The sequence below is a fragment of the Pseudochrobactrum algeriensis genome (genome assembly GCF_018436245.1).
Classification (GTDB): domain Bacteria; phylum Pseudomonadota; class Alphaproteobacteria; order Rhizobiales; family Rhizobiaceae; genus Pseudochrobactrum; species Pseudochrobactrum saccharolyticum.
On record NZ_CP075361.1, the window covers coordinates 1,376,109 to 1,433,779 of the forward strand.

Below are 57,671 nucleotides of genomic sequence, written 5' to 3' on the forward strand. Positions count from 1 at the left end.
TGATCTCAACAATCACTTTCTTTGCCAGAATAGCGAAACTGGCCGAATTGCCGATGGAGGTTGTCGGGATCACACCGCCGTCTTCATTGATGGCAATGGCTTCAATAACCGCATAATCAACCGGCCCGATCTGATTGGAGCGCAATTGCTCAACAGTTTCAGAAAGATGCTGGTCGATAAACATGACTTCACCGCGGTTGATGGCGGCACGTAATGTGCGGTCAACTTGAAACGGCATGCGGCGGGCAAGTACACCGGCTTCGGTGAGGATTTTATCGACATCATGGCCGAGCGATGCACCGGTGAGCAGGGTGATTTTGAATGGTGTGTCTTTAGCCTGCGCAGCCATGGCAACTGGCACGGCTTTGGCATCGCCGGCACGGGTAAAACCGCTCATGCCGATTGTCATCCCGTCTTTGATAAGGGATGCTGCCTCGGCAGGTGTCACAACTTTATCTTGCAGGGAGGAATTGCGGATACGATCTTCTAGCATGGGAAACCTATATTCGAAGGATCTCTGACAGGGAGGAGTCAGAGAGTTAGTCGCATATGTATTGTATGCTGTTAATACGCAGTATCGGCGTAAAAGCAGAAGTTGAAGATTAACCTAAACGTAAACTGCTCTGCCAAAAGGGCTTATCTCTTACCGGAGGCTTTTGCCAGCCTTGTCTTTGATAAGGTCATTCTGTCGCGATTATACATTCATGTGTCTTGAACGGGCTATGCATAACAGGCTTGACGATAAGAACTTCATGCCTGTTACGAATGACTGCTTTTGACAGCATTGCAAAGCACATAGGCTGGGTCTAACAATAATGTCATATATGCTGACATTTATATGTAAGATAGTTTCCTATGCCAGATCATCAGCCGCCTGTAAGCCAGTCTGCGCCGCAGTTGCCAAAAGCACATCATAATGCAGACGGCTATAATGCGGATGCCGTTTCATCTTTTACGGAGCGGGTGCAATGGTTCGGACGTGGTGCGCGCAATATATTCAGCATACCGGCGCTTCTGCTGATCAGCTCATTTATCGGCTTTTCCGGTCTGGCCATTGAGAGCGGTATTACCATGGGGCAGGCCGTGTTTATGACGCTGACCATCTGGGCTCTGCCAGCCAAAGTGGTTCTGATCGGCGCGATTTCCGCAGGCAGCTCAATGGCCGCCGCTGCATTGGCTGTGGCATTGTCCTCCGTGCGTCTGATGCCGATGGTTGTGGCCTTGTTGCCGGAGCTTAAAGGTCCGCGTTCCCGCAAGATCACCCTGCTGTTTCTCTCGCATTTTGTGGCGGTGACCGCATGGGTCATGGCAATGGAACAGCTGCGCCATATTCCGCGCGATCTGCGCACCAGCTATTTTGCCGGTATCGGCGTGACACTGGTGCTGACCAATGCGGCTGTTGTGGCGCTGATTTATCTGCTCTCAGCCAGTTTTCCGCCGCTGCTCTTTGCAGCGCTTTTCATGCTGACACCGATGTATTTTCTCACCTCGCTCTGGCGCTCATCGCGTGAGCAGGCGGGTAAAGCGGCATTGCTGAGCGGGTTGATTATCTTTCCGGTGATGCATGCCATTGCGCCGGGCTATGATCTGTTGCTCACCGGCCTGACCGGTGGTGCAGTCGCCTTCGGCTTTCATCTCTATGTGCAGAATTTGCGCCGGAAAGAGGCTCAGAAAGAAGTGCTGTCATGAATTTCACGAGCTTTGATACATGGTGGTGGCCATATTTATTCATCCTGATCGCCGGTGCGCTGGCGACGGATATCTGGCGCTTTCTCGGCGTGTTGGTTGGCGGCAAAATGCGCGAGGATTCGCAGGCTCTGGTGCTGGTGCGCTGTGTGGCGACAGCCTTGGTGGCGGGCGTGATTGCGCAGCTTATTTTCTACCCGACGGGTGAACTTGCAAATTCGCCGATGTGGCTGCGGGCTGGTTCTGCCATTCTTGGATTCGGGGCGTTCCTGCTGGCGGGGCAGCGTATTCTGGTCGGTGTACTGACCGGTGAAGCCCTGCTGCTCGCAGGACTTCTTATTTTATAATGCTCTGTGCAGAGATATAAGTCTTATAGATTAAAGGCTTGCGATAATCTTCTGACAGTTTTCAGCAAGAACAGCCTGATCTTCCATCTTGCCGGTATGACCGGTCAGGGCAACGCCTTCAAAACGCGGAATGACATGGAAATGCAGATGGAAAACGGTCTGGCCTGCCGCCGGTTCGTTAAACTGCATGACGGTGACGCCATCGGCATCAAAAGCCTTCTTCACCGCAACGGCTATTTTCTGCGTGGCAGCAACCAGCTTAGCCAGCACGGCGCTGTCTGCATCGAGAAGGTTGCGTGAACCCTGTTTCGGGATGACAAGGCTGTGGCCTTTGCCCTGCGGCATCACATCCATGAATGCATAGACATCATCATCTTCATAGATTTTATGGCTCGGAATTTCGCCGCGCAGGATCTTGGCGAAAATATTGTCGCTGGCATAAGGCGTGGTCATGGATGGCTCCCTATTCAGATTGATGGAATTTGCGGAACGGACTGTGTTCCGTATAATAGCTGTTATTCATTTCGACTTCGCGGACCTCGCGGCGCAAATATTGCGCCACGGCATCACGAAAGCCTGCGTGGCTGATATAATGGGCGGAATGGGTGGTCACAGGTTCATAGCCGCGTGCCAGCTTGTGTTCACCCTGTGCACCGGCTTCCACCACCGATAATTTATGTGCAATCGCATAATCAATTGCCTGATGATAGCAGACTTCAAAATGCAGAAACGGGTGATCTTCGATACAGCCCCAGTGACGGCCGAACAGCCGGTCGCCGCCGATGAAATTGATCGCACCGGCAATATAGTGCCCGTCGCGCTTGGCCATTATCAGCACAATATCATCGCCCATGCGCTCGCCGATCAGCGAATAGAATTCACGGTTAAGATATGGACGCCCCCATTTGCGGCTGCCGGTATCCATATAGAATGCGTAGAACTGATCCCAGATGTCTTCTGTCAGATCGGAGCCGGTCAGCCATTCAATAGAAATGCCATTGCTCAGAGCTTCGCGGCGTTCGCGCTTTAAGGCTTTGCGTTTGCGGGAAACAAGTTCTTCTAAGAAATCATTATATTCCTGAAAGCCGTTGTTTTTGAAATGAAACTGCTGATCTTTGCGATGCAGGAATCCGGTCTCTGTCAGAGCCTGAATATCCGGCATTTCAGCAAAGGTTACATGCGCTGAGGACAACTGGTTCTGATCGGTGAATTGCGCAACGGCGCTGGCAAGCAGGCGGCGCAGTTCCGGATTATTCTCTGTGGTCAGCAGGCGCGCACCCGTTGCCGGAGTGAAAGGAATACCCAGTTGCAGCTTGGGATAATATTGACCACCGGCACGCTCAAAGGCTTCAGCCCAGCCGTGGTCGAACACATATTCGCCCTGACTATGGGATTTCAGATAGGCAGGAGCTGCGGCCAGCAATACGCCCTGTTGTGTTTCAAGGCGCATATGGCAGGGCAGCCAGCCGGTATTTTCACCGACGCAGCCGGAATCTTCCAGCGCGGAAAGATAGGCATAGGACAGAAACGGATTATAGGATTTGTTCGCAGCAATGCCGTCTGTGGACGGGGCTGCGGAATGTTTGCTGGTTTCAGAAAATTGCGCCCATGCCTCAGGGCTGAAACCCTGCATGGAGCTGACGTTACGCAAAATAATGCTGGTTTCTTCCTCTGCTTCCTCACGCATAGCAATCAACCATTCCCACCCGTTTTGTCATGTCTGGTTTTTACCGGCGCATCACATTATGCGCCGGTAAGATAGTGTTGCCTCAGGCGATTGCGCTGTCGGGTATAAAGCCTTCAAACGTGATCTGCTGTGCATGCATGTCGCTCACAGCTTTTTCCTCTGCATTGCGTACTGTCCATGTGATGACAGGACGGTTGAGCACGGTGCGGAAGAAGCTGATGAACGGATTTGGCAGATGGTGGAAATTGTAAGAAACAAAATCCACATCATGCGCGAGCATGGCAAAGTGCTTTTCCATATCGGCGGCACTTGTACCTTCTGCCGTCAGACCGGCAGCAACACCCGGTGCATCGCTGCGGAAACGGCGGATGAGGTGATGGTCGAAGGACATGATCGCGGCTTCGCCCTGATAGGTTTTCAGCTCTTTGGCAACGGCGGCAACCAGACCTTCGTCCTGACCTTCAATGCCTTTGAGTTCGATAACCAGCGGCACGCGTCCGGCGACCAGATCGAGCATCTGGCGAAGCGACGGAGCGTGATCCTGTGTGGTGCCGATGGTCAGTGCCTGAGCCTCGGCCAGTGTCAGATCGCAAATGCGGCCTTCGCGACCGGCAAGGCGATCCAGCACATCATCATGAAACACGATGACTTCACCGTCTTTAGTCAGATGCACGTCACATTCAATGGCATAATTGCCTGCAATGGCTGCACTGAAGGCAGGGAGAGTGTTCTCCCAGACTTTTTTATTCATATCGTGCAAGCCGCGATGGGCAATCGGCCGGCGGGTGAGCCATTTCAGTTCATCACGAGGCGCAGCGCTCATAATCAGGCAACCTCAATCACGGCTTCGATTTCAACCGGTGCATTCAGCGGCAGACCAGCCATGCCAACAGCGGAGCGGGCATGTTTGCCTGCATCGCCGAGAACATCGATGAACAGCTGCGAACCGCCATTGGCAACAATGTGCTGATCAGTGAAATCAACAACAGACGCAACAAATACAGTGATTTTAACAATGCGCTTGATGCGGGAAAGATCGCCGCCAAGAGCCGCTTTTGCCTGTGACAGCACATTGATCGCGCAATATTTTGCAGCTTCCTGTGCTTGTTCAATGGTCAGGTCGCGGCCAACCAGACCGGTGGAAACGAGCTTGCCGTCTTTCAGTGGCAGCTGGCCGGAGGTGAACAGCAGATTGCCGCTCTGGGAAAAAGGCAGGTAAGCCGCAGCCGGTGCTGCGGATTCTGGAATTGAAATGCCGAGATCTTTGAGGCGGGTTTCGATTGTCGAGGTCATGGCGCTCTTTCCGGTTTTATTTTATCGTCACATCAGAGTGGACGGCAAACAATAAGGTCATTTTGGGGCGGTTTATATTCCGCAGGAATTCTTTAACAGTTTGCCCTTCATTGTCGGTTTCGAATGTCGGCCCTGAATTGTTGGGATGAATGTTTATGCCTGATCTGTGTGTTTTAGGTGTCATGCATATACAAAAATAAAGTTCAAACTGACAGAATCAGTGGAGCATAGCAAAAGCTGTGATTTTTGCCTCGCTTCCGCCATGAGTTATTTTAACATGGCGATAAATTTATCGGAGAATCTTTATGCGTTTTTTGCAGGCCCCCATTTTACAGGCCCTTGTGTTCGGATCTGGTTTTGTTGTTCCTGCAGTGCTGAGCACAGCAGCTTATGCAGGAAGCACACTTCTGCCGCATCGCGCAGTTTATGATCTGACACTGGAACGCGCCGATGAAAAATCCGGCATTGCCGGTGTAACCGGACGTATGGTCTATGAATTCAACGGCTCGGCCTGCGAAGGCTATACAACGAATTTCCGTTTCGTGACCCGTATTGATATGGAAGGGCAGGATCAGCGGGTTACAGATCAGCAGACCACTACTTTTGAAGCCGGAGACGGCAGCCGATTCCGTTTCGTCAATAAAACCTTTGTCGATAAAGAGCTGATTAAAGAAGTGCGCGGGAATGCGGCGCTTGGCGACAAGCAGATGGATGTGGCGCTGACCAAGCCTGAAAAACAGGATCTCAAACTGGCACTGTCGCAGTTCCCGACCCGTCATATGGAAGAACTGCTCGTTCGCGCGCAAAAGGGCGACACTTTTTATCAGACGACAATTTTTGACGGTTCCGATGATGCCAATAAGATTATGGCGACCACAGCTGTGATCGGTAAAGGGCAGGTGTTGCCTGAAGACACCGAAACCAAAGTCATGGGTGAGGTGGCCAAACAAGAGAGCTGGCCTGTGACTGTCGCTTATTTTGATGATGAAGAGAGCGACGAGGGGTTGCCGGTCTATCGCGTGAATTTCAAACTCTACCGCAATGGTGTGACCCGTGATCTGAACATGGATTACGGTGATTTTTCCATGAAAGGCACCTTGGTCAATCTGGAAATGTTTAAACCGGCAGCGGCAGCAACCTGCGAATAATCCGGCATAATTCTACAGGTTTCGATGACAAGGCGGCATTTCCGGAAACGGATTTGCCGCTTTTTTCATTTTATTGAATTTCCGTGCCTTGTATTCTGTAGTCTTGACTATAAATATCTCTGTGACTGAGATTGATCCGTGCGTGCTGCGGCGGCGCGGATAATTTTTACAAGCAAAGGTATTATAATGTCCGATCTTTTCTCCTCCTATGACCTCAATGGCCTGCCGCTTAAAAACCGTGTGGTGATGGCGCCTATGACACGCGCACGCGCCGTTGATACGGTGCCGAACAGCGACACGGCATTATATTATGCCCAGCGTGCCGGAGCAGGCCTGATTGTGAGTGAAGGAACACCGATCTCTGATGAGGGGCGCGGCTATCTCTATACGCCCGGTGTATATTCTGCCGAGCAGGTTGAGGGCTGGAAAAAAGTAACGGATGCCGTTCATGCGCAGGGTGGTAAAATCTTCTCACAAATCTGGCATGTCGGGCGTGTTTCCCATGTTTCCGTACAAAAGAACGGCATTGCGCCTGTCGCGCCGGTTGCTGAAATTGCAAAAGACTCAAATGTTTTCGCACTTGGTGAGGGCGGAACACCGGGTCTGGTTGCACCCAGCGCACCGCGTGCACTGAATACTGACGATATTGCCCGCATTACCGGAGAATTTGCCGATGCTGCAGAGAATGCCGTTAAAGCCGGTTTTGATGGTGTCGAAATTCACGGTGCAAACGGCTATCTGATCGAGCAATTCATCAATGCCGGTTTCAATAAGCGTGAAGATGGCTATGGCGGCGCGACAATTGCCGGACGTATCCGCTTTGCGCTGGAGGTTGTTGATGCGGCCGTTGCACGTATCGGCTCTGCCCGTGTCGGTATCCGCCTGACACCTTTCAGCCGCTTGTTTGATCTTCATGCCTTTGACGGTGAGGAGGAGACATGGCTGACACTGGCTGCTGAACTCTCTGCCCGCAAACTGGCTTATATTCATATCGGTAATGCCGGTGGTTTGCTGGCAAAAGAAGAAGGCCGCAATTTCCTGAAGAAGTTCCGTGAGGTTTATCAGGGCACGCTGATCTTTGCCGGCGGCTATACGCAGGAAACGGCTGAGCATGTTCTCGATGAAGGGCTTACAGATCTGGTGGCTTTCGGCCGGCCATATATCTCAAATCCTGATCTGGCCGAGCGTATGCAGCGCGGCTGGCCGCTGGCACCGGCCGATCACACAACTTTCTATGGCGGTGCGCAAAAGGGTTATACCGATTATCCGGCCTATGAAGCTGTTTAAACGCAGATAAGGGCAGGGATGTTTCCGCCGCAGAACAAGTGTTCCGGCGGGAATGTCCCTGTGCTATAGTCTTATGGCTGTGTAATATCTGATAATGAAGGCTGCGTTCCGGCTTCCGGCGGTTTTTGACCGTTCAGGGCTTGCATTTTCTTCATTCATCGTTTACCAGCCGCATTATTCCACACACGGGATTTGGGTTATGGGCGGGAGAAATCCGCACAACGCCTCCGGTGGCACATTTGTGCCTCAGCCCGTGGAGGTTCAACCGGAAAAGGAAAATACAATGGCATTGCCTGATTTCAGCATGCGCCAGCTTCTGGAAGCTGGTGTTCACTTCGGTCACCAGACACACCGCTGGAACCCGAAAATGGCACCTTTCATCTATGGTGCGCGTAACAACATCCACATTCTTGACCTGGCTCAGACCGTTCCTCTGCTGCACAATGCGCTGAAGGTTGTTTCTGATACTGTTGCTCGTGGCGGCCGCGTTCTGTTCGTTGGCACCAAGCGTCAGGCTTCGGAAATCATTGCTGACGCTGCTGGCCGTTCGGCTCAGTATTATGTCAACTCCCGCTGGCTCGGCGGCATGATGACCAACTGGAAAACCATTTCCAACTCGATCCAGCGTCTGCGCAAGCTTGACGAACTGCTGTCGAGCGAAGCTCAGGGCTATTCCAAAAAGGAACGCCTGACTCTGGAACGCGAACGCGAAAAGCTGGACCGCGCTCTCGGTGGTATCAAGGATATGGGCGGCGTTCCTGACCTGATGTTCATCGTCGACACCAACAAGGAATCGATTGCAATTCAGGAAGCCAAGCGTCTTGGTATCCCTGTTGTTGCTGTTATCGACAGCAACTGTAATCCAGACCAGATCGATTTCCCGATCCCAGGTAACGATGATGCTGCTCGCGCAATCTCGCTCTATTGCGATCTGATTGCTAAAGCTGCTCTGGACGGCATTATGCGTCAGCAGGGCGCTCTGGGCATCGATATCGGTGCGCAGGCTGAAGCTCCTGTTGAGCCAGCTCTGGAAGCTGCTGAAAACGCTTAATTCGTTTTCTTGTCTGCCGGATCTGTTTTCAGATCCGGCAGATATTCTGCTTAAAAGACACAATTTGCCGTGTTTGCAGAGCTTCAAAAAACTGAAGTTTTAAACCGGTAAATATCTGAAACGGGTGAGTCGTTTCTGATTCCGTCCGCGCACGGTGAAATCTGTGTCTTATTTAATTGAGCCTTTTCGGCTCCTGCTATCCCGTATGTATACAGTTGACGCTTTGCAGAAATTGCAATGCGGGCTGTAATGATTAATCGGTCATTGGATAAAAGACAGGTCCGCTGTCTGAACAATGATCCATAGCGGGCATGCCGCTTTGCCGGATGTCTGCTGCTTTCTCTGAGAGGCGACAATGAGCATTACCGCAGCAATGGTTAAAGAACTTCGTGAACTCAGCGGCGCAGGCATGATGGACTGCAAGACCGCTCTGAACGAAAATAATGGCGATATGGAAGCTGCCATGGACTGGCTGCGCAAGAAGGGTATCGCTAAAGCTGACAAGAAAGCCGGCCGTACAGCTGCTGAAGGTCTGGTAAGCGTTGCCAGCGAAGGCAAAAAAGCTGTTGTTGTTGAGGTTAACTCCGAAACAGACTTCGTTGCCCGTAATGCTGCTTTCCAGGAAATCGTTCTGAACGTAACCAAGGTTGCTCTGGGCACCGACGGTTCGACTGATGCCGTTGCAAATGCAACCTATCCGGGTTCGGAAAAGACTGTAACTGACACTATTAAAGATGCTGTTGGCACCATCGGTGAAAACATGGCATTCCGTCGTTCCGCTGCTCTGAGCGTGGAAAACGGTGTTGTTGCTTCTTACATCCACAACGGCGTTGCAGACGGTCTCGGCAAGCTGGGCGTTCTGGTTGCTATTGAAACAACCGGTGATGCAGAAGCTGCTGCTGCTATCGGTCGTCAGATCGCTATGCATGTTGCCGCAACCAACCCGCTGGCTCTGACTTCTGCTGAAGTTGATGCTGCTGCTGTTGAGCGCGAAAAAGCAATCTTTGCAGATCAGGCCCGTCAGTCCGGCAAGTCGGAAGAAATCATCGCCAAGATGGTTGACGGCCGTATGCGCAAGTTCTTTGAAGAAGTTGTTCTTCTGTCGCAGGCTTTCGTTATCAACCCGGACCTGAGCGTAGAAGCTGCGCTTAAAGAAGCAGAAAAAACAATCGGCGCGCCTGCTAAGGTAACCGGCTTTGTTCGCTTCGCTCTGGGCGATGGCATTGAAAAAGAAGAAACCGACTTCGCTGCTGAAGTTGCTGCCGTAAACAAAGGCTAATTCTTTACAGGCGCATCCAGAATTGCGATGCGCCTTTCAGAATGCGGTTTATTGACAGAATTTAAAATGCCGGCCTGACTCTGTCAGGCCGGCATTTTTACGACATGCGTAAAATAAGAAAACAGAGCGGGCGCTAAGCATTCCATAAAATGCAACAGGCTCTAAAAACTTGTCAGTTATGAAAGGGCATCGCGTGACAATGCGATGCCCTTGATGTATGCGAAACATATTCATGCTTTTTCTTGTCATCTGCACCGGTCATGCAATTATGCTTGGCGACGGCTGCTCGCGGCAGAAAATCATTCTGTGTTCCGGCTAAAAATGTGAATATCTGCAAGTTCATGTGCACCGGACTATTTAAAAACCATGTCCGCTTGCCGGTGGGGAAGTTCGGACCGAAATCAAAAAAGGGATCCCATGGCTGGTAAGACACTGTATAAACGGGTTCTCCTCAAAGCGTCAGGTGAGGCGCTGATGGGTGAGCAGGGATTTGGCATTGACGTGTCCGTTGCTGACCGCATTGCAAGTGATATTGCCGAAGCGCGTGCGCTCGGCGTTGAAGTCGGCGTGGTTATCGGCGGCGGTAATATTTTCCGCGGGCTGGCTGTTGCCTCCAAAGGCGGCGACCGCGTAACCGGCGATCATATGGGGATGCTGGCTACAGTGATTAACTCGCTGGCTCTGCGCACCTCTCTGGTCAAGCAGGGCGTTGATGCAGTTGTGCTTTCGGCTATTGCTATGCCGGAACTGTGCGAGAGCTTCTCGCAGCGTCAGGCAACCGCCTATATGGATCAGGGCAAGGTTGTAATCTTTGCCGGTGGTACCGGTAATCCGTTCTTCACAACCGATTCTGCGGCCGCTTTGCGTGCTGCGGAAATTGGTGCCGATGCCTTATTTAAAGGCACGCAGGTTGACGGTATTTACAGTGCTGATCCGAAGAAAGATCCGTCTGCCACGCGTTTCGACCGTCTGACCCATAAGGAAGTGCTGGATAAAGGTCTGGCCGTTATGGATGTGACGGCAGTGGCTCTGGCACAGGAAAACCGCATTCCGATTGTGGTTTATTCCATTCATGAAGCAGGCGGCTTTGCGCAGATTCTGCAGGGCAAAGGCCGCAGCACGGTTGTGACGGACGCCTGATAAGCACTGGTTCCTGAATTGAATCTGTGTGTGTACACAGATTCAATTCAGCAAAGCTTTGATTTTGTGCTTATCATTTGCGTCAAGCTGTTCTAAACAAAAAGCGAATTGTGTGGTCTGAAACCTGTTTCCGACTATCAGGCAGTATTATGCGCTGTAAAAGCGCAAGATGTTTGGTGTACGCCCAAGGAGAGATATTATGAGCGACGCTCTGGATGTAAACGATCTGAAACGCCGTATGGATGGTGCGATTCAGTCCTTCAAACATGATTTGGGCGGTCTGCGTACCGGACGCGCTTCAGCAAGCCTTCTGGAGCCTCTGACGATTGAAGCCTATGGTTCGACCATGCCGATCAATCAGGTGGCGCAGATTACTGTTCCTGAAGCCCGTATGCTGTCTGTTTCCGTTTGGGACAAGAGCATGGTTGGTGCGGTTGAACGTGCAATCCGCGACAGCGGTCTGGGTCTGAACCCGATCACTGACGGTATGACACTGCGTGTGCCGCTGCCGGAACTGAACGAACAGCGCCGTAAGGAACTGGTTAAAATTGCGAACCAATATGCCGAAGGTGCTAAAGTTGCCGTTCGTCATGTGCGCCGCGATGGTATGGATCAGTTGAAGAAACTGGAAAAAGACGGCACCATCAGTCAGGATGACAGCCGCACCCTGTCTGACAAAGTGCAGAAAATGACTGACGAAACCATTGTGGAAGTTGATAAGCTTCTGGTTTCTAAAGAAGCGGAAATTATGCAGGTCTAAGGCACCATTCGCCCGATCGGGCGCATAAAGGTCGCTCTAAACTGTAAGAACAGGCATCAGAGTGGTTCAGTATCAATTAACCACTCTGATATCTGAGACTGCCGTATATCTCCGGTGAAAAGAATATATCCGCGAATACGCATAGTGAATGCCGGAGTGGCCGTGCAAAAGACATTTTGCGGATTCTATTATAGTACAGAATAATTATGCATGTTGTTGCTGGTTGCAGTCTGATGCTGATAATTCTCTAAGTTCTTAAACCGGATAAGCATGGCGCCTGACGGCAGCCGTTTTGTCAAAAAAAGGAATATGCCTGAATGTCCGATCCGCGCCACATCGCCATTATTATGGATGGCAATGGTCGTTGGGCTAAAGCGCGCGGTCTGCCGCGTGTTGCCGGTCATAAAGCGGGTGTGGATGCTCTGCGCGGCATTGTGCGTGCTGCAGGGGATAAAGGGCTGGAATTTCTTACCCTCTTTGCATTTTCTTCCGAGAACTGGTCGCGTCCGAATTCCGAGGTCACGGAACTGATGGGATTGCTGAAGCTGTTCATTCGCCGCGATCTGAATAAGCTTCACAGTCAGAATGTCCGTGTACGCATTATCGGCGCGCGTGATGATCTTGCCTCGGATATTTGTGTGCTTCTGAATGAGGCCGAAAAACTGACCGCAGCCAATAGCGGCCTGACGCTTGTTATTGCCTTTAATTACGGGGCGCGGGACGAGCTGACACGGGCAATGCGTCAGATTGCGGAGGCCATTGCTGCAGGGCAGATGAAGCCGGATGCGATCACGGCTGAAATGATTTCTGAAAGACTCGATACCGCAGATATTCCGGATCCTGACCTGATTATCCGTACCAGCGGCGAAATGCGGCTGTCCAATTTCCTGCTCTGGCAGGCTGCTTATTCAGAATTTCTGTTCGCTCCGGAATATTGGCCGGATTTCAAGCCTGCGCATTTATTTGCTGCGATTGATGAATACCGTAAGCGGGTTCGCCGTTTTGGCGGGCTGGAAGCTGATGACATGCAAAATTTGTCCGGTGAAACGGACGTGGTACCTTTGCGGCATAATGCGGGTTAGGTTCGTGCTGTGCGTTTCAGCATGACCGGATCATAAATAGACAGACTTAGGGGCGAGGGTTTTCGTGTCCAATCTTCAATTGCGTATCATGACGGCAGCAGTGCTTGCGCCCGTTACAATTCTGCTGATCTGGCTGGGCGGTATGAGCTTCCGTGTGCTGGCTGTGGTGATTGGCTTCGCGATTTTCTATGAGTGGACAATGCTGAGCGCCTCGAAGCAGACACGCTCCGGTTTGACGGCAGGCTGGGCGGTGCTCTCGGTTGCTGCGGGTCTTATGCTGATACAGGTTCCGGCAATCCAGATTCTGGCCATTCTTGCAGCCGGTGCGGTTTTCCTGATCCAGCGCTCTAACTGGACTGCGGCAGGGCTGATCTATGCCGGCGTGCCGATGGTCTGTCTGGCGGTTTTGCGCGGCGAAACGACATCCGGTCTGATTGCAATCATCTATTTGTTTGCGCTTGTCTGGGCGACAGATATTTTTGCGTATTTCACCGGACGCAGCCTCGGCGGGCCAAAACTGGCTCCGCGCTTTTCTCCGAATAAAACATGGTCCGGCGCAATTGGCGGTGTTGTGGCAGCAATGATAGCTGCAGCGGCAGTCAGCTATTTCAGTTTTGACCGCGTGAAATATCCGATGGTTATTCTGGCTATTGCTCTCTCGGTTGCTTCACAGATGGGCGATCTCGGAGAATCATGGGTCAAGCGCCGTTTCGGAGCCAAGGATTCCGGTAAGCTGCTGCCGGGGCATGGCGGGGTGATGGATCGCGTGGATGGCCTGATTGTGGCGGCTGTCATGCTGTATATTATCGGTGCTCTGGTGACAGGGCCGGATTCACCGTCAGCAATGTTTATCGGCATTGTTTTGCAGCCTTTGTAAGTAGCGCTGCGGTAAAAGCATATTTTGAGACTTTGAATTACGGGAGTTAGAGTTTTGGGTGATCCCCTTGCATATTTATTCGGCGGCGACAGCCTGCTGGTTGGCACATTACTTCCGTTTATTCTCGTTCTGGCCGTTGTTGTTTTTGTTCATGAGATGGGACATTTCATCGTCGGCCGTCTGTGCGGTATCGGCGTTCAGGCCTTTTCTATCGGCTTCGGACCGGAGCTGATCGGTTATACGGCGCGTAACGGCACACGCTGGAAGCTCTGTGCGATTCCTCTCGGCGGCTATGTGAAGTTTGCCGGTGATATGAATGCCGCCAGTGCGCCGGACGGCGAGGGTCTGTCCGCCATGACTGAAGCCGAGCGCAAGGTTGCTTTTGCGACGCAGCCGGTCTGGAAGCGCGCTGCAACCGTTTTTGCAGGCCCGGCATTCAATTTTCTGCTGACAATTGCCATTCTGAGCTTCTTCTTTGCCAGTTACGGACGCCTTGTTGCTGATCCGACTATTGCAGAGGTTAATGAAGGCAGTCCTGCCGCTGTGGCAGGCTTTAAACCGGGTGACCGTTTCATCAATGTGGAAGGCACGCAGATCAATACTTTTGCCGATGTGCAACGTATTGTGAACGGACGCAGCGGCGATGAACTGTCTTTCACGGTTGAGCGTGACGAGCAGGAAATCAACCTGAAAGCTGTTCCTGAAATTATGGAACAGACGGATGCGCTGGGTAACAAAATCAAGCTCGGTGTGATCGGTGTTACGATCACCAAAGACACAGGCAATTACCGCAAGGTTGAATATTCCCCGCTCGAATCGGTGGGTGAGGCTGTGGTCGAAACCGGACATATCATCAGCCGTACCGGTACTTTTATGAAGAGACTGGTAATGGGGCGTGAAGATAAATGTCAGCTGGGCGGACCCGTAAAAATTGCTAATATGGCCGGACAAGCGGCGCAACACGGCTTTGAATGGCTGGTTCAGCTGATTGCGATGCTGTCGGTTGGCATTGGATTGTTCAATTTATTTCCGCTTCCCCCTCTTGATGGCGGGCATCTGGTGATTTATGCGGGAGAGGCTGTTTTGGGACGTCCTGTTCCGGTGGCAGTACAGGAATTATTCTTCCGGCTTGGTTTCTTTGTCGTTCTCGGCTTTATGGGATTCGTCTTTTACAATGATCTCTTTGGCTGCTAATCTGAACTGGACAAGGCTCAAGCCTTTGAATTAAAACATTAACGAATTGTGTAAAATACGAGGGGATTATACAAGAAAAGCAATAATCTGTTTACCATGCTATTGGATTTGCGTGGCACCTGTGCCACGTTCGGGAATGAAGTAAACAGATTTTAATAGTGAAGCTTGCTTGTATATGAAAACTGGTTATTACAGTTTGCATTATGCGCTATTTTCCCGGATTACGGCCCGGGGCAACGAAACGAAGGTTAAATAGACCTATGACGGCAAATTCAAAGTTCTTTGGTGCTGCTTCTGCGGTCGCTATGTCGGTAGCTATGGTTGCTGCCGGAACGTCAGCGATCTCATTTGCTACTGTGAGTGTTGCACAGGCAGCAGTCGTTAGTCGTATTGACGTTCGCGGTAACAAGCGGGTTGATGCATCGACAATTCGTGGCGCCATCGGCATTAAGCCTGGCAAGTCATTTACCAATACCGATATTGATGCGGCTGTAAAAAGCCTTTTCAATATGGGCTTGTTCTCTGATGTTCGTATCAGCCAGTCGGGCGGTGCGCTCGTTGTGACTGTTTCCGAGTTCTCGGTTGTTAACAACGTACTCTTCCAGGGTAACAAGAAGGTCAAAGATGCCGATCTCGGTCGTGCGGTAGAGCTGAAGGCGCGTAGCCCTTTTGATCCTGCGCAGATGGAATCAGATCGTCAGGCCATCATTCAGGCTTATCGCAATGTCGGTCGCAGCGACGCTGTTGTGAACGCCCGTACGGTTGATCTCGGTCAGGGTCGTGTAAACGTTGTTTATGAAATCACTGAAGGCGGCCGTACAAAAATCGCCAATATCGATTTCGTAGGTAATGAAGCTTTCGGTGGTCGTCGTCTGCGTGACGTGATCTCCACCAAGCGTACCAATCCATTGTCATGGCTGACACGCGGCGACATTTACAGCGAAGATCGTCTGCAGGCAGATGAAGAAGCGCTGCGTCGTTTCTACTACAACCGTGGTTATGCTGACTTCCGCGTGATTTCGTCCAATGCGGTTCTGGATCCTGCGACAAACGAATATACGATCACCTTCACTGTTGAAGAAGGTCAGCGTTATACATTCGGTGATGTTCAGGTTGAAAGCTCAATCGCCGGCGTTGATACAGAGGCGCTCGGCGGCATGCTGAAGACCCGCGCAGGTAAAGTTTATAGCGCCAACGACGTTGAAAAGTCGGTTGAAGCTGTAACTGAGCGCGTTGCCGGCAGCGGTTATGCTTTTGCTAAGGTTGAGCCACGCGGCGACCGTAACTTCGAAAACCGCACAATCTCGGTTGTTTATAACGTGGAAGAAGGTCCGCGCGCTTACGTGCAGCGTATCGAAATCCGCGGTAACGATAAGACCCGTGATTATGTTATCCGTCGTGAATTCGACATGAGCGAAGGCGATGCTTTCAATCAGGTTATGATTACACGCGCCAAGCGTCGTCTCGAAGCTCTGGATTTCTTCCAGACAGTTAACATCTCGACCGCTCAGGGTTCTGAGCCGGATCAGGTTGTGCTGATCGTTGACGTTGTTGAAAAACCTACAGGTGAATTCTCCATCGGCGCAGGTTATACATCGGGTGGTGAAACACCGGGTGCTTCGGTTGAAGGTTCGGTTGCAGAGCGCAACTTCCTCGGTCGTGGTCAGTATATCCGCATCGGTGCAGGTGCCGGTCAGGATGATGCGCGTAACTATTCGTTCTCGTTCACCGAGCCTTATTTCCTCGGTCAGCGCGTTTCTGCAGGCTTCGATATTTTCCGTAAGTCGTATCGCGTTAAAGATCAGTATGACGTAGAGCAGACCGGTGGTACAATCCGTTTTGGTCTGCCGATTACCGATAATTTCGGTGCGAGCATCGGTTATAACCTGGTTCAGGAAAAGTATAAGCTCAAGAGCGATGATATGAATATCTACGCTCCGGCTTTGATTGAAGCCGCTGAACAGAGCCCATGGCTGCGCTCGTCGATTTCTTATGCTCTGACCTATAATACGATCGATAACCCGAACAACCCGCATGACGGTATCTATGTTCGCTTCGGTCAGGAATTTGCTGGTCTCGGCGGCGATGCCAAATTCATGAAGACAACTGCAAAAGCAAGCTATTACAAAACCTTGCTGCAGGAAGCTGATGTTGTTGGTGTGCTGACTGCCGGTGGTGGTTACATTCATTCCTTCACCGATGACGGTCTGCGTATCTTTGATATGTTCAAAGGTAACACTGACATGATCCGCGGCTTCAAATATAACGGTATCGGTGCGTATCAGGATGCTGCTAACGGTGACCGTTACTGGCTGGGTGGCACAACTTACTTCAACGCCAGTGCTGAAGTTCAGTTCCCGATGCCGGTTGTTCCGGAAAGCCTTGGTATCCGTGGTGCGTTCTTTGCAGATGCTGCAACGCTCTATGGTAACAAGACTGAAGGTGCAATGGGAACCGGCAGTGCACTGCGAGCTTCGGCTGGTGTAAGTCTGATGTGGGCTTCTCCGTTTGGTCCGCTGCGCTTTGACTATGCTATTCCTATTAAGAAAGAAGATTCCGACAAAGTTCAGAACTTCAATTTTGGTATGTCGAGCAAGTTCTGATAAATTTGCTTTTTCCTGAGGCGTAATCTCTGAAAAGAAGATCCGCCTCAGGAGAGAAAGTATGTTGATGGCAGATCCTGTATTTTATACGCTGTCCTGTGCACTCAACGTCGCTAATATTGCTCAATTTACCGGTTCAGAATTGCTGACAAAGCAATATGCCGACCGGAAAATTGAGCATTTGGCGTCTTTGGATAATGCAACACCGGATTCTCTTGTTTTCCTTGAAGGTAAGAAAAACGAAGCTGCTCTGAGCTCGCTCAAAGCGGCCGCTGTGCTATGCGCAGAAGCGCAGGCATCATTGATCCCTGAGGGCGTTGCGATTCTGGTGAGTAAATCGCCGCAGCGGGATTTTGCTGCTGTCGGACGTAAGCTTTATGCGCAGGCTGTGCATCCGCGCTCATTGCTGGGTGTTCCTGGTATTTCTGAAAATGCCACGATTCACCCGAGTGCCGAGATTGAAAGCGATGTTACGATCGAGCCGGGTGCAGTCGTCGGTGCCGGTGTATCTATCGGTTCAGGTACAACAATCTGTGCGAATAGTGTGATTGGCGCAGGCTGTAAAATCGGTCGCGATTGTATCATTGCGCCGAATGTTTCCCTGACCTATGCGCTGATCGGTAACCGCGTTTATCTGCATCCGGGGGTCCGCATCGGGCAGGATGGTTTCGGTTATGTACCGGGTCCTGCAGGACTTGAGAAAGTTCCTCAGCTTGGTCGCGTCATCATTCAGGATGGTGTGGAAATTGGCGCGAATACCACGATTGATCGTGGTTCACTGAGTGATACCGTGATCGGCGAGGGCACCAAGATCGATAATCTGGTGCAGGTTGCGCATAATGTTAAAATCGGGCGGCATTGCGTAATTGCTGCCCACACCGGTATTTCCGGTAGTGTGACCATCGGTGATATGGCTATGATCGGCGGTCGTGTCGGCCTTGCAGATCATATCAATATCGGTTCGCGCGTGCAGATTGCTGCTGCGAGCGGTGTGATGAATGATATTCCCGATGGTGAGAGATGGGGTGGTCTGCCTGCCAGACCGCTGAAGCAGTGGTTCCGCGATATTGCGACGTTGCGCAGTATCGGTCAAAGTAAGAAGGAGAAATCCTGATATGAGTGAGAATGTTGAGCAGAACAGCCTTGGTTCAGCAGATATTCAGAAGTTGCTGGCAGTTCTGCCGCATCGTTATCCGTTTCTTCTTATCGACCGTATTGTCGATATTGACGGTGATGATTCCGCGACCGGTATCAAAAATGTGACATTCAATGAACCACATTTTACTGGACATTTTCCTGCGACCCCTATTATGCCCGGTGTATTGATCATTGAAGCTATGGCGCAGACCGCCGGTGCGATTTCAATGCTCAAAATGGGCCTTGAAAATGCAGGAACCGTATTTTTGCTGACAATTGATAATGCAAAATTCCGTCGTCCTGTTGTTCCGGGTGATCGCATGTTGCTTCGCGTCAAAAAAGTGAAGCAGCGCGGAAATATTTCAAGATTTGCATGTGTCGCTGAAGTTGACGGCGTAAAAGTTGCCGAAGCGGATGTCTCTGCAATGACCGGTGCGTAAGCAGACAGTCTGTTTCAGACGATCCTGCAAACAAATACATTAATTTTCAAAGTCCGGTTCGGGCTTTGATATAACTGAAGAAAAAGCGTGATTTGAATGCGTGAAACCTCTATTCACCCGACAGCCTGCGTTGAACCGGGCGCCAAACTTGGTCAGGGTGTTTCTGTCGGCGCTTTCTGCCATGTTCAGGCAGGCGCAGAGATTGGTGATAACAGCGAGCTGATGAGTCATGTTGTTGTCACGGGGTTTACGACACTTGGTGAAAACGCCAAAGTTTTCCCGCACGCTATTCTCGGTTGCGAGCCGCAAAACGGTAAGCATAAAGGTGGCCACACCAAGCTGCTGGTCGGCAAAAATGCAATGATCCGCGAAGGCGTGACCATGCATCGCGGTTCCGATACCAGCCACGGCTATACCAATGTCGGCGATAATTCCACATTTCTGGCTTATGCCCATGTCGCCCATGATTGCGATGTCGGTAATCACGTAACTTTTGCGAATAATGTGATGATCGGCGGCCATTGTGAAATCGGCGATCACGCAATTCTCGGCGGCGGTGCTGCTGTGCACCAGTTTGTCCGCGTCGGCCATCATGCTTTTGTTGGCGGTATGGCGGCTGTTGTGCAGGATGTTATTCCGTTCGGCATGGCCATTGGCGTTCATGCGCATCTCGGCGGTCTCAACATCATCGGCATGAAACGCTCCGGTCTGGAACGTAAAGAAATCCATGCTGTGCGCCGTGCAACACGTATGCTGTTTGACCGTACAAAACCGGTGAAAGAGCGCGTGGAAGACGTACGCATTGAGTTTGCAGATTCACCGGCTGTGGGTGATCTGATTGCTTTCATCACGGCCGATGCCAAGCGCAGCTCGTTCACGACACCGCTTCTGCATGGCAAGCACGGTCATATTGAAGACCATTCATAATATGACGAAAAGCGCTGTTTCTGTCCGGGCCATAGATGCTGAAGCCAGAACCGCTATTATTGCCGGTAATGGGCTTTTGCCACAAGTTGTGGCAAAGGCTCTTGAAAAGAAAGGCAATCCGCCCTTTGTCATTTGTCTGAAGGGCGAGGCAGATGAAAGTCTCAAACGGTTCGACCATGAAACTGTTTCAGTGGTGGAATTCACCCGTCTGATTAAGGCGCTGAAACAAGCCGGTGCGAAGAATGTTATTCTGGCGGGCGGTGTCCGCCAACGTCCGCATTTAAGCGATATACGTTTGGATATGACAACCATCCGTGCTCTGCCGCGGGTGTTTAAAGCATTGGGCAAAGGCGATGATGCTTTGCTCCGTGCTTTTATCGGGCTTCTGGAATCTTACGGCTTCCATATGGTCGGCGCACATCAGATTGTGCCCGATATTCTGGCACCGGCAGCATCCGTGCTGACTGCGGTTAAGCCGGATAAAAAAGAACAGCATAATATCGATCTTGCACGTGAAGCTGCCTTTATCTTGGGCAAGCTGGATGTCGGGCAGGGTGCAATTGCTGCCGGCGGTCGTGTTGTGGCGCTGGAGGGTGCTGAAGGCACCGATAATATGATTGAGCGTGTGCGCCAGTTGCGTCAGGAGGGCCGCATCCCGCGTCAGGGCGGAGTGCTGGTTAAATGCGCAAAACCTGCACAGGATGAGCGGGCAGATCTGCCGACGATCGGCATTGATACGGTGACCAATATTGCAGCTGCAGGGCTTGCAGGTATCGCTATCGAGGCTGGTCGTACTGTGATGTTGTCCTACCATGACACGGTTCAATCCGCTGATGCGCAAGGCTTGTTTATTGTTACTTTCGACAGTCCGCGCGAATAAATTTTCAAAACCTGTATAGCTCTGCCGCTGTTCAGCAACTATGCTGCAGCTCTTGCAACCGAAGCACTTTCGTTCAATCGGGTGCAGGGTAAAGCATTGCACAGTCAACTTGACGGCAGCTGTAATGCGACCAGATAAAGAGATAATACGGTTCCAATGATTTTGCTCTGACCGGAACCACTTTAATCCAAAGGATGCCGGTTTGAATATGAGTGAAAAACTTCCGTTGAAAATTGCTGTTGTGGCCGGAGAGGAATCCGGAGATCTGCTTGGGGCGGATCTCGTGGATGCGCTGCGTACGAAAACGGATCGCCTGATCAGTCTTGTGGGCGTTGGCGGCACACATTTACAGCAGCGCGGATTGCAGAGTCTGTTTGATCCTGACGAGATTGCCCTGATGGGTATTGGAGCAGTGCTGGCGCGGTTGCCGAAACTGATTATGCGGATCAGCCAGACAGCCAAAGCGATTGTGGCTGAAAAGCCGGATTGCCTGCTGATTATTGACAGTCCGGATTTCACTCACCGCGTGGCGAAGAAGGTGCGTCAGGCCGATCCGTCGATACCGATCATCAAATATATTGCCCCGACTGTCTGGGCATGGCGTCCGCAGCGCGCCAAGGAAATGCGCAAATATATTGATCATGTGCTGACGGTTCTGCCTTTTGAGGTAGAGGTCATGCAGCGCCTTTCCGGCCCGAAATCAACTTATGTCGGCCACCGGCTGAGCAGCTATCAGCCATTGCTGGATGTGGCTAAAGCGCGGAAAAACCGCAAAGCACCGGCAGAAGATGCCGAGAAAACCATTCTGCTTTTGCCGGGTTCCCGCCGGTCTGAAATACAGGCTTTGCTCAAAGAATTTGGCACAACGCTGCAATTGCTGAATGAGCGCAACGGAACTGTGCATGCAATTTTGCCCACACCGGAACGCCATGAAGCCTATGTGCAGAACCTGACGAAAGACTGGCCGGTTAAGCCGGTTATTGTCACCGGTGAGGCTGCGAAATGGGATGCCTTTGCCAAGGCCGATGCGGCGCTGGCTGCTTCCGGTACTGTGTCGCTTGAACTGGCGCTGACCAAAATTCCGGCAGTGATTACCTACAAGGCCGATCTCTTCAGCAGGTTATTCATCACACGGCTGATAACCATCTGGAGCGCATCACTGCCGAATATTATTGATGATACGCCGGTCATTCCTGAGTTCTTTAACGAGTTTGTCCGTGCAGGCATGTTGTGCCGCCAGATTGAGCGTTTGCTTGAAGACGGTTTGGTGCGGCAGGCACAGATTGATGGATTCGAGCGGATTATCGCTAAAATGCATACGGATAAGCCCGCCGGTGAAATGGGTGCCGATGTGCTGCGGGAGCTTCTATCAAACAACAACTGATTTGTTTTGTTTGACCAATTAAAAAGCCTGCCTCTGAGATCAGAGGCAGGCTTTTTTGTTTTTTGTAGTTTAATCGTTTAACGGATAAGATGGACAGTGATCCGGCGCTCAATCCATTCAATGATATTACGCAGCACTTCCACAATCGCCAGATAAATGATTGCCGCCCACAGATAGGTCTGGAAATCAAATGTACGGGAATAGGCGCGGCGGGTTTCGCCCATCAGGTCATAAACCGTGATGATTGCAACAATGGCAGAGCCTTTAATCATCAGAATGATTTCATTGCCGTAAGGACGCAGAGCAACAATCAGTGCCTGAGGCAGGATGATCTTACGGAATGTCTGGAACTTAGACAGGCCGAGCGCATGCGCACCTTCCCACTGGCCTTTCGGCACGCTGAGGATTGCACCACGCAGAATTTCAGCCTGATAGGCGGCTGTATTCAGTGTAAATGCCAGAACCGCGCAATACCATGCTTCGCGGAAGAAGCCCCAGAGCCCGATGGTTTCCAAAAACGGGCGGAATGTTCCCAGACCGTAATAGATCAGGAAGATCTGCGCCAGCAATGGTGTACCACGGAAGAAATACACATAGGCATAGGCGATGCCGCCCAGAATACGGTTGTCCGACATGCGGGCAAGCGCAACCGGCAATGACAGCAAAGCGCCAAGCACAATCGACAGCGCAACCAGAATAAGGGTCGTTTTCAGACCGTTCCAGTAACGCGGCGCATAGGTTTCAACCAGATCAATCTGCCATGAATTATACAGATAGATTGCAAGACCGGCGAATAGCGCAAGCCAGATAGCAACCAGTATATGGCCGGTGATACGTGCACCTGTCCACGGACGAGGCGGCTCAGCAGGGCGGAAAACGCGATCAGTTTGCATATTGCTTATTGTTGTCATTGACGCACCACGCTTGCTGCCGGCTGTTTGCGGCTGCCTTCAGCCCATTTTTCAATGCGGGCGATAAAGTAAGAAGAGATAATTGCAAGTGCCAGATAGATCAGGCAGGCCACACCGTAGAACAGGAACGGTTCTTTGGTGACGCGCGCAGCAACCGAAGTCTGACGCAGAATATCTGTCAGGCTGATAACTGATACCAGCGATGTATCTTTGAGCAGAACCATCCAAAGATTGGCGAGACCCGGCAGAGCAATCTTAATCAGCTGCGGGAAGATAATCTTGCGCATGGTCTGAAAATTGGTGAGGCCGATGGCGAAAGCGCCTTCATACTGGCCTTTAGGTATGGCACGAAACGCGGACAGGAACACTTCACTGGAATAGGAAGAGAAAACAAAGCCCAGAGCGATCATACCGGCGGCAAAGGCATTGACCTCTACCGAACCCTGAAAGCCGATCAGCGCAAAAACCTTCTGAACCGCAAGAGAGCCGCCGAAATACACCAGAAACAGTGTGAGCAGTTCAGGCAGTCCGCGGAATATCGTTGTATAAATATTGGAAGCAAGGCGCAGCGATGGCTCAGCCGATTGCTTTCCTAAAGCCACAAGGAAACCGAGTAACAAACCGATTGGCAAAGTGGCAAGCGCCAGCAAAACGGTCGTCAACAGCCCCCATGCTATGCTCAGCCCCCATCCGTCCGGACCAAAGCCAATTAACACAGCATATTTTTCCATTTAGTCTATCCCTGTGAGGACGGGTGGCAAATCCGGTTTGTCACCCGTCAAGATCAGTTTATTAAAATACCGGCCAGACGGATCTGACCGGTTTCTTCGGAATTATTCGCCGTAAATATCGAAATCAAAATATTTGTCGTTGATTTCTTTGTATTTACCGTTGTCACGGATGGCGAGAATAGCTGTGTTGAATTTCTCAACCAGTTCTTCACGACCTTTTTTGATGGCAACACCAACACCCGGACCGTGAATTTCAAGATTCGCCTTCACTGGTCCAACCAGTTTGCAGCAGGCACCTTCCGGTGTCTTGAGCCAGTCAATCAGTGATACGATATTGTCGTTCACAGCATCAACACGACCGGCAACCATGTCCATACGCGCTTCATCCGAGCTGCCGTAATTGTTGATGGTGCTGTCGGTATATTCATGCTCGGAAAACACAGCATGAACAGTTGAGGACTGTACGCCGACTGTTTTGCCTGCGAGGTCTTCTTTTGCTGTGCCTTTGATATCAGAATCTTTTGGTACGGCGATTGCCGCAGCAGGATTGTAATATTTATTGCTGAAATCGACCTGTTCTTTACGGGCCGGAGTGATCGACATGGAGGAGATCACAACATCAAGCTTGCCGGACTGAAGGGCGGGGATCATACCATCCCAGTCCTGCACAATGATTTGACATTTGGCTTTTAATTCTTCGCAAAGTGCGTTGGCGATGTCGATTTCAAAGCCTGCAACCGTGCCGTCAGCCTTGACGAAATTGTAGGGAGGATAGGCGCCTTCCGAACCGACTTTCAGTGTAAGCTGCTCCTGAGCATGCGCGGATGCGGTCAGTGCTGCAACGGCAGTGATTGTCACCACACCGGCAGTTGCCAGCCCGCGCAGAGCTTTGCTGAAACGACGGCTTGCTCCCGTAACTTTATTCATTCTTCTGATACCCCCATAAGTCCCATTGTAAGAAGCATTGTTGTTTTTTTCTTCTCTTCGCTGGCGTTTTTTTAGCGCATTTTCTTTGCGAAGAAAAATTTGTTAACGGCGATATTCCCATCATTCCGGCGTTAAAGGCAAGTATCAAAAATCATGTTTTGCCCGCACACGGAAAAATAAAGCACTGGACATGGTTTAAATCACTCTTATCTGAAGGTAATCAGACGGTATTCTTGATATAAAATATTAAAAATCAACATATTATGGTGATAATTTAATATTGTGGATTTCAAAAATTTCTTTCTTCTCTATCAGTCACGCACCCGCAAAACACTCGCATTTACGACATGTAGGTGACGGCTTTCAGATGATTATGCATAGGTTGATGTGGTTTTTGCATTAAATCAGGATCAATGGCAGCAAACATAAAAAAGCTGCATCACAAGGATGCAGCTTTAAGAGAGTTTCAGCTGTTAAACCCGCCGATATTAGTCTGTTTCTGCTCCATAAGCGTCGAATTCAAAGTATTTGTCGTTGATTTCTTTATATTTGCCGTTCGCACGAATGGCTTTAATCGCATCGTTGAATTTAGCGATCAGCTCAGGATTACCTTTTTTGAAGGCTACGCCAGCGCCCGGACCGTGAATTTCCAGAACCGGAGCCCATGTGCCAACCATTTTACAGCAAGCGCCGTCTTCGGTTTTCAGCCACTGGGACAGGGTCACGCTGTCATCGCTTGCGGCGTCAAGACGGCCATTGGCCAGGTCAAGACGATATTCTTCCGCAGTCGGATAGGCTTTGATAGTGCTGTCCGTGAAGGTTTTTTCTGCGTAATTGGCATGGGTTGTGGAGATCTGTACGCCGATGGTTTTACCGGCCAGATCTTCTTTGGTTGTGCCTTTGATGTCGGTATCTTTCGGAGCAGCAAGACCCGGAGGGGTGTTGTAATATTTGTTGCTGAAATCAACCTGCTTCTTGCGCTCATCGGTGATGGACATGGAAGCGATGAAGGCATCAAATTTACCGGCCTGCAGGCTCGGAATAGCGCCATCCCATTCAATGGTGATGAACTTGCATTCAGCCTTCATTTCTTCGCAGAGCGCGCGGCCGATATCCACGTCAAAACCGGACAGCTCGCCGGAAGCGCTGATGAAGTTAAACGGAGGATAGGCACCTTCGGTTGCAATTGTCAGCTTCAAAGGTTCCTGTGCCTGTACTGCTGTGGCAGTCAGGGAAACTGCACCGGTCATGACCATGGCAGACAGCGCGGTTCCGATAATTTTCTTGTAATTTTTCATGTACTTTTCACCCGTTTAACCCATCCAAAAGTTGCAATCATAATGTCAGAACTACAAAGCCGGTTTATTCTAATCGGTTTATTTTTTACCGGATTCTGACGTAATAATTGTTCGCTGGATATTCCCACCATTTTCGCGAGAAAGGCAAGGGTAAAAAAGCGTTTTAAAACAATGTGAGCAAATGTGAAAATTACTGCTCAGCAGTTCATAGGTGAGTTTGAATTTAATTTTTAAATTTATGATTTTAAATCAGTATATTGTTTGGATAAATTAATATTTTGATTTCATCATTTTCACCGGTTCTCAAACCTTGTTTTCCGGTTTCAGTTTTTCAATCCGCAGTAGTTTTCAACAAAATCGCTGACGGCTGCAATATTATTCAGATCCAGAACCGGTACGCTCTGATCTCTCAAACCTTCATCAGTGGCGATGGCCACGATCGAATATTGCTCTGCATTGAGGGGGATTTGAGTCGGACTGTCTTTACGCCGGACTTCAATTTTAGGATGTTTATCGTTCTTGTAACCCTCAACCAGTATCAGGTCGCAGGGTGCCATACGGCTGACAATTTCCTCAAGCGCAGGTTCCTGAGCATCGCGCAATTCATGCATCAATGCCCAGCGATTGAAGGAGACAATGGCAACCTCAGCCGCTCCGGCCTGACGGTGGCGATAGGAATCCGTCCCCTCTGTATCAATGTCAAAGCTGTGATGGGCATGTTTGATTGTTGAGATTGTATAGCCGCGTCTGGTCAGTTCGCGCACCACACATTCAGCAAGTGTCGTTTTGCCGGAGTTTTTCCATCCGGTGATGCCGAAGATTTTCTGTGTCATGATTCACGCTCCTGCCAGCCGCTCATATCCTGCAATTGCCAGGCTGATCTGGCCAGCGCCAGTTCCGTTTGTGTGTTGATGTTAAAAAACGGATCAAGACCACTGATTTTATCATTTTCGCTGAAATCTGCATAGGCAACAGTGTGATTATTCGCGAAAACGCGAATGCTACGTCTTTTGGTTTCCGAGAGCCAGTTTTCCAGTGAGGCAGCAATATTTGCCGGCCACAGCGCAAAGGTCGGATGCGCACCAAAATCCGAGCGGGCGAATATAATCGTGTCTTCCATGGGTGACGCTGCGTCAGCCAGAACCTGCGCAAAGCGGTGCAACAGATCGGGTGGGAAGAACGGTGTATCCGCAGCCACACTCATCACATGGCTGCAACCAAGCTGGGTTGCATAATGACAACCGGCGAGAATACCGGCCAGCGGGCCGCTGTTTAGCCATTTCCCGTCATTGATAACCGGATAGCCGAAACTTACGAAAAAGGCAGGATCGCTATTGGCGCTGAGAATGATCTGATCGGTTTGCGGCTTCAGGCGCGCGCATACCTGATGAAGAATAGTATGATCTCCAAGCGGGCGCAGGGATTTGTCGCCGCCGCCGAGACGCTGGCTGCTGCCGCCTGCCAGAATAAGCCCCAAAACATTTTTACCTGTCAGCACTTGTTTGCCGGTAGATATGATCGGGACAGACATGACTGACGCACCTTTAACTGAAAAGCCGGATTTCAGGGGGAAATGCTGCTTCCGGCATTTTGCCGGCGCAACTCCCTGCGCATCCGGTAGCCCGTAATTGCTTCACGATAAAGCATATAGCAACCGCTGGCGACCACGATTGCCGAGCCGATCAACGTATTCTGATCCGGTATCTGATTGAATACAATATAGCTCAGCGCAATCGCCCAGAGCAGGCTGGTATAGCGAAACGGCGATGCAAAGGACATGTCACCGGCGCGGGTGGCAAGGATAATGCAGTGATAGCCGATGATGAGCAGCACAGCAGCAATGCTGACATGGATAATATCTGTCGTCGTCGGCTGAACCCAGCCGGTATCCGTCTGCATGATAATGAAACCGGTAATGGTAATCATAATCGAAGTCATGGCAGAAATCAGAATGGTCGGGATCTGCATATTGATGCGGCGGGTCGAGAGGTCGCGCATGGCTGTAAAGCAGACACCAACAAGCAGCAGCAGAGCATAGGCATTCATGCCGGTACCGTCGCCGTCGCCACCGGGGCGGATGATAATCAATACGCCGATAAAACCGATGCCAATTGACAACCAGCGCCGCCAGCCGACTTTTTCACCGAGAAACAGCACTGCGCCCAGCGTTACCGCCAGCGGTACTGCCTGATAGACGGATGAGACAAATGCGAGGGACAGATGTGTGAGGCCCACCAGATAAAAGGTCGTCGCGCCGACCTCGCCAAAGCCGCGCAGGATGGTGACTTTGTCCAATGCATCGCGCCAGCGGCTGAGCACACCTTGTCGGGCGGCAATAAAGGCCAGCAGGAGAATGCATAATAATCCGCGCATAAACATGAATTGCCCGAGATTGAGCGTCTGCGTGGAATATTTGGTCAGAGCATCGCCGATGGCGAAGACACCCATACCGAGCATCATATAAAGACTGGAGCGGATATTAGCTGAAAGTGCCACGGTCATATTCCTGCAGGAAAAGCTGAAGAGCTTTTCATTTAGAGCATTGTCCTGCGCAAAAGGCTCACGCACTTTTGCCGGAAATGCTTTTATGCCGGACTTATAACAAGTATTTATGCGACATGGTCACCCGTTTGCGTCATGCACAGCAAAATAATGATATAAAAATCAAGATAATGCCGGTTTATGATCCGGATTAGGCCATGTGACATCGCATGGTCGCTGGCGTTAAATGAGTTCACTTAACGCTGATACGCTTTAGCCACCGGTGACACTCATATGACGCGAGACTGCAGGGCGGTTATGCCGCCGGTCGATGATGAAGTCATGGCCTTTTGGCTTGCGCAAAATTGCATTGTCGATTGCTTCAGACAGCAGCGCATTATCAGCACTTGCCCGCAACGGTTCACGCAGATCAGCCGCATCTTCCTGACCAAGGCACATATAAAGCGTGCCGGTGCAGGTGATGCGCACGCGGTTGCAGCTTTCGCAGAAATTATGGGTCATCGGCGTAATAAAGCCGAGGCGACCGCCGGTTTCCGAAATCTGCACATAACGGGCAGGCCCGCCGGTCTGGTAGGGAATATCCGTCATGGTGAACTGGCGTGCAAGTGAAGCACGCAGCATGGAGAGCGGCAGATACTGATCTGTGCGGTCGAGATCAATCTCGCCCATCGGCATGGTTTCAATCAGTGTCATATCCATGCCGCGGCCATGCGCCCAGCGCAGTATGTCCGGAATTTCGTGATCATTGAAGCCTTTGAGAGCCACAGCATTGAGCTTGATATGAATGCCTGCTTTTTGCGCTGCATCAATCCCGCGCAGAACCTGTGCCAGATCACCCCAGCGGGTAATTGTCTTGAACTTTTCCGCATCCAGCGTGTCGAGCGAGACATTGATGCGTTTGATACCGCAGGCGGCAAGTTCCTCTGCATAGCGGGAAAGCTGCGAACCATTGGTGGTCAAAGTCAGTTCATCAAGCGCACCGGCTTCAATATGGCGCGACAGACTGCCGATGAGGTGCATGATATTTTTGCGCACCAGCGGCTCACCACCGGTGAGGCGGATTTTGCGCACACCCTTATCAATAAAAGTTGAACAAAGGCGGTCGAGTTCTTCCAGCGACAACAGATCTTTCTTCGGCAGAAAGGTCATATGTTCGGCCATGCAATAGGTGCAGCGGAAATCACAGCGGTCAGTTACAGAAACGCGCAAATAGGTGATTGCCCGTCCGAACGGGTCAATCATAGGTGCTACCGGCGTTGTTTTTTGGGCATTCAGTGCTGTTACGTCCATATTACCTGTATATCGGCTTCTTCAGTCATCGCTTCTATATAAGAGAGATAAGCTCAACATATGGTGCTGTCCAGTACCATTATGTCACGCAGGCTCTTGCCCGTCAGTGTTTCTGATACTACCACGTAAGGCAGACGTGAATATGGTGGATCATTCAATGAGCGATATCTGGCCGGAAGAGTTGCGGGTTTCTCAAGACCGCAAAACCCTGTCTGTGACATTCAATAACGGACATAATTATTCATTTCCGGCGGAGATGCTGCGTGTCTTGTCGCCGTCAGCGGAAGTGCAGGGACATTCGCCCGAGCAGCGCGTGACTGTGCCGGGTAAGATCAATGTTGGTATTATGAAGATTGATCCGGTCGGCAATTATGCGGTGCGCATCACTTTCGATGATATGCATGATACCGGCCTGTTCACATGGATTTATCTGCATCAGCTTGGTGAGGAATATGAAACCCGCTGGCAAGGCTATCTTGATGAGCTGAAAGAGAAAAATCTCAGCCGCGAACCGAAGTTTCACTAATTACACTAAAAAGAAAGCCGGAGTTTCCTCCGGCTTTTTATTTGACCTTATGACAGGTTCAGCTCCTTGAAGAAGTCATTGCCCTTGTCGTCGATGACGATGAAGGCAGGGAAATCTTCAACTTCAATGCGCCAGATGGCTTCCATACCGAGTTCCGGATATTCGACCACTTCAACTTTCTTGATGCAGTCCTGAGCCAGACGTGCGGCAGGGCCGCCGATGGAGCCGAGGTAGAAACCGCCATGCTTGCCGCAAGCATCGCGTACCTGACGGGAGCGGTTGCCTTTAGCCAGCATGACCATGGAGCCGCCGAAAGACTGGAACTGATCCACATAGGAATCCATGCGGCCAGCAGTTGTCGGGCCGAAAGATCCTGAAGCGTAACCGGTCGGGGTCTTGGCAGGGCCTGCATAATAGATCGGATGATTTTTGAAATAATCCGGCATGCTGTCGCCGTTTTCCAGACGCTCGCGGATTTTCGCATGCGCCAGATCGCGTGCCACAATGATGGAGCCGGTCAGCGACAGGCGGGTTTTCACCGGATGCTGCGACAGGGTCTTGAGAATCTCTTCCATCGGCTGGTTGAGATCAATCTTCACCACGCTGTCGGAGAGCTTGGCTTCATCAATGTCAGGCATATATTTCGCCGGATTGGTTTCCAGCTGCTCAAGGAAAATACCGTCTTTGGTGATCTTGCCTTTTGCCTGACGGTCAGCCGAGCAGGAAACGCCCAGACCAATCGGCAGCGACGCGCCGTGGCGCGGCAGGCGAATAACGCGGACATCATGGCAGAAGTATTTGCCGCCGAACTGTGCACCCACACCGAGAGACTGGGTGAGCTTATGGATTTCCTTTTCCATCTCCAGATCGCGGAAGGCATGGCCGTCTTCTGAGCCTTTGGTCGGCAGGCTGTCGAGATAACGGGTGGAGGCGAGCTTAACAGTCTTGAGATTCTGTTCCGCCGATGTGCCGCCGATGACAATCGCCAGATGGTATGGCGGGCAGGCCGATGTGCCGAGTGTCAGGATTTTCTCTTTGAGAAACTCGATCATGCGGTCATGGGTCAGCAGGGATGGTGTGCCCTGAAACAGGAATGTCTTATTGGCTGAGCCGCCGCCTTTGGCGACAAACAGGAATTTATAGGCATCTTCGCCTTCCTGATAAATGTCGATCTGTGCAGGCAGGTTGTTTTTGGTGTTCTGCTCTTTGAACATTTCCAGCGGTGCCAGCTGGGAATAGCGCAGGTTCTTTTTGAAATAGGCATCCATCACACCGGAACCCAGCGCGCTTTCATCGCCGCCTTCAGTCCAGACACGACGGCCTTTTTTACCCATAATGATCGCGGTGCCGGTATCCTGACACATAGGCAGCACGCCGCCAGCGGCAATATTCGCGTTTTTCAAAAGATCATAGGCAACAAAACGGTCATTATCGGTTGCTTCCGGATCTTCCATAATATTGCTGAGCTGCTGCAGATGACCCGGACGCAGCAGATGGTTGATGTCGGCAAAAGCAGCTTCAGCCAGCAGACGCAGGCCTTCCTGTTCAACAGTCAGGATTTCCTGACCTTTAAATGTATCGACCGAGACATAATCAGATGTCAGTTTGCGATAGGGGGTTGTGTCCTCACCAAGCGGAAACATTCCGGTATTTACTTGCTCAGCCATATATCACCTTGTTCGCCGGTTTTGCCGCTGAGGTTTCAGCAGACAGCCGGTCAGACGTAAGTTATCAGATGACGGGCTTTTAACGCTTGTGGCCGCTATTGCCACTGCGGCAGATTGATCTTTTTCTAAGTTTTGACGGGAGAAGGGGCTTTGGCCGCTAAAATTATATTTATTGTTAAAAGTTTCTAAATCACAATGGCACACACTATTGGGAATGAATCATTGCGGTGCCGGATCATTTCGCCGTTCACTGCCTGCATAGCTTGTTTTGCTCGAGAACTGACGGACAGATATGACACTTTCGCTGAAATCCTTTCCCCTGATCGTAAGTTCTTCCATGCGCAATGCATTTTTTACAACGGCTATCACCGCTGTTACCGGTATTTCTGTGCTGGCTCCGGTGCAGTCAGCCAATGCAGCCAGCAATCTGATGGATTTGTTCCGTGAGAAGCGCGAGGCGCGTGAAATGCAGCGCCAGCAAATACAGCAGCCTGTTCAGCAGGTGCCGCAAGCCACAGGCGCAGCGCGCACTGCCAAGCCTGCCGGTGCCGCGCAGCCTGCCAAAAGCGTAACTGCGCCTGTTAAAGCTGTTTCGGTTAAAGGCCCGCAGATTTACGATTACAAGCCAGAAAAGCTGGTGAAAGTGGATTTCACCGCGGTTGATATGCAACTGACCGCAGCCATTTCTGAGGATGAGGGTGGCTTGCTGCCGTCCGCACTTTATGCTGAAGCTGTGGGTTTTATCAGTACTCTGCCGCAGCGTGCCGACGGCTTGATTAATCCGGTTGCCAAAAAGACCACGGCGCAATCAGGCACAGCGCTGGTGACTGCAGTTCTGGATGCAATGAAAACCACGGATGTTAAGGCTGAGCAGTCTGTTGCCGAGGCTATTGTATCCTTCTATGCAACCGAGCAGGCACTTCTGTGGTCTGATGGTCTGAATGTTTCTTCCCGTGCTGAAGATGTGCTGGCGCTGTTTGAACGGGCAGAAGAAGAGGGGCTGGTTCCTGCTGAATATGCGGTGAAAGTGCCTGATCTGACCTTTGACGCTGCGCAAAAAGATCAGCGCATCCGTGAAATGGCGGCATTTGAAATCAACCTGACCGCACGGGCATTGCGCTATGCGCTGGATGCCGGTGAGGGACGGGTGATTGCCAATCGTCTGAGCGGCTTCCATGATCTGCCGCGCAATCGCATAAAGCCGGAACTGGTGCTGAAAACTCTGGAAGATGCATCTGATCCGGTAGAAGTGCTTAGCAGTTTCAATCCGCAAAACAGCTATTATCAGAAGCTGAAAGCGCAGCTGGCTTCGATGAAGCCGGAAACAAAAAACACTGTGCGTATTGCCGCGGATACGCTGATTAAACCAGGTCAGGACAATGCGGAACTGCCTAAAATTCTGGCGCTGATCGTACAAAAAGCACCAGCCGGTTATCTGAATAGCTATCAGGAGATGTTTGACCGTCATAAAGACGGGACACTTTATGATCCTGAACTGGTGGCTGCGGTTAAAGACTATCAGAAGCTGATGGGCAAGGTGCCGGATGGTGTGATTGGTCGCGCGACCATCGCAGGCTTGCAGGGCGAAACATCTTCGGTCAAACGCGAGCGTATTCTCTATGCGATGGAACGCCTGCGCTGGCTGCCGCGTGACTTCGGTCAGCGCTATGTCTTCGTCAATCAACCTGCCTATCGTGCACAATATTTCGATCAGGGCAAAGAGCAGCTGGCAATGGATGTGGTGATCGGTTCACCGCGCAACCAGACGCATTTCTTCTATGACACAATCAGCACCGTGGTATTTAACCCGTCATGGGGCGTGCCGCGTTCTATTGTAATGAATGAAATGATGCCGCGTATTCTGGCTGATTCCGGCTATCTTGATCGCAATAATTATGAAGTGATTGCCGGTGGCAAGCGCGTGGCTTCATCCTCGGTCAACTGGTCTGCGGTTGCGCAAGGTAAAGCGCATGTCGGCGTGCGCCAGAAGCCGGGGCCGAGCAATGCGCTGGGCGAGTTGAAGATTCTGTTCCCGAACAGCCACGATATCTATCTGCATGACACGCCGTCAAAAGCAGCGTTCAAGCGGGATATGCGGGCGATCAGCCATGGCTGTATCCGTCTGGCCGATCCACGTGCCATGGCTTCTGCGGTCATGAGTACCGGTGAAGAAAATCTGACCAAATATTTCGGCAAAAATGAGCGCGGTATCAAAGTGCCGTCCGGTGTGCCGATTTACCTGACCTATTTCACCGCATGGCCGGATGAGGCAAGTGGTAAAATCCGTTATTATGACGATGTTTATGCGCGTGATGAAGGTCTGGCAAAGGCTTTCCAAAAAACGGAACAGAGTCGGGTTGCGGCAATGTAAACAAGAGAAAAGGGCGGTCAAACCGCTCTTTTTTTGTTTGAAATAGTGTGATTGCGCGCGCTGTCGCAAACTCTTCACTTTAATATTGTTTGAAAATCCGGAAATTAACATCTGATTGGCCGAAGTCCTTTGCGTCCGGCAATCTGATTGGTTATCAATAGCGCGAAATTTCTGTAATACCGTTTCGGCTGATGAGGGCGGCGCGGTGTTGGCTCTACCGGTTTGTTTTACGCATTGTCTTTACGCAAAACCGCTTCGTCATTTTGCCGGACATGCTTTATGGAAGGATACTCCCAATGACTGCGATCATCGATATTGTCGGTCGTGAAATTCTCGACAGCCGCGGCAATCCGACTGTTGAAGTTGACGTGACACTGGAAGACGGTTCTTTTGGCCGTGCGGCTGTACCAAGCGGTGCATCAACCGGCGCTCACGAAGCAGTTGAACTGCGTGATGGCGGTACCCGTTACTTAGGTAAAGGCGTTGAACAGGCTGTTGAAGCCGTCAATGGTGCGATTTTTGACGCGCTGGCCGGTCATGAAGCGGAATATCAGATCGAAATCGACCAGACCATGATTGATCTGGACGGTACGCCAAACAAAAGCCGCCTCGGCGCCAATGCTATCCTCGGCGTATCGCTGGCTGTTGCCAAAGCTGCTGCGCAGGCTTCCGGCCAGCCGCTGTATCGCTATGTTGGCGGTGCCAATGCCCATATCCTGCCTGTACCGATGATGAACATCATCAATGGCGGCGCTCATGCGGACAACCCGATTGATTTTCAGGAATTCATGATTCTGCCGGTCGGCGCATCATCGCTCCGTGAAGCTGTGCGTTACGGTGCGGAAGTGTTCCACACACTGAAATCCCGTTTGAAAGCTGCCGGTCACAACACCAATGTCGGTGACGAGGGCGGTTTCGCTCCAAATCTGCTGAGCGCGGAAGCAGCGCTTGATTTCGTTATGGAATCGATTGCGAAAGCCGGTTTCAAGCCAGGTGAAGAAATTGCAATCGGTCTGGATTGCGCCGCGACTGAATTCTTCAAAGGCGGTAACTACGTCTATGAAGGTGAAGGCGTAACACGCACACCGCAGCAGCAGGCTGAATATCTGGCCAAGCTCGCCGCTGACTATCCGATCATCAGCATTGAAGATGGTATGTCGGAAGATGATTGGGCAGGCTGGAAGACCCTCACCGATCTGACAGGCAAGAAAACCCAGCTCGTTGGTGATGATCTGTTCGTAACCAATTCCGCACGATTGCGTGATGGTATCAAAATGGGCGTTGCCAATTCCATTCTGGTTAAAGTCAACCAGATCGGCACGCTGTCTGAAACCATGGATGCCGTGGAAACCGCTCATAAGAACGGCTACACCGCTGTGATGTCGCACCGCTCGGGCGAAACAGAAGATTCCACCATTGCGGATCTCGCTGTTGCCACCAATTGCGGCCAGATCAAAACCGGCTCGCTGGCACGTTCAGACCGGTTGGCAAAATACAATCAGCTGATCCGTATTGAAGAAGAGCTCGGCACGCAGGCACGTTATGCCGGTCGCGCAGCTTTCAAAGGCCTCTAAGATCTTGCTTTGAAATAAATTGAGAAAAGGCCTGCATGAAAATGCAGGCCTTTTTTGTAAAGAAGCTGTTTTTGGTTTGGTTCTGTAAGTCTCTGTTAAGGCTAATATGCTTTAAATAAATATCGGGTGGAATTTATCGTGTTTCGATAAATCCAGTCCTTATTTACGGGCAGATATCCGCGTATCGGATGCGTATTGCTCCAGAGGTGTGAGTATGTGGACAAAACAAAAGCGTAAAAGCATTAAAGGCCGCCTGATTGTGCCGGTTCTGGCTACGGCTTTTTTGTCCTATTTTGGTTTTCATGCTTATAATGGTGCCTATGGTATCTATTCCAAGGAACAATTGCTGGCGCAAACCGTTTCGCTCAATAAGCAACTGACTGATCTGACCGAGCAGAGAGAGTCTTTGGAGCGACAGGTTTTGCAGCTTCGTGATGGTTCAATTGACAAGGATATTCTGGATGAGCAGGCGCGCCGCGCATTGAATCTGTCTCATGCGGATGAGGTTACAATTATTGTCGATCGCGGCAAAAAGACCAATTAACTGAATTGCAGCTAATTGGATGTTTTCTTATTATTTTCAATAGCTTAAATAGTGCAAAATTAGCTGTTTAGACATATTGTAAGTTTGGCTGATGAGGTTTATTCTGCGCCCACCATAACAGGGAGCAAAATATGGCACCTAGGGCACAAAAAACTGCTGCGGGTAAATCGCAGGCAGCTCTGTCTAACACTCTCAAGGCACCCCAGCCTAACCAGTTCACCAAAGAAGAAGATCTTCACGCTTACCGTGAGATGCTGCTGATCCGTCGCTTCGAAGAAAAAGCCGGTCAGCTCTATGGTATGGGTTTCATCGGCGGTTTCTGTCACCTTTACATTGGTCAGGAAGCTGTTGTTGTCGGCATGCAGAAAGCCATGCAGGAAGGCGATCAGGTTATCACTGCCTATCGCGACCACGGTCACATGCTTGCAGCCGGTATGAGCGCGCGCGGCGTGATGGCTGAGCTGACCGGTCGTCGCGGCGGCTTGTCGAAAGGCAAGGGCGGCTCGATGCATATGTTCTCGAAAGAGAAGCATTTCTACGGCGGTCACGGTATTGTTGGTGCGCAGGTGTCGCTCGGTACCGGTCTGGCTTTTGCAAACCGCTATCGCGGTAATGACAGCGTTTCCATCACCTATTTCGGTGACGGCGCTGCCAACCAGGGTCAGGTTTACGAAAGCTTCAACATGGCATCGCTGTGGAAGCTGCCGGTTGTATTTGTGATCGAAAACAACCGTTATGCAATGGGTACGGCTGTAACCCGCGCTTCGGCTGAAACCGATTTCTCCCGTCGCGGTCTGTCTTTCAATATTCCTGGTATTCAGGTTGATGGCATGGATGTGCGCGCTGTGAACGCCGCCAGTGAAGAAGCACTGGAATGGGCACGTTCCGGCAAGGGTCCGATCATTCTCGAAATGCAGACCTATCGTTACCGTGGTCACTCGATGTCCGATCCTGCGAAATACCGCAGCAAGGATGAAGTGCAGAAAATGCGCTCCGAGCATGATCCGATCGAGCAGGTTAAATACCGCATGATGGATAATGGCTGGTTCTCGGAAGATGATCTGAAGGCGATTGATAAGGAAGTTCGTGACATCGTTGCTGATTCAGCAGACTTTGCACAGAATGATCCGGAGCCGGATGCATCTGAACTCTACACTGATATTCTGCTGTAAGGAGCGAGCGCTATGCCTGTTGAAATTCTTATGCCAGCGCTCTCCCCGACAATGGAAGAGGGCAAACTCTCCAAATGGCTGAAAAAGGAAGGCGACAAAGTCGCTTCCGGTGATGTCATTGCTGAGATAGAAACCGATAAAGCAACCATGGAAGTGGAAGCTGTTGACGAAGGCACTATCGGCAAACTGCTGATTGCTGAAGGTACTGAAGGCGTTAAGGTAAACTCAGTGATTGCTGTGTTGCTGGCTGACGGTGAAAGCGCTGACAGCATTGGCGCAGCAGCTCCTGCTGCAGCGCCTGCCGTTGAACAGCCGACCATGGTTACTTCGGAAGCACCAGTTGTTGCCGGTGAGAAGCCAGGTGCTTCAACACCTGCGGCTCCGGTTCCTGCTGCTCCTAAGCTTGAAGTTGCCAATGATCCGGATATTCCGGCTGGTACAAAGATGGTGCCGACCACCGTTCGTGACGCTCTGCGTGACGCAATGGCTGAAGAAATGCGCCGCGACCCTGACGTATTCGTCATGGGTGAAGAAGTTGCTGAATATGAAGGTGCCTATAAGGTAACCAAAGGCCTTCTGGCTGAATTCGGTGACAAGCGCGTTGTCGATACACCAATCACCGAGCACGGCTTTGCCGGTATCGCTGTTGGTGCTGCCTATACCGGTCTGCGTCCGATTGTTGAGTTCATGACCTTCAACTTCGCCATGCAGGCGATTGACCAGATCATCAACTCTGCTGCCAAGACATTGTATATGTCCGGTGGTCAGATGGGCGCGCCTATGGTGTTCCGTGGTCCTTCGGGTGCGGCTGCCCGTGTTGGTGCACAGCACTCCCAGTGCTATGCGGCATGGTACAGCCATATTCCGGGTCTGAAGGTCATCATGCCTTATTCGGCTGCTGATGCTAAAGGTCTGCTCAAGGCTGCGATCCGTGATCCGAACCCGATCATCTTCCTTGAAAACGAAGTTATGTATGGTCACACATTTGATGTGCCGGACATTGAAGATTTCGTGCTGCCAATCGGCAAGGCCCGCATTCACAAAGTCGGTAAAGATGCGACCATCGTGTCCTTCGGTATCGGCATGACCTATGCGATCAAGGCCGCTGAAGAGCTGGCTCAGCAGGGTATCGACGTTGAAATCATCGATCTGCGTACCATCCGTCCGATGGATATGCCGACTGTGATTGAATCGGTCAAAAAGACCGGCCGTCTGGTGACTGTTGAAGAAGGCTTCCCGCAGTCTTCCGTGGGTACAGAAATTGCAACCCGCGTGATGCAGCAGGCTTTCGACTATCTTGATGCGCCGATTATGACCATTGCCGGTAAAGACGTGCCGATGCCATATGCCGCCAACCTTGAAAAGCTGGCACTGCCATCGGTTGCGGAAGTTGTTGAGGCTGTTAAAGCTGTCACCTACGCTCGTTAAGGGGAAGATTAAACATGGCTATCAAAATCACGATGCCGGCTCTTTCTCCGACAATGGAAGAAGGTAATCTGGCAAAATGGCTGGTCAAAGAAGGCGATAAAGTCTCCGCAGGTGACGTTATTGCCGAGATCGAAACCGACAAGGCAACTATGGAAGTAGAAGCCGTTGATGAAGGTATCGTAGCCAAGCTGGTTGTGCCTGCAGGAACTGAAAGCGTGAAGGTCAATGCCCTGATCGCTGTTCTGGCGGAAGATGGTGAAGATGTTGCTGAAGCTGCGAAAGCAGCTTCAGGCGATGCACCTGCCGCAGCGCCAAAAGCTGAAGCCGCTGCACCGGTTGCTGCCACTGCTCCTGCACCGGTTGCTGCTGCTCCAGCAGCGACACCTGCACCTGCACCTGCTGCGGCTGCTCCGGCTCCTGCTGCTAAAGGCGAGCGTCTGTTCGCTTCGCCGCTGGCACGTCGCGTTGCCAAGGATGCAGGCGTGGAACTGGCTGCCGTTTCCGGCACCGGACCGCATGGCCGCATCATCCGCAAGGATGTTGAAGCTGCGATTGCTTCCGGCGTTAAAGCTCCTGCCAAGCCGGTTGCTTCTTCTGCTGCACCTCAGATTGCTGTTTCCGGCGCTTCGGATGAAGCCACCCTCAAAATGTTTGAGGAAGGTTCATACGAGCTGGTACCACATGACGGTATGCGCAAAACCATTGCGCGCCGCCTGATGGAATCCAAGCTGACTGTTCCGCATTTCTATCTGACGATTGATTGCGAACTGGATGCTCTGCTGGCGCTGCGTTCACAGCTCAATGCTGCGGCACCACTGATCAAAACCGAAAAGGGCGAAGTGCCCGCTTACAAGCTTTCGGTCAATGATCTGGTGATCAAGGCAACGGCTCTGGCACTGCGCGATATTCCGGAAGCCAATGTTTCCTGGACTGATGCAGGCATGGTCAAGCACAAACATGCGGATGTAGGCGTTGCCGTTTCTATTCCGGGTGGCCTGATTACGCCAATCGTTCGCGGTGCAGAAACCAAAGCTCTGTCTGCCATCTCCAATGAGATGAAAGATCTGGCCAAGCGCGCCCGCGACCGTAAGCTGAAGCCTTCGGAATATCAGGGCGGCACCACTTCGGTGTCCAACCTCGGTATGTTCGGCGTCAAAGACTTCGCAGCGATCATCAACCCGCCACATGCAACAATCTTTGCAGTTGGTGCCGGTGAACAGCGTGCAGTTGTCAAAAACGGCGAACTGGCTGTAGCAACCGTTATGTCCGTCACGCTTTCCACTGACCACCGTGCCGTTGATGGTGCGTTGGCTGCGGAACTGGCGAAGGTTTTCAAGAACTATATTGAAAACCCGCTCGGCATGCTGGTCTAAGAAAAGACAGGCGCCTCAGATTTCTGGGGCGCCGTTGCTTTCCCGCAAAAGGCGCGAACATGAAATCAGTTTTATGTTTTGGTGATTCACTGACATGGGGCTATCAGGCACCGGATGGTGCACGTCTGCCGCTTGAGGATCGCTGGCCGTCTGTTTTGCAGAAGGCGCTCGGTTCTCAGGCGCATGTGATCGCTGAAGGTCTGAACGGCCGCACCACCGCTTTTGACGATCATACCGCACCGGAAGACCGTAACGGTTCGCGTATCCTGCCGACATTGCTGGGTACTCATGCGCCGCTTGATCTGGTGATTATCCTGCTCGGCAGCAATGATATGAAGCCGCAGGTCGTTGGCGATGCTTTTTCCAGCCATTGCGGTATGCGCAGATTGATCCAGATCATCCGCAATCATCCGTATCGCGAAGGCTATGCGGTGCCGGATATATTGATTGTGGCTCCGCCGCATATCACTGAGAGTGCTGATCCGTTTTTTGCCTCGCTCTTTGCCGGTGGTATTACGGAATCGCGCAAGCTGGGGCTGCTCTTGTCAGATCTGGCGGATGAAACGGAATGCAGCTTCTTTGATGCATCCGGCGTTGCGAAAACCACGCCGCTGGATGGTGTGCATCTGGATGCAGAAAATACACGGGCTATCGGCAAAGCACTGGAGCCTGTCGTGCGCCTGATACTGGGTTTGTAGTAAATTAAAAAGATAAAATGAATGATGCGCCGGTAACCGGCATAGAAACCATTCAAGGAGAATGAGCGTGTCCAACAATTACGACGTTATCGTGGTCGGTTCCGGTCCCGGCGGTTATGTAACTGCTATCCGTGCCGCTCAGCTCGGACTTAAAACCGCGATTGTTGAACGTGAGCACCTTGGCGGTATCTGCCTTAACTGGGGCTGTATTCCGACCAAAGCTCTGTTGCGCTCGGCTGAAATTCTGCATTTCGGTGAAAATGCCAAGGATTACGGCCTGATGCTCGAAGGTAAAATCAGTGCGGATGTGAAGGCAGTTGTTGCCCGTTCGCGCGGTGTGTCAGCGCGTCTCAATGGCGGCGTGGCTTATCTTATGAAGAAGAACAAGATCGATGTGATCTGGGGTGAAGCCAAAGTCACCAAAGGCGCATCTGCCGGTAAGTCTGCTGAAATCGTGGTTTCCAAAACCACCAAACAGCCGATGCTGCCACAAAATCCGGTGCCTAAAGGTGTGCTGGGTGAGGGTACTTACACAGCTAAGCACATCATTCTGGCAACCGGTGCGCGCCCTCGTGCGCTGCCTGGCATTGAGCCGGATGGCAAGCTGATCTGGACCTATTTCGAAGCAATGGTTCCGCAAGAACTGCCAAAGAGCCTGCTGGTTATGGGCTCCGGCGCAATTGGTATCGAATTCGCTTCCTTCTACCGTACCATGGGCGTTGACGTGACTGTTGTTGAAGTCATGAAAAACATCATGCCGGTTGAAGATGCAGAAATCTCGACCTTTGCCCGTAAGCTGCTTGAAAAGCAGGGCATGAAGATCATCACCGAAGCCAAAGTGACCAAAGTGGTCAAAGGCGCAAACTCGGTCACCGCCAGCGTGGAAACCAATGACGGCAAGGTGCAGGAAATCACTGCTGATCGCATGATCTCGGCTGTCGGTGTTGTCGGCAATATCGAAAATCTCGGCCTTGAAGCACTCGGCGTTAAAACTGATCGTGGTTGCGTGGTGATTGACGGTTATGGCAAGACCAATGTCGAAGGTATTTATGCCATCGGCGACGTTGCCGGTCCTCCGATGCTGGCGCACAAAGCCGAGCATGAAGGCGTTATCTGCGTTGAGAAGATTGCCGGTGTACCGAATGTTCATGCGCTGGATAAGGGCAAAATTCCGGGCTGCACTTATTGTAACCCGCAGGTTGCTTCCGTTGGTCTGACCGAAGCCAAGGCCAAAGAACAGGGCTTTGATATCCGCGTTGGCCGCTACCAGTTTGCTGCAAACGGTAAGGCAATTGCGCTGGGCGAAGATCAGGGTCTGGTTAAGACCATTTTCGATAAGAAGACCGGCCAGCTGCTCGGCGCACACATGGTTGGCGCTGAAGTCACCGAACTTATTCAGGGCTTCGTGATTGCAATGAATCTCGAAACCACTGAAGAAGAACTGATGCATTCCGTATTCCCGCATCCTACCTTGTCAGAAATGATGAAGGAAAGCGTGCTGGATGCTTATGGCAAAGTTCTGAACGCCTGATAATGATTTCCGGCCTGATGACTAAAATTCAGGCCGGTTTCACTCTTGAGAAGGATTGCAATTGCCGCTGATTAAAGACGGATCACCCTATCGCAAAGCTGCGCTGACAGTGCTGAAATATTCAACACTGATCGGTCTGGGGCTTGGTTTTGGTGTGTCGACACTCAGCTTTCTGTCCGGCAATGTGATTTCAATCAATGGCTATGCACTCTCGGGCTGGTATGGCGTATGGAGTGTAACATTGGCGCTGGGGCTGGCCGGATTTTGTTTCGGCCTGATCTGGGCACTGGTGTTCAAGGCAATCGGTGAAGCGGCGCGACGTTGAGACCGGTTGTATATAAAAGCTGACGGCTTATATGAGCTGTTATCAGTTTTGATAAGAGCAGGGTTTGAAGCTTGTAGTTTACCTTGTTCGTCCTGCCTGATAAACAGGCGCAATATTCTGGCCGGAATTTCCGGTGTTACGAAATCTGAAGGCCGCAACGGCCGTTTTGGGAAAGACATATGGTTACGCTTCTGGACACCGTTAACGACGACAGAAAACGCCTTCGTCATCCTGAGAAGGCCAACCGGCCCGACACAGCACTTTTGAAAAAGCCTGACTGGATTCGCGTGAAAGCTCCGACTTCGCGCGGCTATGGCGAGACCCGCGATATTGTGCGCTCTAACAAGCTTGTCACAGTATGCGAGGAAGCCGGCTGCCCGAATATCGGCGAGTGCTGGGATAAGAAACACGCGACATTCATGATTATGGGTGAAATCTGCACCCGTGCCTGCGCGTTCTGTAACGTATCGACCGGTATTCCGACCACTCTCGACCCGAATGAACCGGAAAATGTGGCCAAGGCCGTGAAGCAGATGGGGCTGACCCATGTGGTTATCACCTCCGTTGACCGCGATGATCTGGCCGATGGCGGCGCACAGCATTTTGCTGAAGTGATTCATGCAATCCGCGCAGCCAGCCCGCAGACTACGATTGAAATTCTGACACCGGACTTCCTGCGTAAGGAAGGTGCTCTGGAGATCGTTGTTAAGGCGCGTCCGGATGTGTTCAACCACAATCTGGAAACTGTGCCGTCCAACTATCTGAAAGTACGTCCGGGTGCCCGTTACTTCCACTCCCTGCGTCTGTTGCAGCGTGTGAAAGAACTTGACCCAACCATTTTCACCAAATCCGGTATCATGGTTGGTCTGGGTGAAGAGCGCAATGAAGTGCTCCAGCTGATGGATGATCTGCGCTCGGCTGATGTGGATTTCATGACCATTGGTCAGTATCTGCAGCCAACCCGTAAGCATCATGCGGTTATCCGCTATGTGACACCGGACGAGTTCAAATCCTTTGCCACAATCGGTAAAACCAAAGGCTTCCTGCTGGTTGCTTCCAGCCCGCTGACACGCTCTTCGCACCATGCGGGTGATGATTTTGCCAAGCTGCGTGCTGCCCGTGAAGCGCTGATCGCCAGCCGGAATTAAAACTGATAGATCATGCCGCAATTTACTGCCACACGTCAGGTTCAGCACCGCGCGGAGCAAATGTTTGCTCTCGTCGCGGATGTTGAAACTTATCCGCAATTTGTCCCGATGTGTGAAGCATTGACCATCCGCTCGCGTAAAGAGCGCGATGGCAAGACATTACTGGTGGCCGACATGACTGTCGGCTACAAACTCATCCGTGAGACATTCACCACACAGGTGCTGCTCAAGCCGGATGAGCGGGTGATTGAAGTCAAATATATTGACGGCCCGTTCCGCTATCTCGACAACCGCTGGACATTTGTACCGGTCGGTGACGGTACGCATAGCGATGTGGATTTTTTCATTGATTATGAATTTAAGAGCCGCACGCTTGGTCTGGTAATGGGCTCGATGTTTGATCTGGCTTTCCGCAAATTTGCGGAAGCTTTTGAAAAACGCGCCGATCAGATTTATGGCATCAAAACCGGCGATGCGATTAAGTAATTAAAATTACTCAGCCAGTCTTTTCAGAACCAAATCCAGTGCGGCCTGCACTGTAGCTAAGCGGATGGCTTCGCGCGATTGGTCGCCGAAGCGGCATTCCAGATGCAAGGTTTCAAAACCCTGTCTCGCACAGGCAATATGCACCAGTCCGACAGGTTTTTCCGCTGTGCCTCCTGATGGGCCCGCAACGCCGGTGACTGCAATGCTTATACCGGCTTGCGGGGTATGTTTCAGCGCACCTTCAGCCATGGCAATAGCAACAGGTTTCGACACTGCACCAAAATCACGAAGCAGGCTTTGAGAAACACCGATCAGTGAAGCTTTGGCTTCATTGCTATAGGTGACAAAACCACAATCAACCACATCGGACGAACCGGCAATGTCGGTCAGTGCGGCGGCAATCATACCGCCGGTGCAGGATTCGGCAGTAGTAATCATGAGCTGCGCCTTGCGGCAGGCATCAAGAACGGCGAGAGCTTGTTCTTCTGCTACGAGACCCATGAATATACCTTCCTTTATGCGGGCACTTCACCCGGATAGATAACGCTGACAGTTACGATAGAGGCAATGCCTTCCTTACGGCCGACAAACCCCATTTTCTCATTGGTCGTGGCTTTGACCGAAACACGATCTGTGCTCACACCCAGCATATCCGCGAGTTCTGCGGTCATGGTTTCACGATGAGGGCCGATTTTCGGCTCTTCGGCAATCAGTGTAATATCGGCGTTGGCAATACGTCCACCGGCTTCGCGCACGGTTTTAACTGCAAACTCAACAAATTGCCGTGAGGCAGCACCTTTCCACTGCGGATCAGACGGTGGGAAATGCGTGCCGATATCGCCTGCGCCGCGGGTGGCGAGCAGGGCGTCCGTCAGCGCATGCAGCGCCACATCGGCATCGGAGTGGCCATTGAGCTTATGTGTGTGCGGAATTTTCACGCCGCAGAGCCACACATGGTCGCCTGCTTCGAAACTATGCACGTCATAACCATTGCCCGTGCGGATGTCCGGAAAAGCAACCATATCCTGACGCAAGCGCTGATCTGCCATTTCAATATCCTTCGCCCATGTAATTTTAGTGTTGTCGGCTGAGCCTTCGACAACACGAACAGGTATGCTCTGCCATTCTGCAATGGCGGCATCATCGGTGAAATCTGTGCGTCCCAATGCAAATGCTGCATTATGCGCATCGAGAATTGGGGCGAAGGGAAAACTCTGCGGTGTCTGCGCAGCAAAAAGACCTGCGCGCGGCACGGTTTTGGTCACCAAGGCATCGCCGCCAGCCTGTTTCAGTGTGTCGGAAACGGCAAGGGCAGGCAGTACGCCGGTTTGCGGGTGCAGGGCAATCATTATGCGCTTGAGCAAATCCTGCGTAATAAACGGACGCACGCCGTCATGAATCATCACATAATCCGGTGCATTATCGCACAAAGCGAGCAGGCCGAGACGGGTGGATTCCTGCCGTGTCGGGCCACCGGTAACAAGGCGGATACGCGCGGCATCAATATCAGCGCGTTGCAGTGCAGCATGATAAAGATCGTGATCGTCGGAATGGATCACCACCACCACAGGCGAAATCTGCTCGCAGGCCAGAAAAGTGCGTAAAGTATGCGCCAGCACGGCCTGACCGCCGATACGACGATATTGCTTAGGGCCTTCGGTGCTTTGACCGGCGCGTTCTCCGCGTCCTGCGGCGACTATAACTGCTGCTGTGCGAATGAGAAAAGCCTTTCCGAGCTGTCACACCTCTGTTTATAGCGAATACCGCCTTGATAAACGAAATGCCAGTGATGTTTTTTTGATAATGGATTCATCGGTTAATCACATTGCGACGAATCCGCTTTTTCTTGCATGAAGATGATAAAACCTATAAATCTGCTTAAAGTTTAAGCGTTTTTAATATTGCATAATTTTTAGGCTGATGATGACGACTGCAACCCTGCCATTGAAGATCGGACCGGTGGAAATCCGCAATCGCGTATTTCTGGCGCCGATGTCCGGCGTATCCGATCTGCCATTTCGCCGTCGGGCATGGGAGGCCGGTGCCGGGCTGGTGGTTTCCGAAATGGTGGCGAGCGCGGAGCTGTGCAATCATCACTCCGAGAGCCGTAAGCGGATGGAGCGTGGTGATCTGCAGACCCATGTGGTGCAGCTTGCAGGCCGTGAAGCACATTGGATGGGCGAGGCCGCCAAGATCGCTGAAGGTGAAGGCGCGGATATTGTCGATATCAATATGGGCTGCCCTGCCAAGAAGGTGACAGGCGGTTATTCCGGTTCGGCGCTGATGCGTGATCTCGACCATGCGTTGACGCTGATTGAAGCCACAGTGCAGGCTGTCAAAGTGCCTGTGACGCTGAAAATGCGGCTTGGCTGGGATCACAATTCAATCAATGCGCCGGAACTGGCTCGGCGTGCCGTTGATGCCGGTGTGCAGATGATTACCGTGCATGGCCGCACGCGCTGTCAGTTCTATACCGGTCATGCCGATTGGGATGCTATCCGCGCAGTACGTGAGGCAATTTCCGTGCCGCTTGTTGCAAATGGCGATGTTGGCAGCGCTGCCGATGTGCAGGAAATTATGCGCCGCTCCGGTGCCGATGCGGTTATGATTGGTCGTGCCGCCTATGGTCAGCCTTGGCTGGCGGGGCAGGTCGCCGATGAATTGCGTGGCGATGAAGTTAAGGCTGCGCCGCTAAACTTAAGCGATTATATTCTCGCACATTATCACGCCATGCTGGAACATTATGGTGAGAAAACCGGTATCCGCCATGCCCGCAAACATTTGGGCTGGTATATGGAACGTCATACGTTAAATGTGCCGGATACGGTCAAGAAGACGCTGATGACCTCAGGCAATGCGCAGGAAGTATCAGACATTCTTACGGATATTTTTACCGGCCTGTCACCGGTCGCAGGGACAAAATCCCTGAAGGATGCTGCCTGATGGACGCTGCTGCATTCTCTTTGTCCGATCATGTGCTGAATACATTGCCGCAAGCGGTGATAATGGCAGATGCTGCCGGACAGATTATTTATGCCAATGCGCAGGCAGAAGTTTTTTTCCGCTCCAGTGCGGGAATCTTGAAGCGCCATGGTCTCAATTATTTTCTGCCGCCTGCAAGTCCGCTGATCGGACTGATTACGCAGGTTATTCAAAGCGGTACAGCGGTTAATGAATATCATATTGACCTGTCATCGCCGCGTATGGGCACTGAGCGCATGGTGGATGTGCAGGTAACACCGGTCAATGAAATACCGGATCAGGTTGTTATCCTGTTTAAAGAGACAGCCATGGCGGAGAAACTCAATCGCCAGATGAGCCATCGCGGCGCGGCACGTTCTGTCACCGGTCTGGCGGCAATGCTGGCGCATGAAATCAAGAACCCACTTTCGGGTATTCGCGGTGCGGCGCAATTGCTGGAAATGTCGGCACGCGATGCGGCCAATGAGTCCGACTGTGAATTGACACAGCTGATCCGTGATGAAGCTGACCGTATTGTTGCCCTTGTTGACCGGATGAATGTGTTTTCCGACGAGCGTCCGATTGAGCGCTCTGCGGTCAATCTTCACACTGTGTTGGGGCATGTTAAAACGCTGGCGAGCCACGGCTTTGCATCCCATGTCACGATCCGCGAGGATTATGATCCGTCTTTGCCGCGTGTCTGGGGTAATCGCGATCAGCTGATACAGGTGTTTCTCAACCTGATTAAAAATGCGGCTGAGGCGATTGAGCCGGAAGAGCGCTCGGGGCGCAAAGGCGAGATCCTGCTGACCTCTGCCTATAAAGCGGGCATGCATATGATTGTACCGGCGACGGGCGAGCGCCTGTCTCTGCCGCTGGAATATTGCGTGATTGATAATGGCGGCGGTGTCGCGCCGGATATTCTGCCGATCCTGTTTGATCCGTTTATCACGACCAAAACCAATGGCTCCGGTCTGGGCTTGCCTTTGGTTGCCAAGATCATTGCCGATCATGGCGGCATGATTGAATGCGAAAGTTTCTCCGGAAAAACCATTTTCCGTATCCTGTTGCCGATCTGGAAACAGGACAGTTCTATCGTTTAAATTTAAATATTAAAATATCGATCTAATATTATGTAATATAATATTTATCTGTGTGGGAGTGAGGCATTGAATGAACCGGTAATCATCGTTGCAGAAGATGATGCAGCCATGCGCACAGTGCTTAATCAGGCGCTGAGCAGAGCGGGATATGCTGTGCGTCTTGCCAGCAATCGTGCAGCACTCTGGGCGCTGATTACGAGCGGCGAAGGTGATCTGGTGATCAGCGACGTGAATATGCCGGACGGTTCTGTGTTTGAAATCCTGCCGCGCATCCGCAAAGCGCGGCCTGATCTTCCGGTTGTGGTGATGAGTGCGCAGAATACTTTCATGACCGCTATCCGCGCATCGGAAGCCGGTGCCTATGATTATCTGCCAAAGCCATTTGACCTGAGCGAGATGGTGAGCCTGCTGCGTCGCGCGCTGTCCGAACCAAAACCGGTGCAGACAAAACAGGATGTGGACGAGCAGGCTGAAAATATGCCGCTTGTCGGCCGCTCGGTGGCAATGCAGGATGTGTATCGTGTGCTAGCACGCATGATGCAGACCGATCTGACGCTAATGATTACCGGTGAGTCCGGTACGGGTAAGGAGCTGGTTGCCCGCGCTTTGCATGAATATGGCCGCCGTCGTAACGGGCCTTTTGTGGCGATCAATATGGCAGCTATCCCGCGTGATCTGATTGAATCCGAATTATTCGGCCATGAGAAAGGTGCCTTTACCGGCGCGCAGCAGCGTTTTTCAGGGCGCTTTGAGCAGGCCAATGGCGGAACGCTGTTTCTCGATGAAATCGGCGATATGCCGATGGAAGCGCAAACGCGTTTGCTGCGCGTGCTCCAGCAGGGCGAATATATGACCGTTGGCGGGCGCACGCCGATTAAAACCGATGTGCGTATTGTGGCTGCAACCAATAAGGATTTGCTCAAGGCAATTCACAAAGGTCAGTTCCGTGAGGATTTATACTACCGGCTCAATGTGGTGCCGCTGCGCATGCCGCCGCTGCGTGAGCGCAGCGAGGATGTGCCGGATCTGGTGCAACATTTCTTCCGGCTGGTGGAAAAGGAAGGCCTGTCGCCGAAACAGATCAGTGCCGAGGGATTTGCTGCGCTGCGCCATTATACATGGCCGGGCAATGTACGCGAGCTGGAAAATCTGGTGCGCAGGCTCGCGGCACTCTATCCGCAGGATGAGATTAATGCTGAGATTATCCGCCACGAATTGCAGCATCTGCCGCCGTCATTACAGGCTGATGAAGCAAGGCTGAAAGCGGATCAGATCACCAATTTGCGTGAGGCGACGGAGATTTATCTGCGCCAGTATTTTGCTTCATTCAATGGTGAACTGCCGCCGCAGGGGCTCTATGACCGGATTTTGCATGAGATTGAATATCCGCTGCTGGCTGCAAGCCTGACAGCCACATCCGGCAATCAGATCAAGGCCGCAGAATTGCTGGGTCTGAATCGTAATACGCTGCGCAAAAAAATCCGCGACCACGACCTCAATATCTTCAAAAATAGCTAATATAGCTTTGGTCGGCAGCGATAACGTTGCATATGTGCAACATTCTGTTGCATGATGGCAACGGTTTATAATAGATTAACGAAATGGATAAGACGAGTCTGCTTGAGTGGTTGCGCGAATTTAAACCTGCACGGGTGAGTGAACAAAGACGTTTGCTGGCTCTTCCGGGTGTGATTATTGTTGTCCTATCGATTATCGCCTCGCTGCTATCCTTTCTGATTATGATCGGTGTCACGCCGATTGTTCCTGATCTGCATGTGACACTGACGCTCATCATCATCAATGTGGTGCTGGTTGTCAGCCTGCTGGCACTGATTATCCGCGAGATTTTCCGCATTACGCAAGCGCGTCGTCATGGCCGCGCGGCGGCACGACTGCATGTGCGCATTGTGGCGCTATTCTCGCTGATTGCAGCGGTTCCGGCGATTGTTGTGGCGATTGTCGCCAGTGTAACGCTAAACCTCGGGCTGGATCGCTGGTTTGAAACCAATACGCGCAATATCGTCAATTCATCGATCAGCCTTGCCAACGGTTATATCAATGAAACCGCGCGTAACCTGCAAAGCACGACCTATTCCATGCTGCAGGATATGGATGCGCAACGCACGCTCTATAGTCTTGACCGTAACGGTTTTGTGCAACTGATGACCTTACAGGCGTTGGGTCGCGGTTTACTCGGCGCACAGTTGTTGCGCGAAGACGGCTCGATTGCCTTGCGCAGCGAACAGGGCGGCGCAAATCTGCCGCAGCCGCCGTCTGAGGCGGTTGAAACAGCACGGGACGGCAATCCGGTGATTATCCCGCCAGGTCCGACCAGCAACTTCGTTGGCGCGATTATCAAGATGCGTGAGATACCCGATGTGTATCTCTACACCGTACGTGCTGTTGATGCGCAAATTCTGGATTCCATGCGTCTGATGGAGGCCAATACCAAGCGCTATCAGGATATGGAGGCGAACCGCATCCCGACGCAGGTGATCTTTGCGCTGCTCTATTTTGGCCTGATGCTGATTGTTTTGCTGCCGGCGATCTGGACAGGTATTGCTGTGGCAGACCGTCTGGTGCGGCCGATCCGCCAGCTGATCGGTGCGGCGGATGAAGTGGCAGTCGGTAATCTGGATATTTCCGTACCGGTGCGCTCCAGCGATGGTGATCTCGGCGCATTGTCCGGCACTTTCAACAACATGGTTGCCGAGCTGAAAAGCCAGCGCACCGATCTTTTGGCCGCCAAAGACCAGATTGATGAGCGCCGTCGCTTCTCCGAGGCTGTGTTGTCCGGTGTTACCGCCGCGGTGATCGGTGTGGATGCGCTGGGGCTGATTAATATCGTCAACCGCTCGGCAGAGCAGATGTTCTGCCTTGAGCCGGATGAGGTTATCGGTACCAGCCTGAGCACGCATATTCCGGAAATTGGACAGGTTTTTGAAGTGGCACATGATTCCGGCCGCGCGGTTTACCGCGAGCAGGTCTCGATGATGCGCGGCGGTCTGACCCGTACCTTCAATGTGCAGATCACGATTGAGGACGGCACGGGTGATGAACGCTCCTATGTGGTTACAATTGATGATATTACTGATCTGGTACAGGCGCAGCGCTCAACGGCATGGGCTGATGTGGCGCGCCGTATCGCCCATGAGATCAAGAACCCGCTGACACCAATCCAGCTTTCTGCCGAGCGTATCCGCCGCCGTTATGGCAAGGTTATTACCGAGGATCGTGAGGTTTTCGACCAGTGTGTGGAAACGATTATCCGTCAGGTTGGTGATATCGGCCGCATGGTGGATGAATTCTCGTCTTTTGCACGGATGCCGAAGCCGAAAATGGAAACCATTGATTTGCGGGATTCGCTGAAAGAAGCCGCATTCTTGGTGGAAGTCAGCCGCAGTGAGATCAGTTTTGAGCAGCAGTTGAGTGAAGTGCCGCTTTATGGCCATTTTGACAGTCGTCTGCTTGGTCAGGCTTTTGGTAACATTATCAAGAATGCCAGCGAGGCTATTGAAGCGGTTACTGATGAAGATAATTATCACGGACATATTCTGCTGAAAGCCTATCAGGACAAGGATCAGCTGATTGTCGAAGTGATTGATAATGGCAAAGGCCTGCCCGGTGACAACCGGCAGCGGCTGCTGGAGCCTTATATGACAACGCGCGAAAAAGGCACCGGCCTTGGCCTCGCTATTGTCAGAAAAATCGTTGAGGATCACGGCGGGCATATGGAACTGCATGATGCACCGGCTGATTTCTATCAGGGCAGAGGTGCGATGATCCGTATGGTTTTCCCTGCAACGCCGCCGGAAATGGCAGGGACACAGACAAATGAGGAGTTGCAGGCATGACAGACAGATGCAGGCAGCTGAATGATAAATACCTGCGGATAGATCACTTTGTGGTAAATCTGCAGGATAATGGGAACAAGGCAGGTGGATTAAATGGCTTCTGATATTCTCGTCGTTGATGATGAAACGGACATCCGTGATCTGGTTGCTGGTATTTTAAGCGACGAAGGTCACGAAACCCGCACAGCTTTTGATGCGGACAGCGCATTGGCCGCGATCAATGATCGTGTGCCACGGCTGATTTTTCTGGACATCTGGTTGCAGGGCAGCCGTCTGGACGGGTTGGCATTGCTGGATGAAATCAAGAAACTGCATCCGGATCTGCCGGTGGTGATGATCTCCGGTCACGGTAATATTGAAACTGCAGTCTCGGCAATCCGCCGCGGCGCTTATGATTTCATTGAAAAGCCGTTCAAGGCAGATCGTCTGATCCTCGTGGCAGAGCGGGCACTGGAAACATCAAACCTTAAGCGCGAAGTTTCTAACTTACGCAAACGCTCCGGTGAGACATTCGAACTGCTTGGCAATTCGCTGGCGATGAACCAGTTGCGCCAGACTATCGAACGCGTGGCACCGACCAACAGCCGTATCATGATTACCGGCCCTTCGGGTTCGGGTAAGGAAATGGTGGCACGTGCCATTCATGGACAGTCGAGCCGTGCTAACGGACCTTTTGTAACTGTGAATGCCGCTGCTATTACACCGGAACGTATGGAAATCGAGCTTTTCGGCACCGAAATGGATGGCGGGGAACGCAAGGTCGGTGCGCTGGAAGAGGCGCATGGCGGTATTCTCTATCTCGACGAAATTGCCGATATGCCGCGTGAAACCCAGAACAAGATTTTACGTGTTCTGGTTGACCAGCAGTTTGAACGTGTTGGCGGAACCAAGCGTGTGAAGGTTGATGTGCGTATCATTTCTTCGACCGCGCAAAACCTTGAAGGTATGATTGCCGAAGGTCTGTTCCGTGAAGACCTGTTCCATCGTCTGGCCGTTGTTCCGGTGCAGGTGCCGCCACTGGCACAGCGCCGCGACGATATTCCGTCGCTGGTGTCCTTCTTCATCAATCAGGTGGCTGAACAGGCCGGTATCAAACCGCGCCGTATCAGCGATGATGCGATGGCGGTTCTGCAATCCCATAGCTGGCCCGGCAATGTGCGTCAGCTGCGCAACAATGTGGAGCGCCTGATGATTTTGGCGCGCGGCGATGATGTGGATGCGCCGGTAACGGCTGATCTGCTGCCGGCGGAAATCGGTGACACGCTGCCGCGCACACCGACAGATTCCGACCAGCATATTATGGCGCTGCCGCTGCGCGAGGCACGTGAAATGTTTGAAAAAGAATATCTGGTTGCACAGATCAACCGTTTCAGCGGTAATATTTCACGCACGGCTGAGTTTGTGGGTATGGAGCGTTCCGCTCTGCACCGTAAACTCAAGTCGCTCGGAGTGTAATTATGCGCATCATTATCTGCGGTGCCGGTCAGGTCGGCTTCGGTATTGCTGAGCGGCTCGCTGCGGAACATAACGATGTGTCGGTGATCGATACATCGGAAAAGTTGATCCACGCTGTGCGTGATCTGCTTGATGTGCGTGGTTTTGTCGGTCACGGCTCGCATCCGGATGTACTGGAAGCGGCCGGTGCCGACGAAGCGGATATGATTATCGCCGTAACGCTTTACGACGAGATCAATATGGTGGCCTGTCAGGTTGCCCATTCGCTGTTTAATGTGCCGACCAAAATTGCCCGTATCCGCGCGCAGACCTATCTGCAAAAGCAGTATCAGGAGATGTTCTCGCGCGATAATATGCCGATCGATGTGGTGATCTCGCCGGAACTGGAAGTCGGCGACATGGTGCTGCGCCGTATCGCTTTGCCGGGTGCTTCCGATGTGTTGCGCTTTGCCGATGATAAAGTGGTCGCGTTTGCCATTGAATGTATGGAAGACTGCCCGATCATCAACACACCGCTGAAACAGCTGACCGATCTGTTCCCTGATCTGCCGTCAACGGTGGTCGGCGTGGTGCGCAATGACAAGCTGTTTGTGCCGCATTCCGAGGATCATCTGCTGGCAGGCGATCTGGCCTATGTGGTGACAACGGTAGAGCAGGTACGCCGTACGCTTGGCCTGTTCGGGCATGACAAGCCTGAGGCGCGGCGGATCATTATCGCCGGTGGCGGTAATATCGGGCTCTATGTTGCGAAAAAGATGGAAGAGCGCCAGCCGCATACACGGCTGAAGATCATTGAACATAATCGTGAGCGTTCAGCCTTTGTGGCTGATGAGCTGGATAAGACAATTGTTCTGAACGGCAGTGCGCTGGATCAGGAATTGCTGCGCGAGGCGGAAGTTCAGGATGCTGATCTGATGGTGGCACTGACCAATCAGGATCAGGCGAATATTCTGTCCGGCATTATGGCCAAACGCCTTGGCTGCAAGTCGAATATGGTGCTGATTAATAATTCTGCCTATCAGGAATTCATTCATACGGTTGGTATTGATTCTTATGTCAGCCCGAAAAATGTGACGATTTCCAAGATTTTGCAGCAGGTGCGGCGCGGGCGTATCCGCTCGGTGCATAGTGTCTATGACGGGCGGGCGGAGCTGATTGAGGCGGAAGCCCTTGAAACTTCACCATTAGTCGGCGCGCCATTGCGCAATATCGACCTGCCGGCCGGTTTGCGGGTGGGGGCGGTTTACCGTGACGGAAAAGTTATTAAGCCGCATGGCGATCTGCATATTCGCCGCAATGACCGCGTAGTGATGTTTGCGACAAGTGATGCGGTGAAGCACGTAGAACAGATGTTCCGCGTGAGTCTCGATTTCTTTTAAGCGCCTCATTTTAAAATTGAGTATGTTTTATGGATATTTGTACATTCTGGTACGGCAGCCAATTACGGCCGGTGGATCATATATGCCTGACTTCCATGGTCAGAACCGGACAACGGGTTAAGCTGTTCAGCTATCAGCCTGTCGAAAATCTGCCGGAAGGCGTGGAGCAGCATGATGCTGCAACGATCATGCCGATTGAATCATTTCGCCGTCTTGATCCCGGTTTTCCGAACCTGAAAGATAATCTGACGATTGTTCAGTTCAGCGATATATTTCGTATCAATCTGATGAAACATCGTCAGGGCGTGTGGCTGGATACGGATGTCTATCTGCATAAGCAGTTCCATCCGGATGCATCCAAACCCTATCTGGCGCGTGAAAACAGGGAGCGCGTCGGCGTTTCAGCTTTGTATTTCCCGCCCGATCATCCGGTGATTGCCGAATTTGATGCCTATATGGCCGGTGATTATCCGCTGCCGAAATGGCTCGGTTTGCGCAGACGGGTTCTACGCCCGCTCTGGTACCGCCTCATCGGCAAGGAAGTGACCCCTGCTATGATCGGCATTACCATTTTTGGCAATGACGGTATTTCAAGGCTGGCCAAGAAATACGGCTGTTTCAACGATGCGGCGCCCAAAGAAAGTTTTTACTACTGGACTGCGCGTGACTGTCTGAACATTTTTGATCCGAAATATGGTCTTGAACCGCTGAACCATCCTGAATTTATCGGCTTTCATGTGCATCGCAAAAGTCCGGAAGAGCTGGTTGCGCGTAAGGGCAGCTTTTATGAATGGATGCTGAAGCAGACAGATGAGCTGACGGAGGCTGATTAAGCGTCATGAATTGTCAGAATACAGGTCAGATACAAAATATATTTGGCCTGAATGGCATAGTTCTGACTGTGCGGCAGCTAATCATCCGGCAGCATACAACATTTTGACGTTGCGCAAAAAATAGCGGCCTGTTAACCCTTTGCGGAATGTGGGATTATTCCCGCAACTATTGATTCTGTATCAATATACAGGTGCAATATCTGGGGCAGATGATAAAACCGGATGACAGGGGAAGATTTTCTGCTGTTTCTTCGGAAATGAACTGTTTACGGGCTATGCGCTTCAGGCGGCATATTTGTAAACAGGGTGGATGTCTCCCCGAAATCAGTGCTGGTTGCGGATCGAAATAAAGGAATAAAAAAATGGCTGAACGATCGCAAAATCTTCAGGATCTCTTTCTGAATTCTGTACGTAAGCAAAAAATCTCTCTGACGATCTTTTTGATTAATGGCGTTAAGCTGACAGGTATTGTCACATCCTTTGATAACTTCTGTGTCTTGCTGCGTCGTGACGGACATTCACAGCTGGTATATAAACATGCCATCTCAACCATTATGCCAAGTCAGCCTGTGCAGATGTTTGAAGGCGAAGAAGAGTAAGTATTACAGGTCATTACGACTGTTTGCTGAAATTTCGGAATGTTTTTATATCCGCAGTGCCTCAAGGCCTGCGGATATATTTGTTTGTAAATACGGGAATAATTATCTGAGGCGCGCTCATTGATGCAGGCAGCCCTGATGATTATCTGATGGGAACAAAAGCCTTGCCGGTGTTAAGATGGCCGGTTATGGCGATACATAAATCAGGATACACATTTGAAAAAACGCAATGATCCGGCAGCTGATCTGACGCCAGAAACAGAGATGCCAGAAACATATGAATTATCATCCGATGATAATTATGATGACGGCGCCAAACAGAAAAGCAGCAGAAAGCCTTTCACAACAAAAGTAGAAGATACACGGGCTTTTGTTGTCGTGCCGATTTTGCCGGAACGTTACGCGCTGGTCGTTGATCAGGATGAGAGCGAACGCCCGAAATATCGCCGGAGTGATGAGGCGCGGCTTGAAGAAGCTGCGGGACTTGCACGGGCGATTGATCTGAAAATTATCGACAGTTTTCTGGTTCAGACCTCCCAGCCGCGTCCGGCCACTTTGCTTGGCACGGGTAAGGTTGAGGATATTGCCGAACGCATCGAGCGTGAAGAAATCGAGCTGGTGATTGTCGATCATCCGCTGACACCGGTACAGCAGCGCAATCTTGAGCGCGAATGGAAGGTCAAAGTTATCGACCGTACCGGTCTGATTTTGGAAATTTTCGGCCGCCGCGCGCAGACCCGTGAGGGTAGTCTGCAGGTTGAGCTGGCACATCTGAATTATCAG

General features: G+C 51.6%; 54 protein-coding genes (2 of these 54 cut by a window edge). 38 read left to right on the plus strand and 16 right to left on the minus strand.

The features are described 5' to 3' along the window. Positions 1-493 carry the 5' portion of an acetyl-CoA hydrolase/transferase family protein gene (locus tag KHQ09_RS08425; protein WP_213597641.1) on the minus strand. Its footprint begins 1,001 nt before the window's first position, so 493 of the gene's 1,494 nt are visible here — the first part of the coding sequence; it begins with the start codon at positions 491-493; the stop codon falls past the left edge of the window. A gap of 527 nt (positions 494-1,020) precedes the next feature. Here KHQ09_RS08425 and KHQ09_RS08430 point away from each other — a divergent pair. Next, positions 1,021-1,689 (plus strand): AzlC family ABC transporter permease, encoded by a 669-nt coding sequence (locus tag KHQ09_RS08430; RefSeq protein WP_238481712.1) that lies wholly within the window; start codon positions 1,021-1,023, stop codon positions 1,687-1,689. Then, entirely contained in the window at positions 1,686-2,033 is a 348-nt protein-coding gene (locus KHQ09_RS08435; RefSeq protein ID WP_213597645.1) for an AzlD domain-containing protein, read from the plus strand. The genes KHQ09_RS08430 and KHQ09_RS08435 overlap by 4 nt, the downstream gene beginning before the upstream one ends. Positions 2,034-2,063: 30 nt before the next feature. On the opposite strand, the gene KHQ09_RS08440 is transcribed toward KHQ09_RS08435, so the two are convergent. From KHQ09_RS08440 to KHQ09_RS08455, 4 genes are all read right to left on the minus strand, one after another. Further along, positions 2,064-2,486: an HIT family protein gene (locus KHQ09_RS08440; RefSeq protein WP_022712403.1), complete on the minus strand. Its 423-nt coding sequence runs from the start codon at positions 2,484-2,486 to the stop codon at positions 2,064-2,066. Between the two features lie 10 nt (positions 2,487-2,496). Continuing rightward, positions 2,497-3,720: a GNAT family N-acetyltransferase gene (locus tag KHQ09_RS08445; RefSeq protein WP_213597647.1), complete on the minus strand. Its 1,224-nt coding sequence runs from the start codon at positions 3,718-3,720 to the stop codon at positions 2,497-2,499. 82 nt (positions 3,721-3,802) lie between these two features. Then, on the minus strand, positions 3,803-4,543 hold the full coding sequence (locus KHQ09_RS08450) for a glycerophosphodiester phosphodiesterase (protein WP_213597649.1): 741 nt from the start codon (positions 4,541-4,543) through the stop codon (positions 3,803-3,805). Positions 4,544-4,545: 2 nt separating this feature from the next. Continuing rightward, positions 4,546-5,013, minus strand: coding sequence for a RidA family protein (locus KHQ09_RS08455; protein ID WP_022712400.1), 468 nt, complete (start codon positions 5,011-5,013; stop codon positions 4,546-4,548). 305 nt (positions 5,014-5,318) lie between these two features. On the opposite strand from KHQ09_RS08455, the gene KHQ09_RS08460 reads away from it, so the two are divergent. The 15 genes from KHQ09_RS08460 to lpxB all read left to right on the plus strand — a co-directional run bounded on the left by KHQ09_RS08460 (position 5,319) and on the right by lpxB (position 22,202). Continuing rightward, positions 5,319-6,161: a cell envelope integrity EipB family protein gene (locus KHQ09_RS08460; protein WP_022712399.1), complete on the plus strand. Its 843-nt coding sequence runs from the start codon at positions 5,319-5,321 to the stop codon at positions 6,159-6,161. Positions 6,162-6,347: 186 nt separating this feature from the next. Further along, positions 6,348-7,448 (plus strand): alkene reductase, encoded by a 1,101-nt coding sequence (locus KHQ09_RS08465; protein ID WP_213597651.1) that lies wholly within the window; start codon positions 6,348-6,350, stop codon positions 7,446-7,448. Between the two features lie 283 nt (positions 7,449-7,731). Further along, the gene (gene rpsB / locus KHQ09_RS08470) at positions 7,732-8,499 is read left to right on the plus strand and encodes a 30S ribosomal protein S2 (protein ID WP_028233986.1); all 768 of its coding nucleotides are present in this window, start codon (positions 7,732-7,734) and stop codon (positions 8,497-8,499) included. A 355-nt stretch (positions 8,500-8,854) separates the two neighbouring features. After that, positions 8,855-9,778: a translation elongation factor Ts gene (gene tsf / locus KHQ09_RS08475; RefSeq protein WP_022712396.1), complete on the plus strand. Its 924-nt coding sequence runs from the start codon at positions 8,855-8,857 to the stop codon at positions 9,776-9,778. Positions 9,779-10,195: 417 nt separating this feature from the next. After that, positions 10,196-10,918 (plus strand): UMP kinase, encoded by a 723-nt coding sequence (pyrH, locus tag KHQ09_RS08480; protein WP_022712395.1) that lies wholly within the window; start codon positions 10,196-10,198, stop codon positions 10,916-10,918. Positions 10,919-11,117: 199 nt separating this feature from the next. Further along, positions 11,118-11,678 (plus strand): ribosome recycling factor, encoded by a 561-nt coding sequence (frr, locus tag KHQ09_RS08485; protein WP_022712394.1) that lies wholly within the window; start codon positions 11,118-11,120, stop codon positions 11,676-11,678. Between the two features lie 317 nt (positions 11,679-11,995). Beyond that, positions 11,996-12,760 (plus strand): isoprenyl transferase, encoded by a 765-nt coding sequence (locus tag KHQ09_RS08490; protein ID WP_213597653.1) that lies wholly within the window; start codon positions 11,996-11,998, stop codon positions 12,758-12,760. Positions 12,761-12,824: 64 nt separating this feature from the next. Next, entirely contained in the window at positions 12,825-13,637 is an 813-nt protein-coding gene (locus tag KHQ09_RS08495; protein WP_213597655.1) for a phosphatidate cytidylyltransferase, read from the plus strand. 54 nt (positions 13,638-13,691) lie between these two features. Further along, positions 13,692-14,831 carry an RIP metalloprotease RseP gene (rseP, locus tag KHQ09_RS08500; protein WP_213597657.1) on the plus strand — a complete coding sequence of 380 codons (1,140 nt, stop codon included), beginning with the start codon at positions 13,692-13,694 and terminating at the stop codon, positions 14,829-14,831. 260 nt (positions 14,832-15,091) lie between these two features. Next, positions 15,092-17,434 (plus strand): outer membrane protein assembly factor BamA, encoded by a 2,343-nt coding sequence (gene bamA / locus KHQ09_RS08505; RefSeq protein ID WP_213597659.1) that lies wholly within the window; start codon positions 15,092-15,094, stop codon positions 17,432-17,434. Positions 17,435-17,501: 67 nt separating this feature from the next. Beyond that, the gene (lpxD, locus tag KHQ09_RS08510; RefSeq protein ID WP_213599887.1) at positions 17,502-18,548 is read left to right on the plus strand and encodes a UDP-3-O-(3-hydroxymyristoyl)glucosamine N-acyltransferase; all 1,047 of its coding nucleotides are present in this window, start codon (positions 17,502-17,504) and stop codon (positions 18,546-18,548) included. Between the two features lies 1 nt (position 18,549). After that, positions 18,550-19,011 (plus strand): 3-hydroxyacyl-ACP dehydratase FabZ, encoded by a 462-nt coding sequence (gene fabZ / locus KHQ09_RS08515; RefSeq protein WP_022712388.1) that lies wholly within the window; start codon positions 18,550-18,552, stop codon positions 19,009-19,011. Positions 19,012-19,107: 96 nt separating this feature from the next. Beyond that, positions 19,108-19,938 carry an acyl-ACP--UDP-N-acetylglucosamine O-acyltransferase gene (gene lpxA / locus KHQ09_RS08520; protein ID WP_213597661.1) on the plus strand — a complete coding sequence of 277 codons (831 nt, stop codon included), beginning with the start codon at positions 19,108-19,110 and terminating at the stop codon, positions 19,936-19,938. Position 19,939: 1 nt separating this feature from the next. Continuing rightward, positions 19,940-20,818, plus strand: coding sequence for an LpxI family protein (locus tag KHQ09_RS08525; RefSeq protein WP_213597663.1), 879 nt, complete (start codon positions 19,940-19,942; stop codon positions 20,816-20,818). A gap of 208 nt (positions 20,819-21,026) precedes the next feature. After that, positions 21,027-22,202 (plus strand): lipid-A-disaccharide synthase, encoded by a 1,176-nt coding sequence (lpxB, locus tag KHQ09_RS08530; protein WP_213597665.1) that lies wholly within the window; start codon positions 21,027-21,029, stop codon positions 22,200-22,202. Positions 22,203-22,279: 77 nt separating this feature from the next. Here the strand turns inward: lpxB and KHQ09_RS08535 are convergent, their stop codons facing one another. The 8 genes from KHQ09_RS08535 to moaA all read right to left on the minus strand — a co-directional run bounded on the left by KHQ09_RS08535 (position 22,280) and on the right by moaA (position 29,861). Beyond that, complete coding sequence (locus KHQ09_RS08535) at positions 22,280-23,095, minus strand: ABC transporter permease (RefSeq protein ID WP_245257358.1); 816 nt, start codon at positions 23,093-23,095, stop codon at positions 22,280-22,282. 14 nt (positions 23,096-23,109) lie between these two features. Next, positions 23,110-23,844, minus strand: coding sequence for an ABC transporter permease (locus KHQ09_RS08540; protein ID WP_022712383.1), 735 nt, complete (start codon positions 23,842-23,844; stop codon positions 23,110-23,112). A gap of 102 nt (positions 23,845-23,946) precedes the next feature. Next, on the minus strand, positions 23,947-24,771 hold the full coding sequence (locus tag KHQ09_RS08545; protein ID WP_213597667.1) for a transporter substrate-binding domain-containing protein: 825 nt from the start codon (positions 24,769-24,771) through the stop codon (positions 23,947-23,949). Between the two features lie 488 nt (positions 24,772-25,259). Beyond that, positions 25,260-26,069, minus strand: a complete 810-nt coding sequence (locus KHQ09_RS08550; RefSeq protein ID WP_022712381.1) for an ABC transporter substrate-binding protein — start codon at positions 26,067-26,069, stop codon at positions 25,260-25,262. Between the two features lie 323 nt (positions 26,070-26,392). After that, positions 26,393-26,902, minus strand: coding sequence for a molybdopterin-guanine dinucleotide biosynthesis protein B (gene mobB / locus KHQ09_RS08555; protein WP_213597669.1), 510 nt, complete (start codon positions 26,900-26,902; stop codon positions 26,393-26,395). Then, positions 26,899-27,600 carry a molybdenum cofactor guanylyltransferase MobA gene (gene mobA, locus KHQ09_RS08560; RefSeq protein WP_213597671.1) on the minus strand — a complete coding sequence of 234 codons (702 nt, stop codon included), beginning with the start codon at positions 27,598-27,600 and terminating at the stop codon, positions 26,899-26,901. The genes mobB and mobA overlap by 4 nt, the downstream gene beginning before the upstream one ends. A 32-nt stretch (positions 27,601-27,632) precedes the next feature. Beyond that, positions 27,633-28,565 carry a DMT family transporter gene (locus KHQ09_RS08565; RefSeq protein WP_213597673.1) on the minus strand — a complete coding sequence of 311 codons (933 nt, stop codon included), beginning with the start codon at positions 28,563-28,565 and terminating at the stop codon, positions 27,633-27,635. Between the two features lie 258 nt (positions 28,566-28,823). Next, positions 28,824-29,861 carry a GTP 3',8-cyclase MoaA gene (moaA, locus tag KHQ09_RS08570; RefSeq protein WP_338019234.1) on the minus strand — a complete coding sequence of 346 codons (1,038 nt, stop codon included), beginning with the start codon at positions 29,859-29,861 and terminating at the stop codon, positions 28,824-28,826. Positions 29,862-30,018: 157 nt separating this feature from the next. On the opposite strand from moaA, the gene KHQ09_RS08575 reads away from it, so the two are divergent. Beyond that, positions 30,019-30,387, plus strand: a complete 369-nt coding sequence (locus KHQ09_RS08575; protein WP_028233980.1) for a gamma-butyrobetaine hydroxylase family protein — start codon at positions 30,019-30,021, stop codon at positions 30,385-30,387. Positions 30,388-30,434: 47 nt separating this feature from the next. Here KHQ09_RS08575 and KHQ09_RS08580 read toward each other — a convergent pair whose 3' ends face one another. Beyond that, on the minus strand, positions 30,435-32,054 hold the full coding sequence (locus KHQ09_RS08580) for a fumarate hydratase (RefSeq protein ID WP_213597677.1): 1,620 nt from the start codon (positions 32,052-32,054) through the stop codon (positions 30,435-30,437). Between the two features lie 292 nt (positions 32,055-32,346). On the opposite strand from KHQ09_RS08580, the gene KHQ09_RS08585 reads away from it, so the two are divergent. The 11 genes from KHQ09_RS08585 (at position 32,347) to KHQ09_RS08635 (ending at position 44,704) form a co-directional block, all read left to right on the plus strand. After that, entirely contained in the window at positions 32,347-34,425 is a 2,079-nt protein-coding gene (locus KHQ09_RS08585) for a L,D-transpeptidase family protein (protein WP_238481596.1), read from the plus strand. Between the two features lie 296 nt (positions 34,426-34,721). After that, the gene (eno, locus tag KHQ09_RS08590; protein ID WP_213597679.1) at positions 34,722-35,999 is read left to right on the plus strand and encodes a phosphopyruvate hydratase; all 1,278 of its coding nucleotides are present in this window, start codon (positions 34,722-34,724) and stop codon (positions 35,997-35,999) included. 214 nt (positions 36,000-36,213) lie between these two features. Then, entirely contained in the window at positions 36,214-36,543 is a 330-nt protein-coding gene (locus KHQ09_RS08595; RefSeq protein ID WP_022712372.1) for an FtsB family cell division protein, read from the plus strand. 131 nt (positions 36,544-36,674) lie between these two features. Beyond that, complete coding sequence (gene pdhA, locus KHQ09_RS08600) at positions 36,675-37,715, plus strand: pyruvate dehydrogenase (acetyl-transferring) E1 component subunit alpha (protein ID WP_022712371.1); 1,041 nt, start codon at positions 36,675-36,677, stop codon at positions 37,713-37,715. A gap of 12 nt (positions 37,716-37,727) precedes the next feature. Continuing rightward, positions 37,728-39,143 (plus strand): pyruvate dehydrogenase complex E1 component subunit beta, encoded by a 1,416-nt coding sequence (locus KHQ09_RS08605; protein WP_213597681.1) that lies wholly within the window; start codon positions 37,728-37,730, stop codon positions 39,141-39,143. A gap of 14 nt (positions 39,144-39,157) precedes the next feature. After that, the gene (locus KHQ09_RS08610; RefSeq protein ID WP_213597683.1) at positions 39,158-40,516 is read left to right on the plus strand and encodes a pyruvate dehydrogenase complex dihydrolipoamide acetyltransferase; all 1,359 of its coding nucleotides are present in this window, start codon (positions 39,158-39,160) and stop codon (positions 40,514-40,516) included. Between the two features lie 59 nt (positions 40,517-40,575). Next, positions 40,576-41,214, plus strand: a complete 639-nt coding sequence (locus KHQ09_RS08615) for an SGNH/GDSL hydrolase family protein (protein WP_213597685.1) — start codon at positions 40,576-40,578, stop codon at positions 41,212-41,214. A gap of 67 nt (positions 41,215-41,281) precedes the next feature. Further along, positions 41,282-42,745: a dihydrolipoyl dehydrogenase gene (gene lpdA, locus KHQ09_RS08620; protein WP_213597687.1), complete on the plus strand. Its 1,464-nt coding sequence runs from the start codon at positions 41,282-41,284 to the stop codon at positions 42,743-42,745. 127 nt (positions 42,746-42,872) lie between these two features. Further along, positions 42,873-43,070, plus strand: coding sequence for a hypothetical protein (locus KHQ09_RS08625; protein ID WP_028233977.1), 198 nt, complete (start codon positions 42,873-42,875; stop codon positions 43,068-43,070). Between the two features lie 179 nt (positions 43,071-43,249). After that, entirely contained in the window at positions 43,250-44,218 is a 969-nt protein-coding gene (gene lipA / locus KHQ09_RS08630) for a lipoyl synthase (protein ID WP_213597690.1), read from the plus strand. Positions 44,219-44,230: 12 nt separating this feature from the next. After that, the gene (locus tag KHQ09_RS08635) at positions 44,231-44,704 is read left to right on the plus strand and encodes a type II toxin-antitoxin system RatA family toxin (RefSeq protein ID WP_116088047.1); all 474 of its coding nucleotides are present in this window, start codon (positions 44,231-44,233) and stop codon (positions 44,702-44,704) included. 6 nt (positions 44,705-44,710) lie between these two features. Here the strand turns inward: KHQ09_RS08635 and KHQ09_RS08640 are convergent, their stop codons facing one another. Both KHQ09_RS08640 and KHQ09_RS08645 read right to left on the minus strand, forming a co-directional pair. Continuing rightward, complete coding sequence (locus KHQ09_RS08640) at positions 44,711-45,205, minus strand: CinA family protein (RefSeq protein ID WP_213597692.1); 495 nt, start codon at positions 45,203-45,205, stop codon at positions 44,711-44,713. 14 nt (positions 45,206-45,219) lie between these two features. Continuing rightward, positions 45,220-46,422 carry a bifunctional 2-C-methyl-D-erythritol 4-phosphate cytidylyltransferase/2-C-methyl-D-erythritol 2,4-cyclodiphosphate synthase gene (locus tag KHQ09_RS08645; RefSeq protein WP_213599897.1) on the minus strand — a complete coding sequence of 401 codons (1,203 nt, stop codon included), beginning with the start codon at positions 46,420-46,422 and terminating at the stop codon, positions 45,220-45,222. A gap of 205 nt (positions 46,423-46,627) precedes the next feature. On the opposite strand from KHQ09_RS08645, the gene dusB reads away from it, so the two are divergent. From dusB to hflX, 9 genes are all read left to right on the plus strand, one after another. Further along, complete coding sequence (dusB, locus tag KHQ09_RS08650) at positions 46,628-47,647, plus strand: tRNA dihydrouridine synthase DusB (RefSeq protein ID WP_213599899.1); 1,020 nt, start codon at positions 46,628-46,630, stop codon at positions 47,645-47,647. Continuing rightward, positions 47,647-48,768: a two-component system sensor histidine kinase NtrB gene (locus tag KHQ09_RS08655; RefSeq protein ID WP_213597694.1), complete on the plus strand. Its 1,122-nt coding sequence runs from the start codon at positions 47,647-47,649 to the stop codon at positions 48,766-48,768. The genes dusB and KHQ09_RS08655 overlap by 1 nt, the downstream gene beginning before the upstream one ends. Positions 48,769-48,876: 108 nt before the next feature. After that, complete coding sequence (ntrC, locus tag KHQ09_RS08660; RefSeq protein WP_238481713.1) at positions 48,877-50,286, plus strand: nitrogen regulation protein NR(I); 1,410 nt, start codon at positions 48,877-48,879, stop codon at positions 50,284-50,286. A gap of 83 nt (positions 50,287-50,369) precedes the next feature. Next, the gene (locus KHQ09_RS08665) at positions 50,370-52,622 is read left to right on the plus strand and encodes a sensor histidine kinase NtrY-like (RefSeq protein WP_213597698.1); all 2,253 of its coding nucleotides are present in this window, start codon (positions 50,370-50,372) and stop codon (positions 52,620-52,622) included. 93 nt (positions 52,623-52,715) lie between these two features. After that, complete coding sequence (ntrX, locus tag KHQ09_RS08670) at positions 52,716-54,077, plus strand: nitrogen assimilation response regulator NtrX (RefSeq protein ID WP_022712355.1); 1,362 nt, start codon at positions 52,716-52,718, stop codon at positions 54,075-54,077. Between the two features lie 2 nt (positions 54,078-54,079). Then, entirely contained in the window at positions 54,080-55,456 is a 1,377-nt protein-coding gene (gene trkA / locus KHQ09_RS08675; protein WP_075655375.1) for a Trk system potassium transporter TrkA, read from the plus strand. A gap of 29 nt (positions 55,457-55,485) precedes the next feature. Further along, positions 55,486-56,289 carry a glycosyltransferase family 32 protein gene (locus KHQ09_RS08680; protein WP_213597700.1) on the plus strand — a complete coding sequence of 268 codons (804 nt, stop codon included), beginning with the start codon at positions 55,486-55,488 and terminating at the stop codon, positions 56,287-56,289. Positions 56,290-56,651: 362 nt separating this feature from the next. Further along, the gene (hfq, locus tag KHQ09_RS08685) at positions 56,652-56,888 is read left to right on the plus strand and encodes an RNA chaperone Hfq (RefSeq protein ID WP_022712353.1); all 237 of its coding nucleotides are present in this window, start codon (positions 56,652-56,654) and stop codon (positions 56,886-56,888) included. A 264-nt stretch (positions 56,889-57,152) separates the two neighbouring features. Further along, positions 57,153-57,671, plus strand: partial view of a GTPase HflX gene (gene hflX / locus KHQ09_RS08690; RefSeq protein WP_213597702.1) — the start only. It continues 903 nt past the right edge of the window; the window shows 519 of its 1,422 coding nt (coding positions 1-519); it begins with the start codon at positions 57,153-57,155; the stop codon falls past the right edge of the window.

Excerpts from the sequence above, each read along its gene's own strand:
- KHQ09_RS08465 (WP_213597651.1), top strand. The coding sequence starts at position 6,348 with ATGTCCGATCTTTTCTCCTCCTATGACCTCAATGGCCTGCCGCTTAAA.
- KHQ09_RS08535 (WP_245257358.1), bottom strand. The coding sequence starts at position 23,095 with ATGCAAACTGATCGCGTTTTCCGCCCTGCTGAGCCGCCTCGTCCGTGG.
- fabZ (WP_022712388.1), top strand. The coding sequence starts at position 18,550 with ATGAGTGAGAATGTTGAGCAGAACAGCCTTGGTTCAGCAGATATTCAG.
- lpxB (WP_213597665.1), top strand. The coding sequence starts at position 21,027 with ATGAGTGAAAAACTTCCGTTGAAAATTGCTGTTGTGGCCGGAGAGGAA.
- KHQ09_RS08450 (WP_213597649.1), bottom strand. The coding sequence starts at position 4,543 with ATGAGCGCTGCGCCTCGTGATGAACTGAAATGGCTCACCCGCCGGCCG.
- KHQ09_RS08550 (WP_022712381.1), bottom strand. The coding sequence starts at position 26,069 with ATGAAAAATTACAAGAAAATTATCGGAACCGCGCTGTCTGCCATGGTC.
- bamA (WP_213597659.1), top strand. The coding sequence starts at position 15,092 with ATGACGGCAAATTCAAAGTTCTTTGGTGCTGCTTCTGCGGTCGCTATG.
- KHQ09_RS08435 (WP_213597645.1), top strand. The coding sequence starts at position 1,686 with ATGAATTTCACGAGCTTTGATACATGGTGGTGGCCATATTTATTCATC.
- pyrH (WP_022712395.1), top strand. The coding sequence starts at position 10,196 with ATGGCTGGTAAGACACTGTATAAACGGGTTCTCCTCAAAGCGTCAGGT.
- KHQ09_RS08585 (WP_238481596.1), top strand. The coding sequence starts at position 32,347 with ATGACACTTTCGCTGAAATCCTTTCCCCTGATCGTAAGTTCTTCCATG.
- KHQ09_RS08440 (WP_022712403.1), bottom strand. The coding sequence starts at position 2,486 with ATGACCACGCCTTATGCCAGCGACAATATTTTCGCCAAGATCCTGCGC.
- KHQ09_RS08455 (WP_022712400.1), bottom strand. The coding sequence starts at position 5,013 with ATGACCTCGACAATCGAAACCCGCCTCAAAGATCTCGGCATTTCAATT.
- tsf (WP_022712396.1), top strand. The coding sequence starts at position 8,855 with ATGAGCATTACCGCAGCAATGGTTAAAGAACTTCGTGAACTCAGCGGC.
- KHQ09_RS08615 (WP_213597685.1), top strand. The coding sequence starts at position 40,576 with ATGAAATCAGTTTTATGTTTTGGTGATTCACTGACATGGGGCTATCAG.
- KHQ09_RS08575 (WP_028233980.1), top strand. The coding sequence starts at position 30,019 with ATGAGCGATATCTGGCCGGAAGAGTTGCGGGTTTCTCAAGACCGCAAA.
- ntrX (WP_022712355.1), top strand. The coding sequence starts at position 52,716 with ATGGCTTCTGATATTCTCGTCGTTGATGATGAAACGGACATCCGTGAT.
- trkA (WP_075655375.1), top strand. The coding sequence starts at position 54,080 with ATGCGCATCATTATCTGCGGTGCCGGTCAGGTCGGCTTCGGTATTGCT.
- KHQ09_RS08445 (WP_213597647.1), bottom strand. The coding sequence starts at position 3,720 with ATGCGTGAGGAAGCAGAGGAAGAAACCAGCATTATTTTGCGTAACGTC.
- mobB (WP_213597669.1), bottom strand. The coding sequence starts at position 26,902 with ATGACACAGAAAATCTTCGGCATCACCGGATGGAAAAACTCCGGCAAA.
- dusB (WP_213599899.1), top strand. The coding sequence starts at position 46,628 with ATGACGACTGCAACCCTGCCATTGAAGATCGGACCGGTGGAAATCCGC.
- KHQ09_RS08605 (WP_213597681.1), top strand. The coding sequence starts at position 37,728 with ATGCCTGTTGAAATTCTTATGCCAGCGCTCTCCCCGACAATGGAAGAG.
- lpxD (WP_213599887.1), top strand. The coding sequence starts at position 17,502 with ATGGCAGATCCTGTATTTTATACGCTGTCCTGTGCACTCAACGTCGCT.
- KHQ09_RS08680 (WP_213597700.1), top strand. The coding sequence starts at position 55,486 with ATGGATATTTGTACATTCTGGTACGGCAGCCAATTACGGCCGGTGGAT.
- KHQ09_RS08580 (WP_213597677.1), bottom strand. The coding sequence starts at position 32,054 with ATGGCTGAGCAAGTAAATACCGGAATGTTTCCGCTTGGTGAGGACACA.
- KHQ09_RS08490 (WP_213597653.1), top strand. The coding sequence starts at position 11,996 with ATGTCCGATCCGCGCCACATCGCCATTATTATGGATGGCAATGGTCGT.
- KHQ09_RS08545 (WP_213597667.1), bottom strand. The coding sequence starts at position 24,771 with ATGAATAAAGTTACGGGAGCAAGCCGTCGTTTCAGCAAAGCTCTGCGC.
- hfq (WP_022712353.1), top strand. The coding sequence starts at position 56,652 with ATGGCTGAACGATCGCAAAATCTTCAGGATCTCTTTCTGAATTCTGTA.
- mobA (WP_213597671.1), bottom strand. The coding sequence starts at position 27,600 with ATGTCTGTCCCGATCATATCTACCGGCAAACAAGTGCTGACAGGTAAA.
- KHQ09_RS08635 (WP_116088047.1), top strand. The coding sequence starts at position 44,231 with ATGCCGCAATTTACTGCCACACGTCAGGTTCAGCACCGCGCGGAGCAA.
- KHQ09_RS08460 (WP_022712399.1), top strand. The coding sequence starts at position 5,319 with ATGCGTTTTTTGCAGGCCCCCATTTTACAGGCCCTTGTGTTCGGATCT.
- pdhA (WP_022712371.1), top strand. The coding sequence starts at position 36,675 with ATGGCACCTAGGGCACAAAAAACTGCTGCGGGTAAATCGCAGGCAGCT.
- KHQ09_RS08610 (WP_213597683.1), top strand. The coding sequence starts at position 39,158 with ATGGCTATCAAAATCACGATGCCGGCTCTTTCTCCGACAATGGAAGAA.
- KHQ09_RS08665 (WP_213597698.1), top strand. The coding sequence starts at position 50,370 with ATGGATAAGACGAGTCTGCTTGAGTGGTTGCGCGAATTTAAACCTGCA.
- rpsB (WP_028233986.1), top strand. The coding sequence starts at position 7,732 with ATGGCATTGCCTGATTTCAGCATGCGCCAGCTTCTGGAAGCTGGTGTT.
- lpxA (WP_213597661.1), top strand. The coding sequence starts at position 19,108 with ATGCGTGAAACCTCTATTCACCCGACAGCCTGCGTTGAACCGGGCGCC.
- eno (WP_213597679.1), top strand. The coding sequence starts at position 34,722 with ATGACTGCGATCATCGATATTGTCGGTCGTGAAATTCTCGACAGCCGC.
- ntrC (WP_238481713.1), top strand. The coding sequence starts at position 48,877 with ATGCGCACAGTGCTTAATCAGGCGCTGAGCAGAGCGGGATATGCTGTG.
- KHQ09_RS08595 (WP_022712372.1), top strand. The coding sequence starts at position 36,214 with ATGTGGACAAAACAAAAGCGTAAAAGCATTAAAGGCCGCCTGATTGTG.
- KHQ09_RS08540 (WP_022712383.1), bottom strand. The coding sequence starts at position 23,844 with ATGGAAAAATATGCTGTGTTAATTGGCTTTGGTCCGGACGGATGGGGG.
- KHQ09_RS08655 (WP_213597694.1), top strand. The coding sequence starts at position 47,647 with ATGGACGCTGCTGCATTCTCTTTGTCCGATCATGTGCTGAATACATTG.
- lipA (WP_213597690.1), top strand. The coding sequence starts at position 43,250 with ATGGTTACGCTTCTGGACACCGTTAACGACGACAGAAAACGCCTTCGT.
- moaA (WP_338019234.1), bottom strand. The coding sequence starts at position 29,861 with ATGGACGTAACAGCACTGAATGCCCAAAAAACAACGCCGGTAGCACCT.
- frr (WP_022712394.1), top strand. The coding sequence starts at position 11,118 with ATGAGCGACGCTCTGGATGTAAACGATCTGAAACGCCGTATGGATGGT.
- KHQ09_RS08640 (WP_213597692.1), bottom strand. The coding sequence starts at position 45,205 with ATGGGTCTCGTAGCAGAAGAACAAGCTCTCGCCGTTCTTGATGCCTGC.
- KHQ09_RS08525 (WP_213597663.1), top strand. The coding sequence starts at position 19,940 with ATGACGAAAAGCGCTGTTTCTGTCCGGGCCATAGATGCTGAAGCCAGA.